The organism is Propionispora sp. 2/2-37, from assembly GCF_001298735.1.
Lineage (GTDB): Bacteria > Bacillota > Negativicutes > Propionisporales > Propionisporaceae > Propionispora.
In genome coordinates, this window is record NZ_CYSP01000024.1 from 1 (window position 1) to 44,666 (window position 44,666).

General features: G+C 49.3%; 40 protein-coding genes, 1 other RNA gene and 1 CRISPR repeat array. Of the genes, 36 read left to right on the plus strand and 5 right to left on the minus strand.

Translation table 11 applies throughout. The features are described from left to right. Positions 1-959: direct repeats of the CRISPR family, unit length 30 nt; unit sequence GTTGATAGACTACCTATAAGGAATTGAAAC. A 230-nt stretch (positions 960-1,189) separates the two neighbouring features. From P22_RS18670 to P22_RS18690, 5 genes are all read left to right on the plus strand, one after another. Beyond that, on the plus strand, positions 1,190-3,178 hold the full coding sequence (locus P22_RS18670) for a BglG family transcription antiterminator (RefSeq protein WP_054261752.1): 1,989 nt from the start codon (positions 1,190-1,192) through the stop codon (positions 3,176-3,178). Continuing rightward, complete coding sequence (locus P22_RS18675) at positions 3,175-3,831, plus strand: PTS sugar transporter subunit IIA (protein ID WP_054261753.1); 657 nt, start codon at positions 3,175-3,177, stop codon at positions 3,829-3,831. The genes P22_RS18670 and P22_RS18675 overlap by 4 nt, the downstream gene beginning before the upstream one ends. 28 nt (positions 3,832-3,859) lie before the next feature. Then, positions 3,860-5,233: a PTS fructose transporter subunit IIC gene (locus P22_RS18680; RefSeq protein ID WP_054261754.1), complete on the plus strand. Its 1,374-nt coding sequence runs from the start codon at positions 3,860-3,862 to the stop codon at positions 5,231-5,233. Between the two features lie 25 nt (positions 5,234-5,258). Further along, entirely contained in the window at positions 5,259-6,125 is an 867-nt protein-coding gene (locus P22_RS18685) for a ketose-bisphosphate aldolase (protein ID WP_054261755.1), read from the plus strand. A 668-nt stretch (positions 6,126-6,793) separates the two neighbouring features. Beyond that, positions 6,794-8,839, plus strand: a complete 2,046-nt coding sequence (locus P22_RS18690) for an OPT family oligopeptide transporter (protein WP_054261756.1) — start codon at positions 6,794-6,796, stop codon at positions 8,837-8,839. A gap of 123 nt (positions 8,840-8,962) precedes the next feature. Here the strand turns inward: P22_RS18690 and P22_RS20815 are convergent, their stop codons facing one another. Beyond that, positions 8,963-9,103 carry a hypothetical protein gene (locus P22_RS20815; protein ID WP_156319059.1) on the minus strand — a complete coding sequence of 47 codons (141 nt, stop codon included), beginning with the start codon at positions 9,101-9,103 and terminating at the stop codon, positions 8,963-8,965. 187 nt (positions 9,104-9,290) lie between these two features. On the opposite strand from P22_RS20815, the gene P22_RS18695 reads away from it, so the two are divergent. Both P22_RS18695 and P22_RS18700 read left to right on the plus strand, forming a co-directional pair. After that, positions 9,291-10,247: an aminopeptidase gene (locus P22_RS18695; protein WP_054261757.1), complete on the plus strand. Its 957-nt coding sequence runs from the start codon at positions 9,291-9,293 to the stop codon at positions 10,245-10,247. A 164-nt stretch (positions 10,248-10,411) separates the two neighbouring features. Continuing rightward, positions 10,412-11,368, plus strand: a complete 957-nt coding sequence (locus P22_RS18700; protein WP_054261758.1) for a DUF6263 family protein — start codon at positions 10,412-10,414, stop codon at positions 11,366-11,368. 119 nt (positions 11,369-11,487) lie between these two features. On the opposite strand, the gene P22_RS18705 is transcribed toward P22_RS18700, so the two are convergent. Then, the gene (locus P22_RS18705) at positions 11,488-12,036 is read right to left on the minus strand and encodes a radical SAM protein (RefSeq protein ID WP_235814724.1); all 549 of its coding nucleotides are present in this window, start codon (positions 12,034-12,036) and stop codon (positions 11,488-11,490) included. A 269-nt stretch (positions 12,037-12,305) separates the two neighbouring features. Between P22_RS18705 and ssrS the strand changes: the two genes are divergently transcribed. From ssrS to thiE, 16 genes are all read left to right on the plus strand, one after another. Then, positions 12,306-12,479: non-coding RNA, 6S RNA (gene ssrS / locus P22_RS19980), on the plus strand. A 187-nt stretch (positions 12,480-12,666) separates the two neighbouring features. Then, positions 12,667-13,239 (plus strand): TetR/AcrR family transcriptional regulator, encoded by a 573-nt coding sequence (locus tag P22_RS18710; protein WP_054261759.1) that lies wholly within the window; start codon positions 12,667-12,669, stop codon positions 13,237-13,239. 185 nt (positions 13,240-13,424) lie between these two features. Beyond that, positions 13,425-14,573, plus strand: coding sequence for an aldo/keto reductase (locus P22_RS18715; protein ID WP_054261760.1), 1,149 nt, complete (start codon positions 13,425-13,427; stop codon positions 14,571-14,573). Positions 14,574-14,591: 18 nt separating this feature from the next. Continuing rightward, positions 14,592-15,893, plus strand: a complete 1,302-nt coding sequence (gene larC / locus P22_RS18720; RefSeq protein ID WP_054261761.1) for a nickel pincer cofactor biosynthesis protein LarC — start codon at positions 14,592-14,594, stop codon at positions 15,891-15,893. A 106-nt stretch (positions 15,894-15,999) separates the two neighbouring features. Beyond that, positions 16,000-16,293, plus strand: coding sequence for a DUF1294 domain-containing protein (locus tag P22_RS18725; protein WP_216598115.1), 294 nt, complete (start codon positions 16,000-16,002; stop codon positions 16,291-16,293). Between the two features lie 54 nt (positions 16,294-16,347). Further along, on the plus strand, positions 16,348-16,986 hold the full coding sequence (locus P22_RS18730; protein WP_235814725.1) for a nitroreductase family protein: 639 nt from the start codon (positions 16,348-16,350) through the stop codon (positions 16,984-16,986). Between the two features lie 26 nt (positions 16,987-17,012). Next, the gene (locus P22_RS18735; RefSeq protein ID WP_054261763.1) at positions 17,013-18,188 is read left to right on the plus strand and encodes a metallophosphoesterase; all 1,176 of its coding nucleotides are present in this window, start codon (positions 17,013-17,015) and stop codon (positions 18,186-18,188) included. Positions 18,189-18,215: 27 nt separating this feature from the next. Further along, a complete protein-coding gene (locus tag P22_RS18740) occupies positions 18,216-19,229 on the plus strand; it encodes an NADH:flavin oxidoreductase/NADH oxidase (RefSeq protein WP_054261764.1) in 1,014 nt (337 codons plus the stop codon). Between the two features lie 82 nt (positions 19,230-19,311). Beyond that, positions 19,312-20,073: a tRNA threonylcarbamoyladenosine dehydratase gene (locus P22_RS18745; protein WP_054261765.1), complete on the plus strand. Its 762-nt coding sequence runs from the start codon at positions 19,312-19,314 to the stop codon at positions 20,071-20,073. Between the two features lie 86 nt (positions 20,074-20,159). Further along, a complete protein-coding gene (locus P22_RS18750) occupies positions 20,160-21,104 on the plus strand; it encodes an AEC family transporter (RefSeq protein ID WP_054261766.1) in 945 nt (314 codons plus the stop codon). Positions 21,105-21,715: 611 nt separating this feature from the next. Then, positions 21,716-22,492, plus strand: a complete 777-nt coding sequence (locus tag P22_RS18760) for a histidinol phosphate phosphatase (protein ID WP_054261768.1) — start codon at positions 21,716-21,718, stop codon at positions 22,490-22,492. A 125-nt stretch (positions 22,493-22,617) separates the two neighbouring features. Then, positions 22,618-23,574 carry a DUF1858 domain-containing protein gene (locus P22_RS18765; protein WP_054261769.1) on the plus strand — a complete coding sequence of 319 codons (957 nt, stop codon included), beginning with the start codon at positions 22,618-22,620 and terminating at the stop codon, positions 23,572-23,574. Between the two features lie 31 nt (positions 23,575-23,605). Next, complete coding sequence (locus tag P22_RS18770) at positions 23,606-24,274, plus strand: hypothetical protein (RefSeq protein ID WP_054261770.1); 669 nt, start codon at positions 23,606-23,608, stop codon at positions 24,272-24,274. A gap of 206 nt (positions 24,275-24,480) precedes the next feature. Then, complete coding sequence (locus tag P22_RS18775; protein WP_054261771.1) at positions 24,481-25,152, plus strand: hypothetical protein; 672 nt, start codon at positions 24,481-24,483, stop codon at positions 25,150-25,152. A 183-nt stretch (positions 25,153-25,335) separates the two neighbouring features. Further along, on the plus strand, positions 25,336-26,142 hold the full coding sequence (thiD, locus tag P22_RS18780) for a bifunctional hydroxymethylpyrimidine kinase/phosphomethylpyrimidine kinase (protein ID WP_054261772.1): 807 nt from the start codon (positions 25,336-25,338) through the stop codon (positions 26,140-26,142). After that, positions 26,139-26,783, plus strand: coding sequence for a thiamine phosphate synthase (thiE, locus tag P22_RS18785; RefSeq protein WP_054261773.1), 645 nt, complete (start codon positions 26,139-26,141; stop codon positions 26,781-26,783). Before thiD ends, thiE begins: the two co-directional genes overlap by 4 nt. Before the next feature lie 24 nt (positions 26,784-26,807). Here the strand turns inward: thiE and P22_RS18790 are convergent, their stop codons facing one another. Continuing rightward, positions 26,808-27,152: a DUF4870 domain-containing protein gene (locus P22_RS18790; RefSeq protein ID WP_235814727.1), complete on the minus strand. Its 345-nt coding sequence runs from the start codon at positions 27,150-27,152 to the stop codon at positions 26,808-26,810. A 315-nt stretch (positions 27,153-27,467) separates the two neighbouring features. Between P22_RS18790 and P22_RS18795 the strand changes: the two genes are divergently transcribed. The 4 genes from P22_RS18795 (at position 27,468) to P22_RS18810 (ending at position 32,055) form a co-directional block, all read left to right on the plus strand. After that, positions 27,468-28,637, plus strand: coding sequence for a type III PLP-dependent enzyme (locus tag P22_RS18795; protein WP_054261775.1), 1,170 nt, complete (start codon positions 27,468-27,470; stop codon positions 28,635-28,637). Between the two features lie 105 nt (positions 28,638-28,742). Beyond that, on the plus strand, positions 28,743-29,417 hold the full coding sequence (locus P22_RS18800) for a uracil-DNA glycosylase (RefSeq protein WP_054261776.1): 675 nt from the start codon (positions 28,743-28,745) through the stop codon (positions 29,415-29,417). Positions 29,418-29,523: 106 nt separating this feature from the next. Further along, the gene (locus P22_RS18805; protein ID WP_054261777.1) at positions 29,524-30,138 is read left to right on the plus strand and encodes a DUF3794 domain-containing protein; all 615 of its coding nucleotides are present in this window, start codon (positions 29,524-29,526) and stop codon (positions 30,136-30,138) included. A gap of 195 nt (positions 30,139-30,333) precedes the next feature. Continuing rightward, on the plus strand, positions 30,334-32,055 hold the full coding sequence (locus P22_RS18810) for an ABC transporter ATP-binding protein/permease (protein WP_054261778.1): 1,722 nt from the start codon (positions 30,334-30,336) through the stop codon (positions 32,053-32,055). Between the two features lie 2 nt (positions 32,056-32,057). Here the strand turns inward: P22_RS18810 and P22_RS18815 are convergent, their stop codons facing one another. Then, positions 32,058-32,513 carry an Lrp/AsnC family transcriptional regulator gene (locus P22_RS18815; protein WP_054261779.1) on the minus strand — a complete coding sequence of 152 codons (456 nt, stop codon included), beginning with the start codon at positions 32,511-32,513 and terminating at the stop codon, positions 32,058-32,060. Between the two features lie 204 nt (positions 32,514-32,717). On the opposite strand from P22_RS18815, the gene P22_RS18820 reads away from it, so the two are divergent. The 5 genes from P22_RS18820 (at position 32,718) to P22_RS18840 (ending at position 36,170) form a co-directional block, all read left to right on the plus strand. Beyond that, complete coding sequence (locus P22_RS18820) at positions 32,718-33,557, plus strand: sulfite exporter TauE/SafE family protein (protein ID WP_235814728.1); 840 nt, start codon at positions 32,718-32,720, stop codon at positions 33,555-33,557. After that, positions 33,554-33,937, plus strand: a complete 384-nt coding sequence (locus tag P22_RS18825) for a DUF1634 domain-containing protein (protein ID WP_054261781.1) — start codon at positions 33,554-33,556, stop codon at positions 33,935-33,937. Before P22_RS18820 ends, P22_RS18825 begins: the two co-directional genes overlap by 4 nt. 182 nt (positions 33,938-34,119) lie before the next feature. Further along, positions 34,120-34,596, plus strand: a complete 477-nt coding sequence (locus P22_RS18830) for a PTS sugar transporter subunit IIA (protein WP_054261782.1) — start codon at positions 34,120-34,122, stop codon at positions 34,594-34,596. 4 nt (positions 34,597-34,600) lie between these two features. After that, on the plus strand, positions 34,601-34,870 hold the full coding sequence (locus P22_RS18835) for a PTS sugar transporter subunit IIB (RefSeq protein WP_054261783.1): 270 nt from the start codon (positions 34,601-34,603) through the stop codon (positions 34,868-34,870). 22 nt (positions 34,871-34,892) lie between these two features. Beyond that, entirely contained in the window at positions 34,893-36,170 is a 1,278-nt protein-coding gene (locus tag P22_RS18840; RefSeq protein WP_054261784.1) for a PTS ascorbate transporter subunit IIC, read from the plus strand. Between the two features lie 66 nt (positions 36,171-36,236). Here the strand turns inward: P22_RS18840 and P22_RS18845 are convergent, their stop codons facing one another. Beyond that, positions 36,237-38,219, minus strand: coding sequence for a methyl-accepting chemotaxis protein (locus tag P22_RS18845; protein WP_082378564.1), 1,983 nt, complete (start codon positions 38,217-38,219; stop codon positions 36,237-36,239). 594 nt (positions 38,220-38,813) lie between these two features. On the opposite strand from P22_RS18845, the gene P22_RS18850 reads away from it, so the two are divergent. The 4 genes from P22_RS18850 (at position 38,814) to P22_RS18865 (ending at position 44,578) form a co-directional block, all read left to right on the plus strand. Continuing rightward, positions 38,814-40,181, plus strand: a complete 1,368-nt coding sequence (locus P22_RS18850) for a sn-glycerol-1-phosphate dehydrogenase (RefSeq protein WP_054261786.1) — start codon at positions 38,814-38,816, stop codon at positions 40,179-40,181. Between the two features lie 27 nt (positions 40,182-40,208). After that, positions 40,209-41,039, plus strand: coding sequence for an HAD-IIA family hydrolase (locus tag P22_RS18855; RefSeq protein ID WP_172675880.1), 831 nt, complete (start codon positions 40,209-40,211; stop codon positions 41,037-41,039). A 150-nt stretch (positions 41,040-41,189) separates the two neighbouring features. Beyond that, positions 41,190-43,190, plus strand: coding sequence for a transketolase (gene tkt, locus P22_RS18860; RefSeq protein ID WP_054261787.1), 2,001 nt, complete (start codon positions 41,190-41,192; stop codon positions 43,188-43,190). 257 nt (positions 43,191-43,447) lie between these two features. After that, positions 43,448-44,578, plus strand: coding sequence for a sensor histidine kinase (locus P22_RS18865; protein WP_054261788.1), 1,131 nt, complete (start codon positions 43,448-43,450; stop codon positions 44,576-44,578). Positions 44,579-44,666 lie beyond the last annotated feature (88 nt).

The window sequence follows — 44,666 nt, forward strand, 5'->3', positions numbered from 1 at the left end:
GTTGATAGACTACCTATAAGGAATTGAAACTGTATTGGCCGGAATGTGGTTGGGATGGAAAATATTGTTGATAGACTACCTATAAGGAATTGAAACCCCTCTCCTTTTCTGCTTGGCTCTCGGTGGTTGTGAGTTGATAGACTACCTATAAGGAATTGAAACTTTCCTAATGTTCAGTGACTGGCGGCAACTGCCGCTGTTGATAGACTACCTATAAGGAATTGAAACTTGGCAGGAAAAGGCCCAGGAGATAAGGACGATCCGTTGATAGACTACCTATAAGGAATTGAAACTGATCCGTAGCTCCTATGGAAAAAACTCAAGGGACGAAAGTTGATAGACTACCTATAAGGAATTGAAACTTGCTGAAGAGTATGAGCTGCAGATCATGATTGCCGAGAGTTGATAGACTACCTATAAGGAATTGAAACTCTTTTGATGCAGGCTAAAAGCCTGGAAGCGAAAGTTGAGTTGATAGACTACCTATAAGGAATTGAAACCCTGCTATTTTTACCACAGAAGAAGTCGAAGGACGCGTTGATAGACTACCTATAAGGAATTGAAACTTACAAGCCCTGATGCAAGAGGCAGGGCTAAATAAGTTGATAGACTACCTATAAGGAATTGAAACTACTTATATAAGAAGTCGGCCAAACTTTTAGTACAAGTTGATAGACTACCTATAAGGAATTGAAACCGGCACCGGATATACCGATGATAAACATGAGTACACGGTTGATAGACTACCTATAAGGAATTGAAACCAGTCATGGGCGGACCGGCAGCCGACGATGTGGCAGCGTTGATAGACTACCTATAAGGAATTGAAACCTTTTTGAATGCTAGCAGCTAATTTTTCGTTTCCTTGTTGATAGACTACCTATAAGGAATTGAAACTGCCAGCACAGGCGGTTTTTCTTCTGTTCCGGGGTTTTAGTCTGCCTATGCGGATTTGAAATTGAATGGTAATAGGCTATTGTCGTATTTTGAGGAGCGCCGCTGGCAAGTCGGCGGCCAACTTTTTATGTCCGGCTTATTAGGAAGGAGGATGTGGTAGCGCATATTTACCATATTGATCGAAAAAGTGAAAAAAATATGTTCTTTATATGATTGTATATGGAAAACGAGAGTTGTTATACTGAGGATGGTGTCCCTTGGATATTTCATGTGAGTCATAGGGGTGACAGTAATGAATTTGCAATTGTATAAAGCGATTATCAAGGTCCTGTTAGAACATCAGCACTACATAGCCGTAGTAAACATTGCCGCCCAACTGGCTGTATCCGCCAAAACCATTCATAATTATTTGTCGGAGCCTGTTTTTCATGAAATGATCCGGCCCTGTACGGTAGATAAAAAGCAAAAATTAGGAATCAAATTGATTGGCAATGAAAATCAGCGTAATGAATTATATGAAAAACTGTTGTTGGCAGAGTACCCGGCCAGCCGCCAGGACTACATTCCAGCTTTGGAAGATGAAGCCTATATTTTACATACCCTGTTCAGGCTGGGGACTCCCTGCACAATACAGTCACTGGCCGCTGCCCTGTACAAAAGCAGGACGGGTATCCAGGGCGTGCTTAAGCCTATTGCACAGTGGCTGCACAAGCATGATGTTTTCTTAATAAAAAAAGAACATGTCGGCATATGGCTGCAGGGAGATGAGGGAAAAATCCGGACGGCCTATAAAGAGCTTTGTCTGCAAATGAAAATTGCCCTGCCTGCTGCAGGCGAGTCAACGACCGTTCCGGACCGCTTAACCAGGCAGAATTATTTGCGGCTGTGTTGTTTCTTTGGCAGGGAGAGCGTGGATGCACTGCAGCAGATTCTGACTTTAGGCGAAGTCGTATTAAATAATAAATTTACTGAAAATGATTTTTTTGAATTACTGCTTAAATTAAGCATCTGTTTACAGCGGATTCGCATCAAAAAGCTGACCACCATCGATACAACATCCCTGAAGAATATCCATGAATATTTAGCTGCCCAGGTGATGCGCTCCCATATAGAAGAACGGTTTCAAATGAAATTTCCCGATGAAGAATTGTATGAAATCACCCGGTATTTGCTGGCTGCCCGCAAGCAAAAGAATTCTCCCGTACCCATCAATGAAGTGCAGATTAATGAACCGTTAACGCAACAGTTTATCCGCCGGATATCACAATTTCTGCAAATCGATCTCACCGGGGACCAGGATTTGATTCATAATTTGCTGCTGCATTTAAAACCGGCCATTCGGCGCATAAAATATGGCGCTAAAACGGAAAATCCGCTTTTGGATAAAATACGTCATAACTATACGAATATTTATTTGGCGGTGATGACGTCGATCGAAGAACTGGAGCAGGAAGAAAAGATTGCCTTTGACGCCAATGAGATCGGTTACTTGTGTTTGCATATTGCTGCCGCCGTAAACCGCAGGGAGAACGGTCAATATATAAAGACCTGCCTGATTTGTGACGGCGGGATCACCTTGTCGAAATACCTGGAGAGCATGCTGCAAAGCCATATTGAAGAATTAAAAATTATCAAAGTATGTACTAGTAGTGAGTTAAAGCATATGAATCCGGAAGAGTTTGATCTGCTGCTGGACGAAACCCATTTAATCAAAAGCGAGGATGCCAAGCTCATTCAAATCAGTGATCTGCTGGAGCCGGATGATATAGCCAAAATTAAAAGCTGGATTGTCGGCAGGCATGTCCTCTATTTCCAGCAGACCGTGACCGGTCTTAGAGACAAGGTGCTATATGTGCATGATGATCTTAAGAGCAAGGAAGAGGTGCTGATTAAATACGGCCATTATTTACAGGAAAAAGGCTATGTTAAGCCTGGTTATGCCGAAAGCATGCTGGAGCGGGAAAAACGGGCATCGACAGCAATGGGGCGTTATGTTGCGGTACCCCATGGTTCCCACACGCTCGTCCTGGTATCCTCTTTAGTCATTGTGAATCTAAAGCATACCATTAGCTGGGATGAATTTAATGTGGATTTGGTTTTCGTTTTAGCCGCCAACTTTTCCAATGTCGCCACTAATCAATATTTTTTCCGGCGGTTGTATTCGATTATCAAGGATGAAACGTTAATTTCTAAAATAAAAAAATCGGCCGACACTCAGGCCATCCAGGCTTTATTCCTGGAGGCGCCCGCTTATGTGGTTCAGGGGGAAAAGAATAATTGAAAACGGTCCGGGCCTGTACTGCCGCCAGTATCGCCTGCTTGCTCATGCTTTTTGAGCGAGCAGGTTTTTATATGCAAGCCAAACGGCTTCCATTTATGCCGTACAATATAGAAAGTTTTCGGTTCTATGGGCCATTGAATCTGGAAAATGAGCAATGCTACAATGCAGTTAGAGTAAAGACCAAAGGAGATACGCCTATGGACATCACAGCCATCATCAATACCGGCACGATTCTGTTCGACTTGCCGGCACAAAGCAAAGTGGAGGCAATTACGCAGTTAGCCGGATGTTTGCAAAAAAACGGGATAATAACGAATCGTAACAGCTTTGTGGCAGACGTGTTAGACCGCGAGAAAAAGTTCAGTACGGCCATCGGTTTCGGGCTGGCCATTCCCCATGCTAAGTCAAGTTGTGTATTGAGACCGGCGATCGCAGTGGGAAAGCTTGCACGGGCAATCAACTATAGTGATGCGAAAGGAGAGGAGGAATGGGTCAATATCCTGTTTTTGATTGCTGTATCGGAAGAAAGCAATAACGAACATATCGCCATTCTCAGTCAATTGTCCCGGAAGTTTATGGACGAGTCTTTTCGCCAGCGGTTAACCCAGGCGCAAAACCCGGATGAAATGCTTCAGTGTTTACAAGGTCTGTAATTCTGACAAAGAAAAGGAGGAATTGCTGATGAAAGTGGTTGGTATTGCAGCGTGCCCTACCGGTATTGCCCATACGTATATGGCTGCCGAAGGCTTGGAGAAAGCCGGAAGAGAACTGGGGCATGAAGTAAAGATCGAAACCCAGGGCGTGGAAACAGGGAATATCCTGACACCACAGGAAATCCAGGATGCGGATATCGTGATTATTGCCGCCTCCAAACATGTGGATTTAGAGAGGTTTGACGGCAAGCGCGTAGTGGAAGTGTCAATTGAGCAGGCGGTAAAAAATCCTAAAAAGGTGCTGGAGAATGCGATTGAAGGAAAAAATACCGGCATTTTTCAGTTGGCGACTGAAGAGAAGGACAGGAAAAAGAGTCAGCAAACCGGCTTGTATAAGCACTTGATGAGCGGTGTCAATTACATGCTGCCGTTCGTTATTGCCGGGGGCATATTGATTGCTTTCAGCTTCATGTTCGGCATTCATGCCGGTGATCCGTCCGATCCCAGTTACAATGTATTTGCCGAAGCGTTCAGCAAAATTGGCGGTGATGCCGCATTCGGCATGATGGTGCCGATGCTGGCTGCCGGTATTGCCTTTTCCATTGCCGGCAAACAGGGGGTGTGCCCCGGCGTGGTGGCCGGGGTGCTGGCGAAAAATATCGGGGCAGGTTTCTTGGGAGGACTGATCGGAGCCTTATTTGCCGGATACTTGACCGCATTTTTGATGAGAAAGATAAGAATGCCCAAATCGGTGGAAACCCTGAAAGGCCTCATTGTGGTGCCTTTGCTGGCTACCGGCGTCACCGGATTTTTCATGCTCTTTATTGTCGGTAAACCGGTAAAATATTTGCTGGATTCGCTGACGCTCTTTTTAAATTCATTGGATGCTACCCAGGGGGTTCTGTTTGGTGCGCTGATTGGCATTATGATGGCTGCCGATATGGGCGGGCCGATTAATAAATCCATTTCCACCTTTTCCATTGCCTTGATGTCCAGCGGTGTATACGCGCCCATCGCCGCCTGCATGGTGGCCGGAATGACACCGCCGTTGGGTTTGGCCTTAGCCACCGTGTTGTTTAAAAAGAAGTTTACCGTCGAAGAGCGAGAGGCAGGAAAGTCTTGCTGGGTATTGGGGTTTTCGTACATTACGGAGGGAGCCATTCCCTTTGCCGTAGCGGACCCTATCCGGGTGATTCCCTCCTTGATGGCCGGTTCCGCTGTGGCGGCCGCCATCTCGCTCAGTGCGAATTGCACCAGCCTGGCGCCGCATGGCGGGGTATGGATTTTGCCGATCCCCAATGTTATAGGCAATTTGCCCATGTATGTTTTGGCCTTAGCGGCGGGAAGCGCCGTTACCTGCCTGAGCGTGGCAGCACTGAAATGGAAAAATCACTATGAATAATACCAAATAGAAGGGAGAGGTTAAGATGCTGTACACTATGAAGGATTTACTGGCTGTTGCCAGAAAACACAAATTTGCCGTGCCGGCCTTTAATATAAGCAGCCATGAAATATTGCGGGCGGTCCTGGAGGCTTGTGGGGAAACGGAATCCCCCGTCATATTGGAAATTCATCCGGTGGAAATTGAGCACCTGACGGATACCTATATTGACACGGTACGCAGGGCCGCCTATGAGGCGGACTTTCCGGTGGTGATTCATCTCGATCATGGTGAAACCGTAACTGATGTGATGCGGGCGATACGCAACGGCTACACCTCCGTCATGATTGATGCTTCGAAAAAATCGTATGAGGACAATATCAAACAAACCCGGGAGATTGTAAGCCTTGCTCATGCGGTTCATGTGTCCGTGGAGGCGGAGCTTGGCACCATCGGGGCTATGAATTACAGCGCCGAGGGGGGCGTGGAGCATGTGGTTTATACCGATCCGGCGCAGGCTAAAGATTTTGTGGAGAAAACAGGCATTGATACGCTGGCAGTGGCGATTGGCACTGCTCACGGCTTATACCCGAAGAATTTTGTGCCGAAACTGGACCTGCAGCGGCTAGGGGAAATCAATCAGGCTGTTGACATCCCGCTGGTTTTGCATGGCGGTTCAGGCAATCCGGATGAGGAAATCAGCCGCTCCGTGGCTCTGGGCGTTTGCAAGGTGAATATCTCCAGTGACGTGAAAAGCGCCTTTTTCAACGAATGCCGGCGATTTCTTGCCGAAAATCCCGGCGTATATGAACCTAATGAAGTTTTCCCGGGCTGCATAGCGGCCGCCAGGGATGTGATTAAACATAAGCTGGGGGTTTTGAATACGTTGGGTAAGCGGAGTTTATACAGGTAGTCGGGCCATTGCGGCGGAAGAGGTATGATCAGGGACCGGTTAGGCCGGGAAATCTGATTTATTAAAGAGAGAGTCAGCGGGCAAGCGCTGGCTCTTTTCCGTGCGTATTTCAAGTATCTTCCTTACTGTAGAAACATATATTTACATAGGGAACAGGTACTTGGATACAGCTGCACAGGTTTTGCCAAAAGTCTAAAATATAAAAAAAATTTTATATTTTAAGATAGAACAAATGTGTTTTATGAAAAGACTATTAATCATTGGCATCCTAAATATTGTAAATGATCAGTGTTGATGATGTTTACGATAATAAAGGAAGAATAGGGGGATGGTGAGGGGGAGTTGACGCAATTTTTTAAGAAAGAGAAAATATGCATAAATAAATGTCCCTCAATAAAGGACACGACTTTAAAATATTTGGGTATTAACTTAAAAAATGTCGAAAATATGTAAAATAAAGAGGATTTTGGCTTTGGTAGCTTAAAGAGGGATTTTTGCTGTGTTTATAAAAATATAGTATCTGATTCTAAAATAACCGAAAGAGAGGGGGAGCGATGAAGGAGTTGAAGAAAGATTTGCCTCATCCTTAGAATTGGGGGACCTTGAAACTGTGGGGAGAAAAGGTGGCCAATCCGGATTGGCAAAAACTTTAGGTGAGGAGTAGCTATATGAAACAAGAAGATTTTATGAGTCATGAGCTGAATGTTCCCGAGCTTACGCTGCGGGGCATGTTGCTGGGGATGCTGATTACGGTCATTTTTACGGCATCCAATGTATATTTGGGGTTAAAAGTAGGGCTTACGTTTTCGTCGTCCATTCCTGCGGCCGTTATTTCTATGGCAATTTTAAAAATGTTTAGCGATTCCAATGTTCTGGAAAATAATATGGTTCAGACCCAGGCATCGGCAGCAGGGACTCTATCGGCAGTTATATTTATCATTCCAGGATTATTGATGCTTGGTTACTGGCAAGGGTTTGCTTTCTGGCAGACATTGATGATTTGTGCCTGCGGCGGCTGTCTGGGCGTGTTGTTTACCATCCCGTTGCGCCGTGCCATGATTGTCAATAGTGATTTGCCTTATCCTGAAGGGCTGGCGGCTGCGGAAATTTTGAAAGTAGGCAGCGGCAGCACTGACGGAGCCAAAGTAAATGGCGTAAAAGATATTATGGCCGGCGGCCTTATTTCGGGGCTTGTTAGTTTGTGTTCAGGCGGCTTTCAGGTGATTGCGGCGGAAGCGCACTATTGGTTCACCTTCGGCAAAATAACTTCGCAGTTTCCGCTCGGGTTTTCGCCGGCCTTACTGGGAGCCGGGTATTTGATTGGTATTGCCAGCGGTATCGCCATACTGGTGGGGATGCTTTTGTCCTGGGGCGTATTTGTGCCGTACCTTACTTCGGTCATGACGCCGGCAGCCGGGCAGAGCGCCGCGGCCTTTGCCTCCGCCGTGTGGGCGCAGAAAGTGCGGCTTATCGGTGCCGGTACGATTGGTATTGCCGCTATATGGACGCTGCTCACACTGGTGAAACCCATCGTTGACGGTATGCGCATTTCGATTCAGGCTATGAGTCAAACGGAAGCAGAAAAAAGCCTGCACCGCATGGATACGGATTTGTCGCCGAAAACGACAGGGCTGGTTTTGGGCGTTATCGTGATCGGCTTATTAGGAACCTTTTATTCCTTTATTGCGGAGGCCAACCTGTCGGCAGGCGTAACCGGTATTTTTGTTGTCGCCGGTGTTGCCGTCGCGATCTGCATGGGCTTCTTTGTGGCTGCTGCGTGCGGCTACATGGCCGGCTTAATCGGTACTTCAGCCAGTCCGATTTCAGGGATCGGCATTTTGGGAATTATTATATCCTCCCTGGTCGTATTGGCAATTGGCTCGGCAGTCAGCCTGTTTGACACGGAAATGGGAAGCAAGTTCGCCATTGCTCTTGCTATTTTCATGACGAGCGTGATTGTCAGCATTGCCGCTATCTCGAACGATAATCTGCAGGATTTGAAGACGGGTTATCTTGTCGGCGCTACGCCGTGGAAGCAGCAGGTGGCTTTATTGCTGGGTTGCGTTGTCGGGGCCTTTGCCATTGCACCGGTATTGAATTTGTTATATGAAGCCTATGGGTTTGTCGGGGCCATGCCGCGTGCCGGAATGGATGAAACCCAGGTATTGTCCGCACCGCAGGCCACCTTGATGACTACGATCGCCAAGGGGATTTTCAGTCATAATCTGGATTGGAATTATATCCTGTTCGGCGTAGGCGTCGGGATTGTGATGATTATTGTTGATATCCTGTTGAAGAAGAACACGGCCAAATACTGCCTGCCGCCGCTGGCTGTAGGCATGGGACTTTATTTGCCGCCTACGCTGGAAATGCCGCTGTTCATAGGCGCCGCCATGAGCTATTTTGTCTGCCGGTATCTGCGCCGGCGGGCCGAGCAGCGCAGCCCGCAGCACGTGGAGGAAGATGTGGAAACCTGCAACCGCCATGGTGTGTTGTTTGCTTCCGGGCTGATTGTCGGGGAAAGCCTGATGGGGGTTATCATCGCCATCATCATTGTATTCTCGGTAACCAGTGGCGGCAGCGATTCGCCGTTGGTTCTCGTAGGCAAGGATTTCGCCCCTACGGCGGATTGGCTTGGGCTGATCGTTTTTATTGCGTTGATTGCCATATTTATTAAGCGCATCATTCAGACTAATTTTGAAGCCAAATCATAACTGTTTGGCAGTATGTACCCGGGCAGGGAGTGCGGGGTAAGGCTGACGCCTGTTTTAGGGGTTGAACAAAAAGATGGTTAGTCCTCAAAGTACAATTTGGGGACTAACCGGATTACTTTGCTCCTATACCGGCCTGCTTGCCCTGCGGACTGCCAATAAAGCCTGGGATATGACTTGTTCAACCTGGCGTTTGTTTAATCCAAAGGGTCGAACCATGCTTTTTACTTCACTTCTGAATTTTTGTTCATTAAAATCAATAATCAAATTATCACCTCTTAAATATAGTACCGGTTACTGTATTATACGGAGCGTCCGGTAAAAAGGTGAACCATATAGGATGATTATGTAATCTTTCATAGGTTGGTCTGTTAAGGGTACAGGCGGTATAATAAAAATACCGGAAGACTGTAGCGGCTGAATACATACCAGGCCGGATGAGGAGGGGATTGTCGTGAGTAAAGAATTGGAGTACAGTGCTGATATTGCCGTACGGGACTGTATGGCGGTAAAGCCCGGGGAAACGGTTCTGGTGATTACGGATGAACCGGCAGCAGCCATTGGCAGGGTGTTATGGGAAAGAGCCAAAGCCCTTGGGGCCGAAGCCATTTATACGGAAATGATACCACGGAAAAATGACGGTGCCGAGCCGCCGCCGGCGATTGCTGCCGCCATGAAGCAGGCGGATGTGGTTCTGGCGCCGGCCTCGCGGTCTTTGTCCCATACGGTAGCGCGCAAAGAGGCCAGTCAGGCCGGGGCACGCATTGCCACACTGCCGGGAATCACCGAGGATATTATGAAACGGGCCCTGAGCGCCGATTATCAAAAGATTGCCCGGATCAGCAACAAACTGGCCGACATATTGACGAAAGGAAAGACAGCCCACCTGACCACGCCGGCCGGTACCGATCTGGTATTACAACTGGAAGGACGGGAAGGCCATCCGGATACAGGCATCAACCATACGGCCGGGGACTTTAGCAACTTGCCGGCGGGAGAAGCGTATATCGCTCCTTTGGAAGAGACTGCGGAAGGGATTGTGGTCATCGATGGTGCCATGGCCGGTATTGGTGTACTGGATAAACCCATCAAACTGACGGTGGAAAACGGCTATGTGACCAGGATATCCGGCGGCAGTGAAGCGGTAAAGCTGTCGGCCCTGCTGGCGGAGTACGGCAAACCGGCCCACAATATTGCTGAATTGGGCATAGGCACCAATGACAAGGCCATACTATGCGGCAAGGTGCTGGAGGATGAAAAGGTCATGGGGACGGTGCATATTGCGCTTGGCAACAGCGCTGCCTTCGGTGGCAAGGTTCAGGTGCCCATTCATCTTGACGGTATTCTGACCAGGCCGACGCTAACCATTGACGGTAAGGTGATTATTAAAGACGGCCAGCATATAGAGTGAATTCAGATTGCCGGTGACTGAACGCCCGCTATTGACCATGTATTTGGCGATAGCGGGCGTTTTATATCGACATAAACCGACAAATTTCGGATTTGTTTTCCGCTATCATAGATAATGGGGAATATAGATTCGTCAATCCGAAAAAAGTCAGGGAGGAAAAAATAATGAAGCTAAGAAATATGGCTGCCATCTGGATCTTTCTGTGTATCCTGCTCACGGCCGGCGGCTACCAGAGGGCCTTTGCTTTTAACCTGGACGTAGCCCAGGGAGACCAATACCTGGTTCATATGGTGAATAATCAGGAAACGGCAGTTACTTTAAAGGGCAAGGAAACCCGGGTAAAAGAGACGATGGATATGCAGCTGTCGATGAATATTACCGCAGTAAACGAGGAGAAGGTGACCATACAGTACCGGTATGATGCCCTGAAGGTGAATACACAGACTGACGGGCGGCAGACCACCTATGATTCCAGAATTTCCTCACCAAACGATCTGTTGTCCGGCTTATACGGAGGGCTGATTGGCAAGGGATTTACCGTTGTTATGGATAAACAGGGGAAGATTTTGTCGGTTAGCGGAATTGATAAGCTGTTGCAGGAGATGACGGACGATATCCCGGGAACGGAAGCGCAAAAGCAGGCGTTTAAAAACATGCTGAAACAAAGCTTTAGCGATGAGGCTATGAAATCGATGCTGGAGCAGGCCATGCGCAATTATCCCGCGGAGATCAAAGAGGGAGATCGCTGGGAGGAACAGTATAACGTCAAGGTGATTTTTCCTTTGACCGTACATGACCGCTGGGAAGTGGTAAGCGACCGGAACGGGGCGTTGGATCTGGCAGTGGTTTCCAATATTGGGACGGACAGCGCCAATAACGCAGCCGATTTTATGGGGGTGGAGACGCGCCTGAATCTGAAGGGAGAGAGCCAGGGAATCATCCATGCCGATAAACAAAACGGTTTCCTGCAAAACGGGGCTTACACACAGTCTATCAAAGGGACTATCTTGCTGCCGTCCGGCAAAGCAACGTCCGAAGGCCTGGAAATACCGATAACCATCAATTCGCAAATGACCTATACCATTACGAAACAAACGGAATTGGAAAGTCTGCCGGTGTGACCGGCAGGCTTTTTGCCGGCCTGCCTTATTTTCAGCCCTCCACATGATTATAAGGGTCCCAGTCTGTCCAAGACTGTAATTCCTGTATGGCAGTCCGGCATTCACTCAGAAGCCGTTCTTTATCTTTGGGCAGGGTACCGGCCAGCGGCACATAGTTGGAAAAGCGACAGTTTGATGCCGGCGGCAACAATCCGTTGCCCGGCTGCAATGGATTCGGCCTGGGTAACCCCTTTGGCGACATGGGCCAGCACCGCGCCGTCGCCGGATTCCATGCCGTAGTATACCAACTGCAGACCGGCAGCCTGCAATTGCCGCAGTTTCTCCGGTGTTTTGCGCAAGATGTCCCTGGGGCCCGCATAGCAGGATACCCGGCGGAGTTTCGGGAGTGTCTGCCTGAGCTCGCAGAGTATTTCCAGCAGGGAAGCGGTTGGCAGGACCAGTGCATTGCCGTCGGCCAGGAACACGCGGCGGATGTGGTCTTTGTAAGCGGCTGCCCGCCGGAGCTGAGCCGAGATTTCTTCCGCCGGACGAATCCGGAAGGACACGCTGCGGTACATGTTGCAGTAGGTGCAGCGATTGTGAGAGCAGCCGATGGTTACCCGCAGAATAAAACTGTCGGCTTCAGTGGGCGGGCGGAATACCGGGCCTTCAGCCGTATCGAAATACATAGGGAATCTCCTTTGCTTGGGTTTCTTCTCTCAGCATAACACACCCTCGGCTTGGCGTCACTATAGCCGGTGCCATTCGATAAAAACGGACAACCCGGGCAGAAAATTAAAATTGTCAACTTGAGAGATATCCGTTATTAAAAAGCATAATGAAGCAAGCGGGACGCCGCCTGAAAAAACCCAGACAAGATGAACTTTTGTCGATTGTGGCCAGTCTTGCGGTTGGGTCGAGAGCATGATATCATACTAAACAGTTAAGACACTCGTTGTTAGGCCTGTGATATAGGTCGCTCTAATATGTTCAACCTACAAATGACTAAGGGAGTCTAACGTTATGGCAGCTGTCAGGCCCTCCAAGCAGGGAAGGCAAAAACCGTAACCGGGACACCCACCTGCGAGAAGCGGGGTTTGAACATGGCGAGGGACGGTATCACGGGTTTCCGTTTTGTAAACACCTGACGGGACAATTCCCCTCGGGTGTTTTTATTTGGGGGTCAACGCTGCCGGCGTCCCGGTACACATGGCTTGGAACGGCTTGACAGGCACCAGCATTCATAGTATATTGATTTTTAACAGGAATGAATATTCATTCCCAGATTATTACATATTTTACGTCCGGGGTGTACAATATTGAAGGAAAAAATACAAGATAAAAAAGCGGCAGCCTTGCATGCAACACTGGAACTGATCTCCGAACAGGGCTTTCATGGTACTCCGATGTCACAAATCGCCCAAAAAGCCAATATCGGTGTGGGCACCATTTACCGTTATTTTTCCAGCAAGGAAGATTTGATCAATGCCTTGTATGTGGATGTCAAAGCCCGTCTGGCCCGGTATATTTTCCGCAATCATTCCGAAACCATGCCGGTACGGGAGAGTTTCCTGCTGCTGTGGCGCAATATCATCGATTATTTTTTACAGAATCCCACCGAGCTCCTGTTTATGGAACAATATTCGAATTCCCCGCTCATCACCGCTGCCACGCGCGAGGAAGCGCTGCGCACTTTTGCCCAGGCCAATCATTTGTTTCAGCGGGCCCGGGAGGAGAAGCTGGTAAAAGAGCTTCCTTTGAATATGTTATGTACGCTTACCTACGGCGGCGTTCTTTCGCTGGTCAAGCTCAGCCTCTTCTGTGAGCCTAAATTGACGGATGCTGACCTGGATGCGGGAGTAGAAGCTTTATGGGATGCCATTAAAAGGTAGCCTGTATTCTTTTTTTGCAGGAATGAATGTTCATTCTTGCTGCCGGCGGACCGGCTCATGAAGAAGAATACGATTTTCTCTAAGTCTGAAACTGTGGTGTATGGATATAATAATATATTTAGTTTGCAGCATAATTTTACATAAAAAAACGTTGTGGCCAGTAAATGCATAAGGGAGGAATCAGCATGTTGTACAGACAGTTTGGCAAAACAAATGAAAGCGTATCGATTTTAGGGTTTGGCTGTATGCGGCTGCCGGTAATAGACGGACAGGCAACAAACATTGACGAGGAAAAAGCGACCAAGATGATCCGGTATGCGATTGATGCCGGTGTCAATTATGTTGATACGGCCTATCCTTATCATGGCACCGGCATGGACAGGGGCGGCGCCAGTGAACCGTTTGTCGGGCGGGTCTTGCAGGGCGGCTATCGCCAGAAAGTCAAACTGGCGACCAAACTGCCCAGCTGGCTGATTAAAAGCAGGTCCGATATGGACAAGTACTTAAATGAGCAACTGGACCGTTTGCAGACCGATTTCATTGATTTTTACCTGGTGCATTCCCTTAACAGCATTAGCTGGCCTGTGGTGAAAGAAGCCGGTGTTTTTGAGTTTTTGGAACAGGCGATGAAGGACGGCAGAATCAGGCATGCCGGTTTTTCCTTCCACGACCGCCAGGAGCTGTTTAAACAGATTGTGGATGCTTATGACTGGTCGTTTTGCCAGATTCAGTATAACTATCTGGACGAATACTACCAGGCAGGGCGGGAAGGTTTGGAGTATGCGGCAGCCAAAGACTTGGGCATTGCCATTATGGAGCCGCTCAGAGGCGGCAAGATCATCCATCTTCCTCAGGCGGCCAGGGAGGTCTTCGACCGGTCGGCAGTGAAACGGTCTCCGGCGGAATGGGGGCTGCGCTGGGTATGGGACCATCCGGAAGTAGCCGTTGTGCTGAGCGGCATGACGACGATGGAGCAAGTGGTGGAAAACGTATCCATAGCGCAGGAGGCGGAGCCTCATTCCCTATCGGCAGCCGAGCTGGCGGCGGTCAATCAGGTCAAGCGTATTTTTAAAGAACGGATAAAAATCAACTGTACGGCATGCGGGTACTGTATGCCGTGCCCTGCCGGCATCAATATTCCGGATTGCCTGGCTGTCTATAACGACTATCATGTTTTTGACAATCTGCAGGAAGCCAGGGCCGTGTATGGCCGGCGGACCGCGATGACGGCTCCGGCTTCCAAATGTGTGGAATGCGGCCGTTGCGAAAGCCACTGCCCGCAGACCATAGCCATTCGTGACCAGATGAAAAAGATAAAAGCAGCATTTGAATAAAGGGATGGGAGCGAAGAGATGAAAGTATTATATTACGATTGCTTCTGCGGTATCAGCGGGGACATGAACTTAGCTGCCCTGCTGGATTTGGGGGTGGAGGAGGACTATCTCCGGCAGGAACTGTCCAAGCTCAAGCTGGATGACGAATATGAGCTGAGGATAAAAAAAGATAATAAACAGGGCATCGGCGGCACCCGCGTGGATGTGGTTTTACGCCAGGAAGTCCATTCCCATGAGGAAGACAGCATGGCAGGACATGGTGAACATGATCACCATCACCATCATCACCACGATCACCATCACGAACATACGGGGCACAGCGAGGCGGTAAACGGGCACAGAGATCATACTCATCATGAACATAGAAATCTGAGGGATATAGAGGATATCATCAATACAAGCGCTGTAAGCGGCAGAGTCAAGGAACTCAGTTTGCGGATGTTTCGCAAGGTGGCCGAAGCGGAAGCCAAAGTTCATGGGAAACCGTTGTATGAGGTGCATTTCCACGAAGTGGGGGCCACCGATTCCATTGTCGATATTGTCGGAGCGGCCATTTGCCTGGAGTACCTTAAGGTGGGCAAGATTATGGCTTCGCCGGTTCAGGTGGGGGGCGGTTTTGTCAAATGCGCCCATGGGGTGATTCCCGTTCCGGCACCGGCTACGGTGGAGATTCTCCAGGGCGTTCCGGTCAAAGCGGGGATTGTTCCTTTTGAAACTACGACGCCTACCGGTGCGGCCATTCTGGCCGCTAATGTGGTGGAATTTACCGGGGAGATTGATTTTTCCATCACCAGGACGGGCTACGGCATCGGCCACAGGGATCTCGATATTCCCAATGTACTACGGGTTTACCTGGGGCAGGAGGCCGCCGGGGAAGAAGTGGACGGACAATATATTCTGGAGACCAACATTGACGATATGAATCCCGAGCTTTACGGTTATGTAGAGGAAAGGCTTTTTGCCCAGGGAGCGCTGGATGTGTTTAAAACCCCGATCACCATGAAAAAAGGCAGGTCCGGCATAAAACTTAGCGTGCTGATCGGCAGTGACAGGGAAGCGGCCATACGGGACATTATTTTTAGGGAAACCACTTCCATTGGAATGCGCAAATACAGGGTGGAAAAAATCATGCTGCGACGAGAGTTTGAAGAGATTGAAACATCTTATGGCCCGGTTACGGTGAAGCATTCCTACTATCAGGGAGAAAAGGTCAAAAGCAAGCCGGAATACGAAGACTGCCGGCAGATTGCATTGGACCAGAATATACCGGTAGCCCAGGTATATCGGGAGGTTTACAGGAATTTAGAAAAAAATGGCTGATGGCTCTTTCCGGCATATACAGGTAATTTATACCGAAAAAGAAGGATTTTGCCAGGAATAGGGACGAATTATATTAAGTAAGATTTCATAGTAAGGGGTAATTGATTTGCTTATACCGCTGCTATACATTCTTTGGAACGGTATTGTTTTCAGCCAGATGGGGCTGGACAAACGCTATGCGCGGCGGGGAGAACGCCGTATTCCGGAGCGCCGGTTTTTCCTGTGGGGATTGTGTTTCGGTGCCGCCGGGGGAGTGCTGGGAATGTATGTATTCCGCCATAAGACCCGCCATATTTCGTTTGTGGCAGGTATGCCGCTGTTGCTGCTCTTTAATATCCTGTTCCTGTATATACTGCTTGCCGGCAGTGAACTGCCAGTTATATCGCTCTTTGTGGATTAGAGAGGCAGGAACGATATATAATAAAGAGAGCATAGTTGGCGATAGGGAGTGATCATGATGGAAGAACTTCAGTTTATTTATAAACGGTACAGTGTGCGCAAGTTTCAGGAAAAGCCGGTCAAGGCTGAAGATCTGGAGGCTATCCTGACGGCGGCTGTTCATGCGCCTTCCGGAAAAAATCTGCAGAACTGGCACTTCGTGGTGGTCAGCCGGCGGGAAATGATCGAACAGATGGCGGGCGCCGTGCAGGAAAAAAATAAGCAGCTGGCTGAATTTATAGCGGAAGACGAGCGGAAGGCTTTTACCGCTATGATACCTTACCATACCGTTTTTAAGGGGGCGCCGGTGGTCATTTTAGTGTATGCCGGACCGTATCCCAGTGTGGCGGACAGCCTGCTTAAGTCCGGCAGGCTGCCGCAGCAGGAGGCACTGGAATATGCCAAGCCCGGTCCGGGAATTCAAAATATTGCCGCCGCCATGGAAAACCTGGTGCTGGCAGCGGCCGCTTTAGGCTACGGCACTTGCTGGATGACCGGTCCGACTTATGCGGCTGAAGAAATCAGCAAACTGGTGGGGTTCTCGAAGGAAGGGTACCATCTGGCGGCCATGACGCCGCTGGGGGTTCCGGCGGCATCGCCCTTGCAGCGAACGAAACGTAAACCGCTTGCGGAAGTGGTAACCTTTGTGGAATAAGCTGTCCGCGAATACAGGAGGACATTGTGCACGGACCCAATTATATGTTTATTTTTGTCGTATTATTTTTATTATTTAGCATTAGCTGGCTGATATACCGGATACTGAAATCCCAAACCGATGCTTTCCGTTCTGCCGGAGCCAGGTGGGCCTATTGGCTGCTAACCGTTAGTGCGGTTGCCGTTATTTTTACCAATCGCTGGCTGTATCAGCTGGGGGTCCCTGCCGATTGGTTTGCGCTGCCGGTATTGTGGATCATTGCTCAATTGCTGACACTGCCGCTGCTGGTAGTACTGCTGGGGGGCAGCTGGCTGTGGCATAAACTGGGCGGAGGTGGAAAAACCAGTATCAACAGGAGCCGGCGCTCTTTTTTACGCAATGCCTTTGGGGCTGTGCCCCTGCTGGCTTTTGCCGGCAGTGCCCGCGGGGTATATAATGCCGAGGAGCAGCTGGTGGTTCAGCGCTATACCCTGGCGCTGCCGCAGCTGCCGCCGTCTTTGGATCAGTTCAGGCTGGTCCAGATCAGTGATACGCATGTGGGGGCTTTTTTCGATCTGGCCAAGCTGGAACGGGTATTGGATATCATCCGGCAGGAACAGCCGCATATACTGGTTATTACCGGCGATTTAATCGATGATTTGGAACTCCTGGAGCAAACCGTTGCCAAATTAAGCGGGCTTCATGGAAAAATCCCTTACGGTATCTATTTTTGCTGGGGAAATCATGAGTATTTCCGCAATATTGACGCTATCCGCCAGGCCTTGGCCAACAGCCCTGTCCGGGTGTTAACCAACCAGAGTGCCAGAATACTGGATGGAGAAATCCCCTTTTATCTGGCCGGGGTAGATTATCCCTGGGCCCGGGAAGCCGGCGGACAGGAGACCGTCCGGCGCGAGTTTTTTGCCGAGGCCATGCAGGACGTTCCAGAAAAGGCATTTACGGTGCTGCTTAGCCACCATCCGGATTTCATTGAAAATGCATTTGCCGCAGGTATTCCGCTGACGCTTGCCGGACATACCCACGGCGGGCAGATCGGGATATTCGGACACTCTCTTTTGCCGTTAAGCTACCGCTATATGCGCGGTTTTTACCGGCAGGGCCAAAGCCAGGCCTACGTGAGTGTGGGGACCGGGCACTGGCTGCCGTTCCGTCTTGGCTGCCCGGCGGAAATCAGCGTATTTACTTTTCAACTGCCAACATAAGGAGTTCCCATAAAGGAGGATGAAGATATGTTGTTTCAACCTTTTTGTTTGAAAAATTTATCAATAAAAAACCGCATTGTGATGCCGCCGATGTGCATGTATTCAGCCGGCAGGGACGGCCTGGTGACAGACTGGCATGTCCTGCATTACGCAACTAGGGCGGAGGGGCAGACAGGACTCATCATTGTGGAAGCCACCGGTGTGGAGGACCGCGGCCGGATTTCCGACCAGGATCTGGGGCTGTGGGACGACGGACAGATCGCCGGGTTCAAGAAACTGACCGCCGCCGTACATGACCGGGGCGGCAAAGTGGCCATTCAGCTTAATCATGCCGGCAGGAAGAGCGAGGTTCCCTATCTGGAACCGGTTGCCCCTTCCGCGCTGATTTTTGGCGAGGGATACCGCTTGCCCAGAAGGTTGACACCGGAAGAAATCCGGCAGGTGATAACGATGTTCGCCGACGCCGCCCGCAGAGCGGTGGCGGCAGGATTTGACGCCATTGAAATTCATGCGGCCCATGGTTATTTGCTGAATCAGTTTATGTCGCCGCTCAGCAATAACCGGGACGATGCCTATGGCGGCAGTCTGGCCAACCGGACGCGGTTGCTGGGGGAAGTGCTGGATGCGGTAAAACAGGTCATTCCGGCAGACATGCCGCTGTGGGTGAGAGTCACCGCCGAGGAATATGAAACTGCCGGCAATACGCCGGACGTGGTGGCAGACATGCTGAACCTGGTGAAAGACAAGGGTATTGATGCCGTGCATGTCAGTTCCGGCGGATTAACTCCTTTCCAGGTCCGGGCGTATCCCGGCTATCAGATTGGCTTTGCCCTTACGATCAAGCAAAAGACCGGTCTGCCGGTTATCGGCGGCGGACTGATTACCAATGCCAAAGAGGCCGGGCAAGTGGTCAAGGCCGGTGTGGATATGGTTTTCCTCGGCCGCGAACTGCTGCGCAATCCGTACTGGCCGTTGCAGGCGGCGCACATTCTGCAGGAAGCGGTGACCTGGCCTAAAGCGTATTTCCGCGCCAGGTATTAAAGTTACCATTGACTTAACGACATTGTTTTGGTAAGTTAGATGCGGATACTATGCCAATTATTGAAGAAAAAAAGGTGAAATTATGTTGCATGCATTTTCCCGCACCGAACTCTTAATCGGTCCGGAAGCTTTAGAAAAATTGTCGCACGCCAAGGTTGCCGTTTTCGGCATCGGCGGAGTGGGCACCTTTGTCGTAGAGGGACTGGTCCGGTCAGGAGTCGGCAAGTTTGTACTTGTTGATGATGATTGTATCTGCCTTACCAATATAAACAGACAACTGCATGCGACCAGAAAAACCATTGGCAGGCCGAAGGTGGAGGTTATGCGCGAACGGATACTGGAAATCAATCCGCAGGCGGAAGTGACCGTATTCCAAACCTTTTACCTGCCGGAAAATGCCGCGGAGCTGATCAGGGACGATTATGACTATATTGTCGATGCGACTGATACGGTAACAGCCAAGCTGGATTTGGTGGTACGGGCGCATGAACGGAATATTCCGATTATCAGTTGTATGGGTGCCGGGAATAAGCTGGACCCTACCAGACTGGAAGTGACGGATATCTTCCGCACGTCGGTCTGCCCGCTGGCCAAGGTCATGCGGCAGGAATTGCGCAAAAGAAAGATCCCGGGGTTAAAGGTGGTGTACTCGAAAGAGGAGCCGCTGAGGCCGCTGGAAACCGAAGGAGGCAGTTGCAGCACCGGTTGCATCTGTCCGCCGGGAACTACCCGCAAATGCACCACCCGCAACCAGATTCCCGGCAGTATTGCCTTTGTTCCCTCGGTAGCCGGCCTGATTATTGCCGGAGAAGTGGTAAAGGATCTTATAGCCGACAAAGTGTAGTTTGGATGACCCTCTTGAAGGCTGCCTGGCCGGTTCTTCAAGAGGGTTATTATGCTGTATAATGTGGTTGGGTAAGGAGTTTGTTTATGGATCTCAAGCTAGAACTGCTGTATTTTGCCGTTGATTTACTGCTGCCGCTGACAGCCGGCTATTATTGCCGCCGCAAGAACTGGACTTCCGACCGGTTTATGGATCAGATCGTGTCGTTTAATATTGTCATTATCACCTCGCTGTTGTCTTTATTCAGTTTTTGGGGATTAAAACTGGATGCAGCCTTGTTATGGCTGCCGGTACTGGGGATTGGCGCCAGTCTGATCCCCGGATTGTTAGCGTATTTACGGTCCGGGCGCAAATATATAAGTGAACTGGATCAGGGCAGCTATATTCTGGCGGCGGCCCTGTCCAATATGGGCACCATCGGCGGTTTAAGCGTGTTTTTCATGTATGGTGAGATTGCCTATGCGTATACGCAGCTAATGACCATGTTTTTTAATGTGGTGGTTTTCGCCGTCTGCTTTCCCATGGCCCAGTACTACTATTTGAAAAGCCAGTCCGGAGGCAGCCTGCACATTCCCTGGCTGTCCCTGCTCCTAAACCGCAACCAGCTGCCCATTGTGGCATTGGTGCTGGGCCTCGGCCTGTCCGGCCTGGGGATAGCGCGCCCGCCGGTTATTGGCGATATTTTTCCGGCCCTGCTGCATATCGGTGCCTGGACGGCACTGATACCGGTCGGGTTTTCCCTGAATTTTGGCGAGATGAAAAAATACTATAGTGATACCCTGGATCTGATTCCCATTAAATTTGTGATTACCCCGCTGGCCATCTATGCGGCGGCCAAAGCCACGATTGGCGATGCGGTCATTGACAATACGGCGCTGGTGCTGGCCAGTACGCCGCCGGCCATCAATTCCGTACTGACCGCTAAGATTCACAATTTGAATGTGGATATCGCCATGGCCTCGTTTGTCATCCTGACCGTGCTGTTTTTGGTAGTGGTGTATCCGGTGCTGTTCTTTTGCCTAATGTCCTGACGGGAGTTGTCAGGCAAAAGGCCGGTATGCTATTATCAAGGTAACTGGTCCGTCAAAAACGGGCTGAAATTAAAGAGACAAGGAGAGGATTATGAATGAATGGCTGTAATGAGAAAAACTGTACGTGCCCGTACACAAACTGTGAACGGCATGGCAAATGCTGCGAATGTATTAATTATCACCGCAGTGTTGAAGGAAAAGTATTTTGTATGAAAGATGCTAAATGATGGCTGGTGTTACCATTTGCACTTGTGTGCAAATTTCTAAAGAAACTTTGGTTTAAGGGTAGTAATTTTAGCCCCAAATTGGTATAATAATAATGAAGCAACGGAGCACTAAGGGGGATTGGCCAGTGTTTTGGCGGACGCTGGTTAATTGGGGCGATGCTCCGTTGCGCGGTTTTTAACATGATGGGCAGCTTTTGGCTGCCTTTTTTATATTCTTTTTATAGTAAAAAGATGCGGTTAAACGGTATAGGGCCCGGCAGTTGTTCCGGACTCCATACCGTTCAACCGGTTTTACAGCGGCTTGATTCTTGTCTGTTGTTCCCGGACCGGGAATGATACAATAGAAACAGTAGCTTTGCAACGTTTGGTTAGGAGATGATCATCATGATAATGGATACCCACATGCATACCTGCTTTTCATCCGATGCCACCATGAAACTACAGGAGGCCATAGCCCAATCCGGGGAACTCGGTATCGGTATTACAATAACCGAACATATGGATCTGGCCTATCCGGAACCGGGACAGTTTATTTTCGATGTGGATGCCTATTTTCGCGAGTACGGACCTTACCGCAATGAACGGCTGCTGCTGGGCGTGGAAATCGGCATGCGTCCGGATTGTCTGGAGGACAACCGCAAGCTGGCTAAAGGATATCCGTTTGATTATATCATCGGCTCGGTTCATGTAATTAATAATATCGACCTGTACTGGCAGTCTTTTTATGAAGGACGCACCAAAAAGGAAATTTATACCTGTTATTTTGATTCTATGCTGGAGTGCGTTGCCGGTCATGATTTCATTCACAGCCTGGGGCATATTGATTATATTGCCCGTTATGCACCTTTTGCCGACACCAATGTGTATTATGAGGAATTTAAAGAGCAGATTGACCCGGTGCTGACTCTGCTGGCCAAACGGGAGCAGGCTTTAGAGATTAATACCAAACGTCCCCTGACGCCGGATGCGCTTCGTTTGCTGGTTCCGGTCTATCAACGGTTTGCCGAGCTAGGCGGGCGCTATGTGACCATAGGTTCTGACGCGCACCGGGCCAGCGAAATCGGACGCGATTTTGCGGCCGCCTTTGATTTTGCCGCACACTGCGGGCTGCGTCCGGTCTGGTTTCAGGAGGGAAAGCCACGCTATATGCGGCGGGATTAAATCTTTGGTTTTTGTCAGTCCGCTTTTGGGCATGATAAATACCGTGGTACGGTATGATGTAAATCACAGCAATGCCGGGAAGAACGTGGTATGATTAAGCCAACAACTGACAGGAGGTTGACACCATGCTGCCCAAAGGAGCGAATTTACAAAAGATCCGTGACGGGAAAAAGACCTATGCCGTCACCCCACATATACCGGGAGGTTTTGTTAAAGCGAAAGATTTACGCCGTTATGCCGATGTGGCCGAACGGTATGGCGCCGTCTTAAAGCTGACATCGGCGCAGCGGATCATGATTACCGGGTTAAAGGCCGAGGATGTGGAAAAAGTCTGGGACGATCTGGGGATGCAGCCGGCCATTGGGTTTGCCAATTGCGTGCGCAGTGTAAAAATCTGTCCCGGGATTGCTTTTTGCAAACGGGGAAAACAGGACAGTATTAAACTGGGACTGGAGCTGGATAAGCGGTATCATAAAAAAGAAATGCCCTCCCGGATGAAGTTAGGCGTGGCAGGCTGCCCCAATTCCTGCGCCGAAGTACACATCAAAGATATCGGACTGCTGGCCACCGATAAAGGCTGGGATGTTTATGTGGGCGGCAGCGCCGGTTCGCACCCCCGTCTGGCCGACAAACTGATTGAAGACCTCACGCATGACGAGGCTCTGGCTATGGTGGAAATCATTGTCCGGTATTACCAAAAACATGCCGATATTGAGCGGGTAGGCCAATTTATTGACCGCATTGGGTTTAAAAAGTTTAAAGCCGATGTACTGGCCGAATTCTATCAGGAATCCAGCCAGGCAACCGAACCGCTGGTCAGCCAGTCGGCGGACGGGGAAAAACTTGTGCCGGTAGCCGGTGGGCTTACGGAGGGAGCGCTGGTATTCGGGGATAAAATCGACGCCGACAGCGTGATTGCCGATATTATCCGTATTTATCCGCAGACCATCCCGGTTTTCCGTTCTTTCGGCATGGGCTGCCTGGGCTGTCCGTCGGCTACCGCCGAACCGGTCGCCAAGGCGGCGGATATTCACGGTGTGGATGTAAACGAGATTCTGGCGGCATTAAATAAAGTAATCTAAATTTCGATCTGGAGATTGAGGGGGAAAGGTTATGAGCGCTTTTTTGGGGCATATTCATTATTGGCTGTATCATAAAATCCGGCTGGTGATAGAGCGGGAGCAGCTGGTTTATGAAACGGCAGCCGAAGCTTGCGGTGAAACCGCCGAAGAACTGCAGGCGCAGGTATGGCAAAGTTATGGACAGCCGCTGCCGGACAGCGATTTAAGCGAATTAATCGAGCACGGCAATATCCACGGCTGGCTGCAGCGGCAGATCAATATAGCCGAGTCGCGGGAAGCGGCGTTGATTAAGGAATTGCTGGATAACTGCGGACCGGAGGCGGAAGATTGGATACGTTATGCTTTTACCCAGCACGGGGAACGGTGCGGCCGTCAGGCCGTACAGCAGCATAAATATGAAACGGAACGGGCTGACGGTATTTTTCAGGCCCTGAATGATTATTTATTGAACGGTATGCCCTGCGACCAGGCGGACAGCATCCTGGTCAGCAATGCCGATACGGTGGTGTGGGAAAGCAGCATTTGCCTGCAGGAGCCCAATTGGAAACGGGCCGGTGCTTCCGGAAAAATCATGAAAAAGCTTTATCAGGAATGGACGGCTGGTTTTGTTCAGGGAATCAACCCCGATTTTTACTACAGCCAAACTGCCGATACCCTGCAAGGCGACCCTGTCAACCGCCAGGAAATTGTCCGGGGCTAGAAAATTGCTGCCAAAATAAAATGCTTATTGAAAAAGCAGTCTGCCGAACTTGTTATAACGGGCTCGGCAGACTGTTGTTTTGCCATACAATCCATCAATAGGCTGATAAAATCAGAGCGATATACCGGTGTCACCGGCAGGAAAAGGGGGCCTCAGGCGGGAATAGTATTTGGGAGACTGACCAGTTGTTATAGGAGATGAAAGCTTTGGAAATGCCCGCCATCATTGAAAATGCGTTTAGTGAGGGTTTTACTTTGCCTGCTTTGGGGGATAAAGTACCGGACACAACGCAGACTATACAAACAGCCAGAACGTTATGGGATGCCCAAACCTTCAGCGATTTGATCAAGGGGCAGGTGAATGTTCCGGATGATGTGCTGAACCAGGCCTTAGCCGCCAATTTGGAAGAAGGCGGGCCGGTCAAGGCAATGAAAATAACGTCGCTTAAAAATCATCAAATCAAGATCGACGCGCAGACGGCAAAAAACAGACGGGTTGTCCTGGTATGCAAGGTTGAACAATTTGTGCACAATCAGGAACAGTCGCAGTTAATCTTAAAAGTCACCGATAAAAAACTGCCGGGGAAATCGTTTATGTCCTGGGTTTTTCCACGAATAAGCCTGGCCATGGTAAGCAAGGTTGTCGGCCATATTGATCCAGGCCAGGGAATGAACATGACCATTCACGGCAATACCATCACGATCGATTTTCGCCAGGCGTTATACGCTTCGCCAATCGCCCAGGTGGAGTTTTTTGGTTATAAACCGGTGGATGTACTTACCATTCAGTCCGTGACTCCCCAGGACGGCTACGTAACGATCAGTACCGGACTGAATATGCCGGAGCAGCTGAAAGCCATGCTGCAAAATATTCTGTAGGATTCGCAAATTGTATCGATAAATTGAATACATGCTGAGTGCGGCTTTAGCGGCAGGGGGGAGCACTTTCTGACGCCCGCTGCGCTAAAAACAGTTACGATAAACATAAAACAATGGTTACTTTAGTAGAAATTACCTTCTTTAATATCAGTTAATACCTGTAGAAATGAATGGAGGATTGACATGAAAAATGTGCTGACCATCGCCGGTTCGGACAGCAGCGGTGGCGCCGGTATTCAGGCAGATTTAAAGACTTTTTGTGCTCATGGCGTGTTTGGCATGAGCGTGATTACCGCCGTTACGGCACAAAATACGCAAGGCGTACTGGCGGTGCAGGATATTGACCAGGATATTATTGCGAAACAAATCGAGGCTATTTTTGAAGATATTGCAGTGGATGCCGTTAAAATCGGCATGGTGTCCAGCAGGGAAACGGTTGCCACAATTGCCGCCAAGCTCCGGCAGTACCGGGCGGTCAATATTGTCATTGATCCGGTCATGATATCCAAAAGCGGATATCATCTGTTGCGGACGGATGCCGAACAGGCCCTGCTCGGGGAATTGCTGCCGCTGGCCGCACTGATCACGCCGAATATCCCGGAAGCGGAAGTCATTGCGGGAGTGAAGATAGAAACGCCGGCGGATATGGAGATGGCTGCCCGCAGGATAAGGGAACTAGGCGCCCGGCAGGTGCTGGTTAAGGGAGGACACTTGCCGGCGGACGAGGCGGCTACCGATGTTTTGTATGACGGCAGCCGGTTCCGGTATTTTGAGGGACGGCGGATTGCCACCAAGAATACCCACGGCACCGGCTGCACGCTATCTTCAGCCATTGCCGCCAACTTAGGCAGGGGCTTGCCTGTTGAGGAGGCGGTACAGCGGGCTAAAGAGTACATTACCACAGCAATCGAACATTCGCTGGCGATTGGCCATGGCGCCGGCCCTACGCACCATTTTTATGAACTGTATCGGAAAGCAGGGATGGAATGAAGATCGATTACCGGTTGTATTTAGTCACCGACCGCCGGCTGGTAGGTGACAAAGATTTTTACCAAAGCCTTGAGGAGGCACTGGCGGGTGGCGTTACGCTCTTGCAATTGCGCGAAAAAGAGGCCTCTTCGGCGGAGTTTTACCGGATTGCATTACAGATAAGGGAACTGTGTTCACGCTACCGGGTGCCGCTCATCATTAACGACCGTCTGGATATTGCCCAGGCGGTTGAAGCCGACGGGCTGCATATCGGGCAGCAGGATTTGCCGCTCAGCGTGGCCCGCAGGATTCTGGGGAATGACAAGCTGATCGGAGTTTCGGCGGCCACGCTGGACGAAGCGGTACTAGCAGAGCGGCAGGGGGCCGATTATCTCGGAGTGGGGGCGATGTTTCCTACCGGAACCAAACTGGATACCCGGCCGGTAAGTTTAGCAGAGTTAAAATGCATCAAAGAAACGGTTCCGATTCCGGTGGTGGCTATCGGCGGTATCGGAGCCCAAAATGCGGCCGGTGTTATGGAAACCGGCATTGACGGCATATCCGTCGTTTCCGCTGTTTTGGCCCAGGAGGATGTACAAGGGGCTGCCCGGCGGCTGCGGCAGATTATTGACGGCTGTCAGGCGCAAAAATGCCCGGACTAGTTAAGTCCGGGCATTTTTACTTGCCTAGAATTTATCCACCAGCGGCTGGATAAAAGGATATTCATAAAGACGGCCGTCGGCGGCCCGGATAGAGGCAATAATGGAAGTAACGAGCAGCAACAGCCAGAGAATGGCCATCACGGGCACCAGCAGCAGGCCGATGATGAGCGCGCATAATACTCCGGTAATTACCGATAATGCCAAAATGACCACGTGTGCCACCAGGGCCTGCTTGGCATGAGCGTAGACAAAGGGATCTTCCCTCTTTAGCAGGAAAATGACCAGCGGGGCGATAATAAAGCCGACTCCACCCAGCAAATAGGCGAGGTGGGCAATAACGGCCAGCAATTTTTGTTCGCCGGTAATCATGATCATACCTCCTCTTTTTCACTTTTGTCCGGAAAAGCACCGTATCGATGCTTACTTTCAGTATAGTGGATAGGCGGCCTGTTTGTACAGTCTGCTGCGGCAACTTGCTTATTGCGAACCGGATAGAAAGGCGCTTGGGGGCGCAAAATATAAAATTGACGGCGGGTGTAATAGTTTATGCATATTTACTGATTTTGTTGCATAAATAATTATTTCAAATTATCCTGAATTTTTTATTGCACTTTCGGCTGTTTATGATAAAATCATATCGTTGCGTTTATGCACGCTTTACGATATGAAAGGTAGGAGAGGATAATGGAGAACATTTTTAAACTATCACAGGGGGCAGTTGAAAAATTAGCGGAACAGTATGGCTCGCCGCTTTTGGTTCTGTCTGTCGACCAGATTAAACGGAATTATCAATTTCTGGCGGAGCATCTGCCGGGAGTACAACTGTATTATGCAGTAAAAGCAAATCCTGACGAACATATTGTCCGGACGCTGGCTGATCTTGGTTCTTGTTTTGATGTAGCCTCGGATGGCGAAATGCAGGCCTTAACGGATATGGGCATTGAACCGCAGCGGATGGTTTATGCCAATCCGGTGAAAACGGCAGGCGGACTGGCCACAGCCAGGCGTACGGGTGTAAATAAATTTACCTTTGACAGTGAAAGTGAAATTCAAAAAATGGCGAAGGCCGTTCCGGGCGGCGCCGTGCTGCTGCGGGTGAGGGTGGACAACCCTAAGGCTTTGGTCGACTTAAATAAGAAATTCGGCGCTCACCCGGAAGATGTTCCGCAGCTGCTGCGGCTGGCGCGGGAAGCAGGGCTGGATGTTGCCGGCCTGTGTTTCCACGTAGGCAGTCAGTCGGTCAGTGCCGAGGCTTATCTTGATGCGTTAAAAATCTGCCGCCGCTTGTTTGATGAGGCGGCTAAGGATGGTTTTTCCCTGCGGGTACTGGATATCGGCGGCGGATTTCCTATCCCGGCTCTTAACGAGGCCATTGATATTGCAGGAATGCTGGGGGAAATCAACGGAGCGGTCCGCCAATACTTTCCGGAAACCGAGATTTGGGCTGAACCCGGCCGCTTTATCTGCGGCACAGCCGTGAACCTGATTACCCAAGTCATCGGCACACAGCGGCGCAATAATCAGCAATGGTATTTTTTAGACGATGGGTTATACGGTACGTTTTCGGCCATCATTTTCGACCACTGGGAATTCGCTTTTGAAACCTTTAAAACAGGACAGAAGAAGGTTCCGGCCACTTTTGCCGGACCCAGCTGTGATTCTCTGGATATTCTGTTCCGGGATAAACTGGTCGAGCCGCTGGAACTGGATGATCTCATTCTGGTCCCGGCCTGCGGTTCGTATACCTCGGCTTCGGCTACCGTATTCAACGGCTTTGCCAAAACCCGGATTATCGTGTGGGAGGAAGTCCGGCACCTTTTTGCGGCTTCGGAACAGCTGGCAGCGGCTGTGTAAGCATAGTCAATCCGTAAATACACTATTTTCCGTTAAGGAAAATAGTGTATTTTTCTTTGCTCGAAAGAGAATAAGCTGTGCTATAATGGACTATGGTGATGAAACATGATTATATTTAAAAATGACTGGCAGGAACTCATTGGTGATGAATTCCAGCAGGAATATTACCAGAAACTGCGCCGGTGGCTGATTCAGGAGTACCGGACTAAAACGGTATATCCCGATAAATACGATATTTTTAATGCGCTCCATTATACGGCGTATCAGCAGGTAAAGGTTGTCATCCTGGGACAGGACCCCTATCACGGACCCGGTCAGGCGCACGGGCTTAGCTTTTCCGTTAAGCCGGGGGTGGTGGCGCCGCCGTCGCTCTTAAATATTTATCAGGAATTGCAGGAGGATGTGGCGTGCTACATTCCGAATAACGGCTATTTAAAAAAGTGGGCCGATCAGGGGGTGCTTTTGTTAAACACGGTGCTCACCGTGGTGGCCGGTCAGCCCAATTCCCATAAAAATAAAGGCTGGGAGCAGTTTACCGACCGGATTATCAGTCTGTTAAACGACCGGACCGATCCGCTGGTCTTTATTCTCTGGGGCAGCCATGCCCAGTCGAAGATCGAGCTGATCACCAATTTGCAGCATTACATTATCCGGTCGCCGCATCCCAGTCCACTGTCCGCCGGCCGGGGCTTTTTCCACAGCAAACCGTTTTCGAAGACCAACCGTATTCTCGAATCCATCGGCAAGAGCCCCATTGACTGGCAAATTGAAAATCAATAGAGTCTTCTCGCATTTCCTGGCTTTTCCATTCGGCATTCACCCTCCCGCTACTCTGCTGCATATAGTATAGTAAGCTGTTAGGTAAAGTGTGAAGAGAGGTGACGAAATGAAGAGGAGAGCATCGGTTTACCAATGGCCATACTATGGCGGCGGCTACTACCCACCGCAGCCCATGATGGTGCAGCAGCTGGTGGGCCGCCGGCAAGCCTATAAGTCTATGAATGTCTGCCTGTATGTACCTCGCCGGAAACCATCGATTGATCAGGTTATTAATACCTATGTTCATCATTTGTGCATAACCAGTGTGGAAGTTGTTCCCGACAGAGTGATTGTCTGTGGCCATTTTGAGGTTAAGGTGCTGTATGTGGCCTGTTTGCCCAGCCAGCCGGTCCATGCCGTGGAATCGCGCAGAGTGCGGTTTACGGAAAGTGTTTATATCCCGGGAGCCTGTTATGGCATGCAGGCCAATGCCAATGTCCGGGTTGATTACGTGGATGCCGATTGCTGCCGTTCAGGCAATTACCATAATGATTATTACGATAACTATTATTGGGATTACGGTTATCCTCATTCCAGACACGGCGGCAGCCGCAGCTGCGATGTGACCGTGTCGCTGCGTATCTCCGCCAGTGTATTTGGAGACAAGGAAATTATGCACCATCCCCATCCGGGCGGGATGCCGTTCTATCCCGGCGGGATGCCGCTTCATCCCAAAGGTTGAGGGATTATCATTGCCGGCAAGGTTTGCCGGCTTTTTTGCTGCCCGGAGATAGGGCAGACTTACCGCTCGCCCGTACCCGCAGGGGTTAACTCTCTTGTAGAAGAGGGGGAACCTTAGCGGAGATTAGGAATCGCTAGAGAAACATGCGGTATGAAGGTGCCGGCACTGGAATATAGAGTAAGGAGGTGAAAGTGGATGAAGCGGGGAGTTGTTTTGAAACGGGCCTGGAAAATTGCCCGGGCATACTGGTTTTCCGAGGAAAAGTGGCTGGCCTGGCGGCTGCTGCTGGGAGTTATTGCTTTAAACTTAAGCACGGTATATATCACCATTCAGATTAATCTTTGGCATGGTGATTTTTATCAGGCCATTCAAAGCTATGATTATCCCGGCTTTATCCATTCCATCGGCACCTTTTGCATACTGGCCTTTATGCTGGTCGTGGTACACGGGTACCAGGTCTATTTTCGCATGCTGCTGCATATCCGCTGGCGGCAGTGGTTAACCAAAGAATATTTGCAACGCTGGCTGCGGTATCAAACATACTACCGGATGCAGCTGCTGCTGGGCAACGAGGCCGACAATCCGGACCAGCGCATCAGCGAAGATGTGGAGCTGTTTGTCGCTCTGACACTGCGCCTGTCGCTGGATCTTTTGCAGGATATCATTACGGTTTCTTCGTTTGTCGTTATTTTATGGCAGTTATCCGGTGTTTTGTATATTCAGGGAGGGGGAACGCTGATCCCCGTTTACGGCTATTTGGTATGGCTGGCTTTTCTTTACGCCGGGGCGGGAACTTATTGGACGTTAAAACTGGGGCGTCCCCTGGTGGGGCTGGATTATAACCAGCAGCGCTACGAAGCCGATTTCCGGTTTTATTTAGCGCGCCTGAGAGAAAATGCGGAAAGTATTGCTTTCTATCGCGGGGAACGTCAGGAGCAACAAAATGCGCTGGGCAGATTCCGGGAAATTGTGGACAATTTTTTAAAGATCCGGACGGTGCGCCGCCAGTTGATGTGGCTGACCAGCGGCTATGCCCAGGTGGCTGTTATCTTTGCCGTGCTGGTGGCTGCTCCCCGCTACTTTAGCGGTCAGATTCATTTGGGACAGATGTTTCAGATTTCCGATGCCTACGGACGGGTGCAAAACGGGTTTTCCTTTGTGGTGGACAGTTTTACCCGGATTGCCCAGTGGAGAGCCGTGATCAACCGGCTGAACAACTTTTTAATATTTATGGAAATGGTATACCTTCCCCCGAAGGCTCAGGAGCAGCTGCAAACAGAGCGTCACTATAGGAAGGAGTACGCTTTTACCGATCTTAGTGTACTGCAACCGGACGGAAGAGTGCTGGCCTCACGGATAACGGCAGCCATTAAGCCTGCCGACCGGGTCCTGATCAGCGGGCCCTCCGGCTGCGGCAAGAGTACCTTGCTGCGGACGCTGGCCGGTATATGGCCGTATGCGCAGGGACATGTCGCTGTTCCTAAACGGGGTACGATTATGTTTGTCCCGCAAAAGTCCTATATGCCGGTCGATTCCCTGCGGGCGGTGCTGCTATATCCGGCTATGACGGAGACCGTCGGTACGGGGGAGATTAAGAGAATGCTGGAGATATGCCGTTTAGCTTACCTTGGTGACAGGCTGGAGGTTGTTATGGACTGGGATAAGGTACTGTCATTAGGCGAACAGCAGCGGGTGGCTTTTGTCCGGGTGTTGCTGCACAAACCGGACTGGCTGTTTCTGGATGAAGCCACATCGGCTTTGGATGACGACAATGAGCAGGCAATGTATGAAGCCGTACTTGCCCATTTGCCGGGCACTGCCGTTGTCAGCATAGGACACCGGCGTACATTAGTCGGCTATCATCGCCACCGTCTGGAACTGAATGGCCAGGGGGGCTGGCGGCTGAGTCCGCTATGACATCAAATCAACAGGGCGCCTCTTTCCTTGTAGCGGGTCAGCAGGACTTCGGAGTGTACGTTGGTTATGCCGTCGATGGTTTGCAGCAGGGCGAGGTAGCGTTCGGCATGATGCTGATCATCCAGCAGGGCATGGACGTGTAAATGCGGGCGGCCGCTCATTTGATATACATTGGTCGTCTCCTCGGCGGTCAGCAGCTTTTGGGCAACCGTATTTATTTTCGGCCACTCGACTTCAATATCAAAATACATGGAAAGTGTTTTTCCGGCTTTTAGCGGGTTGACGACAATGGTAAAACGTTCGATAATTCCTGCTTTGGCAAGCTGATTCACTCTTTCCCGGACGGCAGCACGCGTTAAATTAACCAGCCGGCCCAATTCCGCATGGCTCAGACGGCCATTTTCCGACAGGTAGTGTAAAATTTTCGTATCCACTTCATCTAAATTTTTAAAGTTCATTTAGGGCACCTGCCTTTCGTACATACTATAGCATCCCGTTAGTGCAATGGAATAATTTAATTAAACATCTTTTTCTATACAAAGTAAAGAAGAAGTTAAATATATTGATCGAATGTAAAAAAAGTATTATACTTTGATTTATGGTACTTAATATGATTTAGGTAGCAGAAAAAGTTGTTGTTATGCAACGTTAGGGGTGAGTTCGTGACAGGGGAAGCAATGCAAATACTAATGATTGCGATATTTGCCGGAATATTGGGTTCGGTCCTGGGCCTGGGCGGGGGAATGATTGTAACTCCGGCGCTTACATTATTGTTTGGGGTGGATATTCAGCATGCCATAGGCGCCAGTCTGATTTCCGTTATTGCCACATCCAGCGGGGCGGCTGTCACCTACATCCGTGATAAGCTTACCAATATCCGTATTGGGATGTTTTTGGAAATTGCCACTACGGTTGGCGCTATTACCGGAGCCGTAATCGGCGGTATTATCCCGCCGACTCTGCTGTATTTTATTTTTGGCCTGCAGTTACTGTATTCCGCGCTGGCCATGCTGAAAAAAGTCAAACAGGAGCTGCCGGGAGAAGTGGAATTGGGCAAAACAGCCGGTTTGCTGAAACTTCAGGGAACGTACTATGATAAAGCTTTGCAAAAACAAGTGGACTATAATGTGGATAATGTGTCGGGAGCCTTTACGGTTATGTACGGGGCCGGTGTCATTTCCGGTTTGCTGGGAATCGGCAGCGGCAGTTTTAAAGTCATGGCTATGGATATATTTATGAAATTACCGCTTAAGGTATCCTCCGCTACCAGCAATTTTATGATGGGGGTTACCGGAGCGGCCAGCGCCGGCATTTACCTGTTCCGCGGCGATATCAATCCGGCCATCGCAGCGCCGGTTGCCCTTGGGGTGTTGATGGGGGCGGCGGCTGGAACGCATATTATGCAGCGCTTAAAAAGCAAAACCATTCGCAAACTGTTCATACCGATTTTATTATATGTCGCTTTGCAGATGATGGCGCAGGGACTGGGGGTTAAGTTATGAGCAAAGAACAAGAACAGGCGCATTACGACAGGGACGCTGAGATGCGGGAAGTGGAGCTGTTTGTCAGCCGGTCTTTACGTTTCGGTGTAATACTCAGTGCCGGAGTTATTCTTATCGGTCTGCTGTTGTTTCTTGGCACCGGTGAGGGCGGCTATCCGGGGCAAAGTTATCCGACCAGGTTTACCGAAATGGTGAACGGAGCGCTCCAGTTAAAGCCGTTTGCCGTAATTCTGACAGGACTGTTGCTGCTGATTCTTACTCCGGTGCTGAGAGTGGCCGTTTCCACGCTGATCTTCATTAAAGAAAAGGACTGGCTGTATGTAGGTATCTCGGCTGCGGTGTTTTTGATTTTGCTGTTCAGCCTGGTATTGGGAAAATAAAGCATAGAAACAAACTGCCACCGGCTTTAAAGCCGGTGTTTTTTTGTCGTGAAAAGAAACTCGGTTTTTGGAATATACGGTAGGAATTCGCAATAGTATGTAGTAACAACAGACCCTTTTGCAGCAGCCTTTCTGTTTCCGGGGGGAAGCTGTCAGGGACAAAACATGAAAAGAGGGTTGTCATGCTTTCCGAGCTGCTTACCCCGGAGGTTATACGTCTTAATGTGGAGTGCCGTGATTGGGAAGAGGCCCTGCGGACAGCCTGTGACCTCCTGTTGCAAAAAGGCTGGGTGGAGGAAGGGTATCTACAGGCCATTATGCATAATCACCGGACCCTGGGGCCGTATATGGTAGTCGCTCCCGGTATTATGCTGGCTCATGCCCGGCCGGAAGACGGGGCGCTCTGTTTGTCGTTAAGCCTGATAACATTACGGAAAGCTATGGCTTTTGGCAATATAACCAATGATCCGGTCAAGTTGATTATTACGCTGGCAGCAACCGATACTCATTCCCATATCGCCGTTTTGACGGAGCTGATGGAACTCTTCATGAATGCGGAGGATGTGGACGGAATCGTTACCGCCGTACGGAAAGAAGAAGTCCTGCGTATTCTGGGGCACTATACCCAGTCACCAACAGACGGCCAAGAAAGGAGGTGAAAATATGAAAATCCTGGTTTGTTGCGGCAGCGGTCTGGGCAGTAGCTTCATGATCGAAATGAATATCAAGAAAGTGCTGAAAGACATGAATTATGAGGCTGAAGTGGATCACTGCGACTTATCGTCCGCCGCGGGCAGTAAGGCCGATATTTATGTGGGAACCAGGGACATTGCCGGACAGCTTACCTCTCTGGGAGGCAAGGTGGTTTCGCTCAACAGCATGATTGATCTTAGAGAACTGCGGGAAAAGCTGGCGGCTGTGCTGCAAGAATAGTCTTAATAAGGGAGGAATTGGGATGTTGAAGTTTATACTGGATATTCTGAGTGTTCCTGCTGTACTGGTCGGTATTATTTCGATGATTGGCTTGATTGCGCTGAAGAAAAGCGGGCCGGATATTGTTAAAGGTTCGGTTAAAACCGTTCTGGGCTTTTTAGTGCTGAGCGGCGGGGCGGGCATTGTAGTGGGTGCTTTATCCAGCTTCGGTATCATGTTTCAGCATGGGTTCGGAATCACCGGTGTAGTGCCGCATAATGAAGCCGTCGTAGCCCTGGCTTTAAAAACGTACGGCACGCAGACGGCGTTGATTATGGCTTTCGGGATGGTCGTCAATGTGCTGGTAGCACGGTTTACCCCTCTGAAATATATTTTTCTTACCGGACATCATACGTTATATATGGCTTGTATGATTGCTGCCATTTTGGTTGCCGGAGGCATGCACGGAGCGGTTTTGGTGTTTACGGGTTCCGTTCTGCTGGGGTTTGTCATGGCTTTTTTTCCGGCTATTGCCCAGCCGACTATGCGGAAAATTACCGGTACGGATGATGTCGCCTTCGGGCATTTCGGCACCGTCGGTTATGTTTTGTCGGCCTGGATCGGGTCGCTGCTGGGTAATAAGGAAAAGACCACGGAGGATATCAATTTTCCGCAGGGACTTAGTTTTTTGCGGGACTCTTCTTTAGCGATTTCCCTGGTTATGGGGGTTCTGTATTTGATTGTGGCGCTGGCTTCGGGCCAGTCTTTTGTGGAAGCTGAGCTGAGCGGCGGTCAGAATTTTATCATTTTTGCGGTTATTCAGGCTATCACCTTTGCCGGCGGTGTGTACATTATTCTGGCCGGGGTGCGTTTAATTCTGGGCGAAATCATACCTGCTTTCACCGGAATTGCCACCCGGATTGTTCCGGACGCCAAACCGGCACTTGATTGTCCGGTGGTCTTCCCCTATGCTCCCAATGCCGTGCTGATCGGCTTCCTGTCCAGCTTTGTAGGCGGCATTGCGGGGATGCTGATACTGCTGGCCGTTGGGAAATCCGTCCCCGGTCTGGCTATTATTTTGCCGGGAGTTGTCCCTCATTTCTTCTGCGGAGCAACCGCCGGGGTTTTTGGCAACGCAACCGGCGGGCGGAGAGGCGCCGTATTCGGTTCGTTTGCTCACGGACTGTTGATTACTTTCCTGCCGGTACTGCTGCTGCCGGTCCTGGGGGATTTAGGATTTGCCAATACCACCTTCAGCGATGCCGATTTTGGGGTCGTCGGCATTCTACTGGGCAATGTTTTGCAATGGTTTGTTCACTAGTCCTTATTTTTAAGTAAAGCAAAGGACCGCTATCTCGCAAAAAGGGATAGCGGCCCTTTTATTTTGTCAGATTTTAAATTTACGGATCAATTCGTCCAGTTCCTGAGCCAGTTTGGACAAATGGTTGCTGGAGGAAGCGATTTCTTCCATAGAGGCCGATTGCTGTTCGGCAGCGGCGGAAACAGTTTCTACCTCTCCCACCGACTGTTTGCCGATTTGGTCGATTTCGTTAACGGAGGCGACAACCTGCTGGCTGCCGTCGGCCAATTGTTTAATAGCTTCCGTTACTTCCATGACCTGAGTGGACATTTGGCCGATCAGATTATGGATTTCAGCGAAAGACTGACCGGCGTCGTTTACTGCGGCTGTGCCTGTTTTTGCTTCTTTCGTGCCATTTTCCATCACCTGAACGGCATTATCCGTTTCTTGTTGGATTTCGGCGATCAGTCCGGCAATTTGCTGAGCGGATTGCTCCGATTGTTCGGCCAGCTTCCGGACTTCATCAGCTACAACGGCGAAGCCCCGCCCCTGTTCGCCGGCCCGGGCAGCTTCAATAGCCGCGTTTAAAGCCAGCAAATTGGTTTGACCGGCAATTGAGGAAATGGTATCGACAATTTGGGTAATTTCTTTGGAACGTTCCCCCAGTTTGCTGACTGCTTCTGCAGATTGGGTAACGGTTTCCGATATGATATTCATCTGCCGGACGGCTGCTTCGACGGTCTGCTCACCGGTACGGGCAGCCGTTGCCGCCGCCTGGCTTACTGCTGATACCGATTGTGTATTGGCGGCAATGTTTTGAATGCCGGCCGTCATTTCACTGATGGTTCCCACGGCGGTGCTAATGCTGGCGGCCTGTTTTTCACTGCCTTCGGCTAAGCGCATGCTGCTTGCGGCAATGTGGGTTGAAGCCTGAGACGACTGTTCGGCGCTGGCGGTGAGCTGCTCGGAGGAGGAGGCGACAATTTCCGCGTTGGTGCGCAATTGCCGGATGATGGAATGGAGATGTTTTACCATATAGTTAAAGCCATTGGCGCAGACAGCGAACTCATCTTTGCCCTTGCTTTCTGCACTGACGGTGAGATCTCCTTCAGACAATAACTTAAATTTGACGGCCAGTGCCTCCAACGGTCTGGTAATTTGCCCGGACAGGAAGTAAGTGATGGCAATGACCATGGCAATGGAGAACAGGGCAATTCCGCCAAACATCCAGCGCAGGGTAGCGAGCGGCTGATAGATGAATTTCTCCGGTATGCTGATAACCAGTGTCCAGCCGGTGGATGGCAGGGTATTGGCAACCATCAGCATAGCTTCGCCATCTTGTGTATAGCTTTTTAATACACTGTTTTTATTGCCGGCATTATCTTTGAGGACGCCGGATACAGCTTTAAAGCTGCTGTCTTCATAGAGGTTCTTGGCTACCAGATTGGGATCAGGATGGGCCAGAACCGTGCCGTTTTTATCAATCAAAAAGGCGTAACCCTGGCCGTCAAGATTGATTTGCTTTACATTATCGACCAGTGTTTTTAATAAGATATCCTCGGCCATGATTCCCCGCAGTTGCCCGTCCGCGCTTTTCAGCGGCAGGGCAACCGATACGGCCATTTCCTTGGTGACCATATCCAGGTACGGATCGCTGTAAATGAGTTCACCCTTTGCCAGGGCGTCCTTATACCAGGACCGGGTGCGCGGGTCGTAGTCAGCCGGGGGTGTCCAGCCGCTGCCGTCAATCATTTTGCCGTCGGGTGTTCCCAGGTACATGTCGGAAAGTTCTTTATCTACCGTTTTATAGCCGGATAAATGCATACCGGTCAAATTGTCCCCGGTAGTATTCCGGATGGTTGCCGCCGTTATTTCCAGCATTTTGGCCTTGCTGGTCAGCCAGCCGTCCAGCTTGTGGATGTGCGTGGTGGAAATATAATTCATTTCCCGATAAATTTCGTCGGTTAACTGCTGTTTGGTGAAAAAATAACCTGCTCCGCTGGATAACAGCAGGATAATGGCGGACAACGCGGAAAAAATCAGAATCAGTTTGTTTCTAACGTTCATCATGGCACCTCGATATCGTATGATTTGTTTGCCGCTGTTTTTTTCGTGTGGTTGTCGGCACGAAAAAAACAGCCAAGAGTGACTTTACGCCTGGCTGATACAACATTGTATAAAAAAGAACTATATAAATAATTGTAGGAGTTTACACAATAGATTATAAAATAATATTACGAGATAATTTGCAAACAGTCAACAAATTTTGCCTTAAAATCTGGTTAATTTTGTCGATTTTTGTTTTGGTTTAAGTAATATTCAACAGATACCCGGTTCTTTCCTGCTTACCTTATGGAGGCGATTTTTACATTTGTTCATGGGTTATAAAAATATAAAAAAATTCTTTGTTGTCGCTTGAAAATATAAGCATGATAATATAAAATAAAAAGTAATAAGATAAGATAATAAGTGATAATATACAATAGATAAAATAATAATATAAAATAATGAATTTGAATTATTATTTTAAAAAGTAATAAAAATTCATAAGTAATTCAGATTTCCTTTCTTTATTAAATGACAGGTTTTTTGGTACAATAACTTAAAACCTTCATTCATAAAATTACCTGTATTTTTACAAAATTTAGATTAGGATGTGATGAGATGGTCCTCAATTTAGAAAACGTAGGTAAAATGAAAATCAATGAGTTTTTGGGAAGTACGCTGGAATGCCAGTGCGGTAAACCCCACAGTGTCAACATTGACAAGATTATTGTTGAAAACGGAGCGGTGAACAAGGTTCCCGGCATCTTACAGGAAATGGGCCGTAAAAATGCATTGGTAGTTGCAGATTCGCATACTTTTGAAGTGGCCGGCAAAAAAGTGGTTGAGCTTTTAACTGCCAGCAATATTAAGCACAAAGTTTATGTTTATCAGTCGGAGGGGCATTTGGTTCCGGATGAACAGGCAGTCGGCAAACTGGTTCTGCAAGTGGAGAAGGATACGGATGTCATTGTTACCGTTGGTTCCGGCAGCCTAAACGACCTGGTTAAATTCGTCAGCTGGCTGATTAAAGTTCCTTCACTGGTGGTTGCTACGGCGCCGTCGATGGATGGCTATGCTTCCGATACCTCTGCTCTCATTATTGACAATTTAAAAACAAGCGTAACCTCCGATTATCCGAAAATCATTATCGGCGATGTCGATATTCTGAAACAAGCGCCCATGACAATGATTCTGGCCGGCTTAGGCGATATTATCGGCAAGTACTCCGCCTTAAACGACTGGCTGATCAGTGAGATTGTAAACGATGAATACCATTGTTCGGTGACCGCCAAAATTTCCAGTGATGCGATTGAAAAATGCGTTACTAATATTGAAGGCATCAAGAAAAGAGAAGACAAAGCCATTAAGGATTTGATGGAAGGTCTGGTACGCACCGGCATTGCGATGAGTTTTGTCGGCAATTCCCGCCCGGCTTCCGGCTGCGAGCATCACATTTCGCACTTCTGGGAAATGGCCTTTCTGTTTGCCGGTAAAGAGGCTTTGCTGCACGGTACGAAAGTCGGCATGAGCAGTGTGATTACCGCTAAATTATATGAACTGCTGCCTGAAACCAAAGTCGATTTTGACAAGGCAGTCAGTGTCGCCAGGGCATTTGATGAAAAAGCCTGGAGAGAGAAAGTAATCGCCATGTACGGCAAAGCTGCGCCGGGGATCTTAAAACTTAGTGAAAAAGACGGCAGAAACTCTATTGAAAAGCGGATTGCCCGCATTAGCAAAATCAAGGAGAACTACGACGCTATTATGAACATTGCCAAGGCCGCTCCGTCGGCAGCCAGGGTAAGAGCCTTGATGGAGGAGGCCGGTGCGCCGGTTAGGCCGAAAGAAGTGGGCATTGACGATGCCACAGCGTTGAACGGTGTTATCATGGCGAAAGAAGTTCGCCCCCGTTACAGCATGCTTAATTTATTGTCGGATTTGGCGATTCTGGAAGAACTTGCGAAGAAAGCTAGTGATTACGTAAAATAAAAACAGGCAAAGGAAGAAAACAGACATATGTATAATATTGAACAAGCGATGGACAAAACGTATGCCAGGGAAGTATTGAAGAAAATCAAGTGTTTCGTATTTGATATGGACGGAACCATCTATCTGGGCGGCAAGATTTTAGACGGATCTATCGACTTTCTGCACACGCTGGATAAACATCGGATTGCTGTCCGTTTCTTTACGAATAATTCCTCTAAAAATAACAGGGTTTATGTTGATCGGATTACGAAAATGGGTTATCCTGTAACCGAGGACAGGATTTTTATCTCCAATCATGTTATCATCTCGTACCTCCTGGACAATATGCCGGAGAAAACAGTATATGTGCTGGGAAACCAGTACCTGCAAAATGATTTCAAAGAAGCCGGTATTAAATTGGTGGAAGAAAATCCGGATATCGTTGTGGTGGGTTTTGATACTTCGCTGGTATACGAGCGCCTGACCAAAGCTTGTACCTTTATCCGGAACGGTGCCACCTTCTACGGTGTAAATCCTGATTTTAACTGCCCTATGGAAGACGGATACATCCCGGACTGCGGCTCCATTTGTGCCTGCATTACTGCTTCAACCGGTGTTGTGCCTGAGTTTTTCGGCAAACCGACTGTGCATACGCTGCAATATATCTTAAAGCAAACCGGTTTGAAAGAAGAGGAACTTGCTATTGTTGGCGACCGCCTGTATACGGACATTGCGCTGGCGAAAAATAATGCCGTGACTTCGATATTAGTACTGACCGGCGAAAGTACGCTGGAAGATGTACCTAAGGCCGAAGTGAAGCCGACGCTGATCTTCCCGTCCCTGAAACAGGCAAAAGAAGTAATTGACGAAATATATTAATTGATCATCTTCTCTTTCTCTGGAAGCAATATGCCAAACCATACAGTTTAATTATTTGTCAGGTTGCTAATAATGCCTTGTTGTTATTAGCAACCTGAAGTGCATTGACGGGTTTTGGAATACATTTTGTTAAAAGGAGAGGAATACAGTATGGTAAATGTTAATCAAACGGAACGACTAGCGGTCAATACGCTGCGGACACTATCCATTGATGCCATTGAGAAGGCAAATTCCGGTCATCCGGGCATGCCGATGGGTGCCGCACCCATGGCATACTCGTTATGGGTGAAGCACATGACCCATAATCCGGCCAATCCGACCTGGTTTAACCGGGACAGGTTTGTTTTGTCGGCGGGACATGGCTCAGCCTTGCTGTACAGTTTGCTGCATTTGTCCGGGTATGCTGTGTCTTTGGAGGATGTGAAGAGTTTCCGTCAGTACAAAAGTAAAACGCCGGGCCATCCGGAATACGGGCATACACCCGGAGTGGACGCGACTACCGGGCCTTTAGGGCAGGGAGTTGCCATGGCTGTCGGTATGGCTATGGCGGAGCGTCATTTAGCGGCCCGCTATAATAAGACCGACTATGAGCTGATTAACCACTTTAGCTATGGCATTTGCGGTGACGGTGATTTAATGGAGGGCGTTTGTGCCGAAGCGGCTTCTTTGGCCGGACACCTTCGTCTGGGCAGGCTGATTGTTTTATATGATTCGAATGATATTTCCCTGGACGGTAAGCTCAGTCAGGCTTTTTCCGAAGACGTCAAAAAACGTTTCGAAGCTTATGGCTGGCAGGTGCTCCGGGTAGAGGACGGCAATGATTTAGCCGCAATTGATGCCGCACTTGCTGAGGCCAAAACCGAACTGACCAAACCGACTTTAATTGAGGTAAAGACAATTATCGGCTTCGGTGCTCCGAATAAGGCCGGTTCTTCTGCGGCGCATGGATCGCCGCTGGGCAAAGTGGAAACCCAGGCGGCAAAAAAAGAATACCATTGGTCCTATGCCGATGATTTTCATGTTCCTTCCGAAGTGTATGAGCATTTTTCGCAGGCGGTTAAAGAGCGCGGCAAACAGGCCGAAGCAGTATGGAATGCCGTTTTCGCCAGCTATAAACAGGAGTTCCCCGAGCTTGGCAGGGAATTGGAAGCGGCGATTGCCGGTGAGTTGCCGGAAAATTGGGATGCGGCGGTTCCTACATATCAAGCCGGCAGTAAATCAGCTACCCGGTCTTCGTCCGGGGAAGTGATTAACGGGCTGGCAAAGGGAATTCCGTACTTTTTTGGCGGTTCGGCCGATTTAGCCAGTTCCAATAAAACAACGATAAAAAACGGCGGAGATTTTTCTGCCGATGATTACAGCGGACGAAATATCTGGTTTGGCGTGCGGGAATTTGCCATGGGGGCTATATTAAACGGCATGGCTTTGCATGGCGGACTCAAAGTATTTGGCGGCACCTTCTTCGTCTTTTCCGATTATTTGCGGCCGGCTATCCGGCTGGCGGCACTCATGCAGCTGCCCGTTACCTACGTCTTTACGCATGACAGTATTGCGGTAGGCGAGGATGGACCGACCCACGAACCAATTGAACAACTGGCTTCGTTGCGGGCCATGCCCAATCTGAATGTGATTCGGCCGGCGGATGGCAATGAGACGGCAGCGGCCTGGAAAGTGGCTCTGACATCTAAGCGGACGCCAACGGTTTTGGTATTGTCGCGTCAGGATCTTTTGACAATTGCTTCGCCGGAAGTAGCTGATGAAGGCGTGGCCAAGGGGGCTTACACGGTGGTTAAGGCAGAACAGCCGCAGGCGCTGCTGCTGGCTTCCGGATCGGAGGTTGAACTGGCTGTAAAGGCTCAAAAGCAGCTGGCTCAAGAAAAAATCGCTGTTTCGGTAGTGAGCTTTCCAGCCTGGAAACGTTTTGAAGAACAACCGGAAGAGTATAAAAAGACCGTGCTGCTACCTGCGGTTCCTAAGCGTTTAGCCATCGAAATGGGTGCGTCCCTGGGATGGGAACGTTATATCGGGTCCCAGGGAGATATACTCGCCATTGACCGATTTGGTGCGTCCGGCCCCGGTGAATTGCTGATCAAAGAATATGGTTTTACGGTTGAGCAGGTTGTGGCAAAGGTGAAGCAACTTTTAAAATAAGCCGCACAGTATAAGCTGCGGAGCGACATATTAGTAAAAAGGAAGTAGACAAAGCAAAGGATAAACGGAAAAAGATTACTCTTCGGAGTAGTCTTTTTTATTAGGGTTGTTTTGTAGATTGCTGTTCAATATTATAGATAATGCGGGAAAAAGTTGTTATTTTGTTAATTTTTGTATGGCATTTCCTTGCCTGCAGGTGATATTATGGTAGTTGTCGAATTGTAAAATAAATGCGAATCATACTGCAGGGTGAGACAATGCAAAATGTGGACAGCAAATTATTAGACAAAATCATAAAACAGATTCTGGAAGCGATTGAGCAAAGTAAAATACAAATTTTTGATATTTATGAAGCAGCCAAAAGTGAGATGGAATCGGTCAAAAAAGATGTGGAGCGCGTAAAACAGGCAACAGTGGATATTATTTTCCATGTGGATGATCTGGAAAAACAGGAAAAACGGGCCCGCCTGCGGTTGATGGGAGTAAGCCGTAATTTCCGGGTCCACAGTGAAGATGAAATCAAACGAATTTATGACGAGACCAAAAACATACAAGTGGAGCTGGCTGTAGCACGCGAACAGGAGCAAAGTTTAAAGCGTCAGCGTGATGACCTGGAAATTCGTCTGAAATCCTTGAAAAGTACGGTAGGCAAGGCGGAAAACCTGGTGTCGCAGGTGGGAGTTGTTTTAGGGTATTTGGGAAATCAGATGGAAGGTGTGGTCGATCGGCTGGAATCACTGCAGCAAAGCCAGAATTTTGGTGCTAAAATTATAAAAGCCCAGGAAGAAGAGCGGCTCAGAGTGGCCCGTGAAATTCATGACGGTCCGGCTCAGGCTATGGCTAACCTGGTATTTCGGGCGGAAGTCTGTGAGCGGCTCATTGATGTGGATCTGGAACGGGTCAAGGGAGAACTGAAGAGCTTGCGCAGCCAGGCAAGGGCCTGTCTGCAGGAAACCCGTAAAATTATCTTTGATTTGCGGCCCATGATGCTGGACGACCTCGGCCTGCTGCCTACCATTAGAGGTTTTTTGGAGACGTTACAGGCCCGCAGCGGTATTGTAACGGAACTGCGTATTATCGGCGAGGACCAGCGGTTGAATCCTTATCTGGAGATCGGTTTGTTCCGGGTCGTCCAGGAAGCAGTCAACAATGTGGAAAAGCATGCTAAGGCCCATAAAGTGATTGTTTTGCTGGAATTTCGCCGCGATTATATCCTGACGGTCATCGATGATGACGGGCAGGGCTTTGATACCGAGCTGAAGCCGGTAGGTGACAGCTTTGGTATACTTGGTATGAGGGAACGCATTAATTTGTTAAAAGGCAGGGTGGAAATTAAATCCGAACCCAAAAAGGGGACCCGGGTTATCGTTAAAGTACCGGTGAAATAATATTGTTTTCATATAGAATGAAGGCCTAACTTGGTTGACGAAGTTGGGCCTTTATTTTATTTACCAATATATGTTCAGGCAGAAAATA

Excerpts from the sequence above, each read along its gene's own strand:
- P22_RS18670 (WP_054261752.1), top strand. The coding sequence starts at position 1,190 with ATGAATTTGCAATTGTATAAAGCGATTATCAAGGTCCTGTTAGAACAT.
- P22_RS18680 (WP_054261754.1), top strand. The coding sequence starts at position 3,860 with ATGAAAGTGGTTGGTATTGCAGCGTGCCCTACCGGTATTGCCCATACG.
- P22_RS18685 (WP_054261755.1), top strand. The coding sequence starts at position 5,259 with ATGCTGTACACTATGAAGGATTTACTGGCTGTTGCCAGAAAACACAAA.
- P22_RS18690 (WP_054261756.1), top strand. The coding sequence starts at position 6,794 with ATGAAACAAGAAGATTTTATGAGTCATGAGCTGAATGTTCCCGAGCTT.
- P22_RS18700 (WP_054261758.1), top strand. The coding sequence starts at position 10,412 with ATGAAGCTAAGAAATATGGCTGCCATCTGGATCTTTCTGTGTATCCTG.
- P22_RS18705 (WP_235814724.1), bottom strand. The coding sequence starts at position 12,036 with ATGTATTTCGATACGGCTGAAGGCCCGGTATTCCGCCCGCCCACTGAA.
- P22_RS18715 (WP_054261760.1), top strand. The coding sequence starts at position 13,425 with ATGTTGTACAGACAGTTTGGCAAAACAAATGAAAGCGTATCGATTTTA.
- larC (WP_054261761.1), top strand. The coding sequence starts at position 14,592 with ATGAAAGTATTATATTACGATTGCTTCTGCGGTATCAGCGGGGACATG.
- P22_RS18730 (WP_235814725.1), top strand. The coding sequence starts at position 16,348 with ATGATGGAAGAACTTCAGTTTATTTATAAACGGTACAGTGTGCGCAAG.
- P22_RS18740 (WP_054261764.1), top strand. The coding sequence starts at position 18,216 with ATGTTGTTTCAACCTTTTTGTTTGAAAAATTTATCAATAAAAAACCGC.
- P22_RS18745 (WP_054261765.1), top strand. The coding sequence starts at position 19,312 with ATGTTGCATGCATTTTCCCGCACCGAACTCTTAATCGGTCCGGAAGCT.
- P22_RS18750 (WP_054261766.1), top strand. The coding sequence starts at position 20,160 with ATGGATCTCAAGCTAGAACTGCTGTATTTTGCCGTTGATTTACTGCTG.
- P22_RS18760 (WP_054261768.1), top strand. The coding sequence starts at position 21,716 with ATGATAATGGATACCCACATGCATACCTGCTTTTCATCCGATGCCACC.
- P22_RS18765 (WP_054261769.1), top strand. The coding sequence starts at position 22,618 with ATGCTGCCCAAAGGAGCGAATTTACAAAAGATCCGTGACGGGAAAAAG.
- P22_RS18770 (WP_054261770.1), top strand. The coding sequence starts at position 23,606 with ATGAGCGCTTTTTTGGGGCATATTCATTATTGGCTGTATCATAAAATC.
- thiD (WP_054261772.1), top strand. The coding sequence starts at position 25,336 with ATGAAAAATGTGCTGACCATCGCCGGTTCGGACAGCAGCGGTGGCGCC.
- thiE (WP_054261773.1), top strand. The coding sequence starts at position 26,139 with ATGAAGATCGATTACCGGTTGTATTTAGTCACCGACCGCCGGCTGGTA.
- P22_RS18790 (WP_235814727.1), bottom strand. The coding sequence starts at position 27,152 with ATGATTACCGGCGAACAAAAATTGCTGGCCGTTATTGCCCACCTCGCC.
- P22_RS18795 (WP_054261775.1), top strand. The coding sequence starts at position 27,468 with ATGGAGAACATTTTTAAACTATCACAGGGGGCAGTTGAAAAATTAGCG.
- P22_RS18800 (WP_054261776.1), top strand. The coding sequence starts at position 28,743 with ATGATTATATTTAAAAATGACTGGCAGGAACTCATTGGTGATGAATTC.
- P22_RS18805 (WP_054261777.1), top strand. The coding sequence starts at position 29,524 with ATGAAGAGGAGAGCATCGGTTTACCAATGGCCATACTATGGCGGCGGC.
- P22_RS18810 (WP_054261778.1), top strand. The coding sequence starts at position 30,334 with ATGAAGCGGGGAGTTGTTTTGAAACGGGCCTGGAAAATTGCCCGGGCA.
- P22_RS18815 (WP_054261779.1), bottom strand. The coding sequence starts at position 32,513 with ATGAACTTTAAAAATTTAGATGAAGTGGATACGAAAATTTTACACTAC.
- P22_RS18825 (WP_054261781.1), top strand. The coding sequence starts at position 33,554 with ATGAGCAAAGAACAAGAACAGGCGCATTACGACAGGGACGCTGAGATG.
- P22_RS18830 (WP_054261782.1), top strand. The coding sequence starts at position 34,120 with ATGCTTTCCGAGCTGCTTACCCCGGAGGTTATACGTCTTAATGTGGAG.
- P22_RS18835 (WP_054261783.1), top strand. The coding sequence starts at position 34,601 with ATGAAAATCCTGGTTTGTTGCGGCAGCGGTCTGGGCAGTAGCTTCATG.
- P22_RS18840 (WP_054261784.1), top strand. The coding sequence starts at position 34,893 with ATGTTGAAGTTTATACTGGATATTCTGAGTGTTCCTGCTGTACTGGTC.
- P22_RS18845 (WP_082378564.1), bottom strand. The coding sequence starts at position 38,219 with ATGATGAACGTTAGAAACAAACTGATTCTGATTTTTTCCGCGTTGTCC.
- P22_RS18850 (WP_054261786.1), top strand. The coding sequence starts at position 38,814 with ATGGTCCTCAATTTAGAAAACGTAGGTAAAATGAAAATCAATGAGTTT.
- P22_RS18855 (WP_172675880.1), top strand. The coding sequence starts at position 40,209 with ATGTATAATATTGAACAAGCGATGGACAAAACGTATGCCAGGGAAGTA.
- tkt (WP_054261787.1), top strand. The coding sequence starts at position 41,190 with ATGGTAAATGTTAATCAAACGGAACGACTAGCGGTCAATACGCTGCGG.
- P22_RS18865 (WP_054261788.1), top strand. The coding sequence starts at position 43,448 with ATGCAAAATGTGGACAGCAAATTATTAGACAAAATCATAAAACAGATT.